We start from the raw sequence: 54,963 nt of genomic DNA on the forward strand, positions 1-54,963 counted from the left end.
CTTCGGCAGCGGCTGTACCTCCCGCCGATACCCCATGTCCGCTTCCGGCGCCCGGATCGCCTTGCGCACCACCTTGCGCGACAGGTGCAGGTCCCGCGCTATCGCCTTGATGGCCTTCCCCGACGCGGGCTCGCGCCGGATCCTCAACACCCTCTCCAATACCAGCATCCCGATCTCGCCGCCTGACACACCGCCAAGCGAACAGCCTAGACCAACGGGATGAGGGCTCCCTTTTCGACGCCGATCACCCCGCTACCGAGGTCCCTTTTCCACGCCGATCCACACCGGAGTGGCGTCGTTTCTGCTTGAACAAGGTCCCGGTGCGGAGATTGCCCAGCTATTCGAAACCCACGGATATGGTGCGTCACGGATGCGCCTGACCTTCCATAGGGCCGGACTCGACCGCATCCTTACTCTCGTCAGGGCAGAGTGCGGCGCTGTCCTGATGCTCGAAGGAGCGAGCGACACGCGCTGCGATGGTGTCGTTCATCGTGAAGTCCATGACGATGGCGTTCCCCTCCGCGTCGAATTCAAGGCCTGTTGGTCCGCCACGAACAAAAATCCGAGCCTCAAGATATTCCTCGACATCCTACGGGAAAGACATCCCGATTATCGTTAAAAGGATATCTACCTCGCATATGAAAGGAAAACGTGCAGGCCGAACTACTTAGATGAGCTTGTGCATCGCCTTTTCCGCCCCTGTAACCGGCCCCTACCGTGAAACGGTATTCACGACCTTCGAATGAACTCGAAATCGTGTCACCTAGCCCTGCGGCTAAGGAAAACGAACGACCTTGGGCCGACATCAGGTTTCTGAGCTTTCACGGCCCGGCGCCTCGGATGGTGAGGGGCGGCAGGGAAGGCGGACGGTCATGCGAGTTCCCCGACCCGCCGCGCTGCCAACGTGGATGCTGCCCCCCATCAATTCGCAAAGGCCCTTGCTGATCGCCAGGCCAAGGCCGGAGCCGCCATGGCCGTGTCGCGACCCGTCGACCTGAAGAAAGCGTTGGAAGACACGTTCCCGGTCGCTTTCGGGAATGCCGATGCCGTCGTCTTCGACGGTCAGGGCGAGGGCGTCCGGTCCTGCGGGCGCGACGTGCAGCCTGACCGTTCTGCCTTGGGAATGCAGGACCGCATTGTCGAGCAGGTTGGCCAGAATCTGAGTGATCTTGCCCGCATCGCCCATCATTGTGGTGGGAACCTTGTCGTCGATATCGGCATGGACCTCGATCCCGGCACCGGCGGCCCGGTCGCGTACGCCATCGACGATGTCCAGGCACAAGCGGCACGGATCGAAGGGCGCATCGTGCAGCGGCACGTGCCGGGTTTCGATCCGGGAGAACAGCAGCAGATCGTCCAGCAGGTCGATCAGGCGCTGGCCGACCCGGTCCATCCGCCGCGCCACGGCGCGGCTGCGATCCGTCATGTCGGGGCTGTCCGCGATCATCTGCGCATTCAGGATCAGGCTGCCCAGCGGCGCCCTGATCTCATGGCTCATATTGGACAGGAAGTCGGCCTTGGCCTGCGCCATCTCGCGCGCCGCCGCTGCATGCGCGGCCAGGGTGCGGCTGTGCCGTCGCCCGAAACAGATGACGAGCCCGAGCAACACCGAAATGAGCATCGCCGCGACCCCGATGGACCATAGCCACAGGCGTCGACGTTCCAATTCGCTGTTCGTCAAAGCGAGGCGTTGTTCGAGCGTGACCTTTTCACGTTCGCGCAGATCGGTCTGGAAACGCGCGCGCATGGCGGCAATGGCCTGGAGGCGATTGCCCTCCAGTGCCTTTTCCCGACGGTCCATGTAGCGGCGCATGTCGCGCAGCGCCTCCCCGTTCCGGCCCAGCGCCTCGAAGGCGGCGGCGCGGGCGAGATGCGATTGGGTGACGATGAATTCGTCGCTCGACGGATTCTTCCCGCCGATCAGGCTATTCAGCCGGGCGATTGCCCCGGCGGGATGGCCGTCCGCGATCATAAGCCGTGCCTCGAGCCAGGTCAGTCGCCCATAGGGAAGCCGGTGGACGAGCGCGAACAGGCGTCTGGTCGTGGTGCAGGCGCGGCGGGCTTGGTCGAACTGCCCCCGTTCCAGCCGTGCTTCGCACAGTTGGAGATCGGCATAGGCCACTCCCTGTTCATCCCCGGTTCGGGTTGCCAGATCGCGCGCCGCCTCGAACGCGACGACGGCGTGCTCGAAGTCGCTTTGTCGCATCGCGATGTTGCCGCGGAAATAGGCGAGATTCTCGCGTTCCATCGTGAATCCGCGGTCCGCCGCATAGCGATCTGCCTGGTCGATCACGTCCAGGGCGGTGGAGAAATCCAGGCTCACGATCAGCGCGAAGGCGACGTCGGTGGCTATACCGAAACGCTGGGCATCCCGCCGATGGAGTGTGGCGCTCTGGAAGGCGTTGGTGATGATCGCACCGCCCTCTCCAATTCTGCCGCTTCGGATGTTCACGGAACCCAGCGAGGCGCGTAGGCATATCCAGGCTGGCGAACCCGTGGCGTGGCGCCGCGCCGTGCGCTCCAGCAACGCTTTCGCGTGTTGGAGTTCGTCCGGGAGGCCTGCCATCTGGCTGGTCTGGATGACGAGATGCGCCTCCAAATCGGAGTCCGGCGGTATCGGATAGCGGCGGGCCGCCGCGACCTCGCGCTGCTGATCCTCGGCGCGTTCCAGGCGTCCATAGGCCGATGCGGCGATGGCATGAAGCCATGCACGGTCCGTGAAAGGTGAATTGGGGGTAAAGCGCGCTTCTATTTGGGCAAGGGCGCTTTTCGGGTTTCGATAGACTTCATCCTGCAAGGATCGCAGCGATGGCGTCGGTGCAGAGATGCAAAGGGCCATCGCGCCGCGTGGAACCAGCATCATCGCAATAACGAATATGAACTGCGCGACTATCCAAAATCTCATCATATCCGTCAGGGTGAAGTGGTTGGCCCAGAAAATGGCATAATTATAAGTCTATGCAATCGCATTTCAGTGATGATTGTGTCGCCCGTTTAGTAGGTGAGGCTGTGTAGCAAAATAGCATGGATGGAGTATGTGAATATTTTCCGTAAAATCCAAGGTTTTGACTTTTATGAAAAGGTTTGCGGCGCTGGTGGCGGTTGGAATCATTAAGGTGTCGGGTCGGCTGTCTTTCGTCTCCTCGAAAGACTGGTCATCAGGCGCGTCATGCTGGGTTGAGCGCATGCCCTGATCGCGCAAATCTGTATAAACGGTAAATTTTTCCGAATGTTATTAACTATGTGTACAAGTCATGTAATAATATGGTTAAGAAGCATAGTCACCGGGGTGCGCTCCGGTTGTGATGGGGGGGCGTCACCTGTGATTTTCATCCCCCATTTTCCGTTTGAGGCAGAGTGTGTCGGGCAAACCTTCCCTGACGGCCTATGTGGTCGAAGACGATGATGACATGCGCGAGGCGGTGGGGGATCTGCTGGCCTTGAGTGGGCACGACGTGGCCCTCTATGCCGATGCGGCCCATTTTCTGGAGGAGGTGCCAGAGCCGCGTGGCGTCCTGGTCGTCGACCTGCGGTTAAAGGGGATGAGCGGCCTGCGCCTTCAGCAGAAGGTGATGGGCAACGCGATGCTGGCCATCATCTTCATCAGCGGCGTGGCCGATATCCAGGACTCGGTCGAGGCCATGAAGGCGGGCGCGCTGGATTTCCTGGTCAAACCGGTGCGGGCCCAGATCCTGATTGATGCCGTGGCGGCGGGTATGGAGCGGGTGTCGCAGGTGCATCGGGCGGACGCACGGCATTCGGCGTTCCGGGCCGGTTATGAAATGCTCACCGAGGCGGAGCGCGAAATCGCCGGGTTCGTCGCCATGGGGTGGCGCAACAAGCAGATCGCTAACAAAACCGGCAAGACGGAAAATACGGTCAAGGTCCATCGCGCGCGCATGCTCAAAAAGATGGAAGCCGGATCGCCTTTCGAGTTGATGACCCAGCTCAAGGCCATCGGTGTGCTGGCTGATCCGTGACCGCGGCCGATGTCGCCGCGATGGCCCGGACGGGTCGTGCCAAGGTCTTCGCAATGAACGCGGATCATGTGGAGTATTTTACTGTGTAACCATAACAAATCGTTTTTTATTAAGTATTTGCGGCTATCGGTTATGTTACCGAATAGCTAGAATTGTATCGGTCGACAACAATTATATGAAAAAGATTCGGCCTTCGCAAAGACGTCGTGGTTAACGGCCGGTGGTCGCGTGGGGCCACCGGCTTTCTCTTGATCCCGTCTTCGATCAGCGCGCGACCGGCAACTGGGCCGGCGAAGGCGCTTTTCTCCACATGCGCAGGGCGATGGAGCGCTCCTCAGGGCCTACGGCATTGGCATAGAGAGCCGTGGTGCGCATGTCGGCATGCCCCAGCCAGCGCTGTACGAGGTTGAGTGGAACTTGGCTGTGAATGGCGGTGACGCCAAAGCCATGGCGCAGCCCCTTGGGCATGGCATGCGCGCCGTTCAGTCCGGCCGCGTCCATGGCCTTGCGAATACGACGATAGGCGGTCATTCGCGAAAAGGGCCATAATGGAGATGCTTCTGTTTTGCGCCCCTTGCGCGGCTGAAGATCATGCACCTCACACAATAGCGCGATCAGGTCGGACGACACCGGGATGGTCCGAAAGACGCCCTTGCGCCGCTTCTTCAGGCATTCGATCACGATCACTTTGGCCTGCGTGTCGATATTCACCGAGGTCAATGATAGCGCTTCCGATATTCGGCATCCTGTTGCGGATATAACAGAACAAAGTGTGAAGGTGTCCGGCTCCAGCAAGGATGCCTCGCGAAGGAAGGCCGATCGCTCAGCATTCGTCAGATACTTTCTTTCACCGCTTCGTCCGATAACCATCATCGACATATCGAAAACTCCTCCGATGCCCGATATGGTCCGGTGTGACATTGCGTCATCATAATCCGCAATTCCCTGAAAGCGTTACAATTCTAGCTATTCGGTAACACGAATCGAACCGGTGTCTTGGTTCGGGGGCTCAGGGGTTAAACGATGGGGGGACGCGGAATGATGGAAGGCGGCGGCGCTGCTCTCATTATCGACTCCTCCGGGGATTCGAACGAATCGGATGTGATTCTCGAATTCCATAATCTCGACCGAATGGGAGATATTCTGGGGCAGGAGGTGCGCGATCCGTTGCGGGTCGGCATCTGCCGCCGGATCGCGGCCGAGGTGCTGGCGGTCGACCGTATCGGCTGGTGTGGCCCGTCCTCTCTGATGGTCGGCTTTCGGGCGCTGGCCGGGAATGCGCGCACGCGGCAATCGCTGGTGTTGCGCCTGCTGGAGGTGGTGGCGCGGCCGTTCGATGGCGCCGAGCTCGGTCTTGAGTCGCTGCCCGATCATCTTCCCATCGCGCTGAGCGCCGACATCGGTCGTTCGGGGGATGGATCGCGGGCGACCGATGCCATCGGAGGCGACGACTGTCGTGCCGATATGGAGGCGGCCGGACGCATCCTGAACGCGCTGCGCGCCGGGCGTTTGCATCTCGTCTGGCAACCGGTCGTCCCGGCGTCCGGGTCCGGCGTGCGGTATCAGGAAGGGCTGCTGCGGCGCGTGTCGCCCGATGGCGGGTTGGAGCCGGTCGGCGGCGACATCGCCGCCTTGGAGCGGCTGGGTCTGGTCCGTTCGCTGGATGCCTGGGTCGTGCGCCAGACCCTGGCGCGACTGAGCGATGATCGCGGTGTCGTGCTGGGCTGCAATATCTCCGCGTCGAGTGCGCGGATCGATCCCTGGTGGAATGACATCTTCTTCCTGCTGGAGCGGATGCCGGACCTGGCCGCGCGCCTGGTCATCGAGATCACGGAGACCGCCGCGCTGCCCGATGCGAAGGAGGTGGCGGCCTTCGTCGCCCGGCTTCGCGCCTTTGGCTGCCGTATCGCGCTGGACGATTTCGGCGTGGGGCGGGCGTCATTCCAGGACATTTTGGCGCTCGATCCGTCGATCGTGAAGATCGACGCGCTGTATCTGCGCCGGGCGGCCGCGGGCGAGGGTGGCGTGGCGGCGGACATGCTGGCGCGCCTGATCGCCGTGGCTCAGTGCGGCGGCCGCGACGTGGTGGTCGAAGGGGTGGAGACGCGTGACATGCGCGATCTGGCCATCGGGCTGGGCGCGCCGTTCCTCCAGGGCTGGGCCATGGGCCGCGCCCTGCCCGATCCGGTGAAGCAGGGGCCGGCGGCGGAGATGCTGCCCGCCTGCCTGTTGCCGGTCGTGGACGAGCAATGGGCGCCGCGCCGCTCGTGGCGCACCTCGGCCTCTTTGTGGAGCCTGGCGGTGGTCGGCATCGGCCTGATCGCCCTGGGCGGTGTGCGATGACCGATCGCAGGATTTTCTTCGGCCTGGCCGCCGGGCGCCCCGTCTCGGGCGCATGCGCGGGTCGTGGAGCGGTGGCTGGCGCGGGGGACGCACCAGCCGCCGAGGAACATGCAGGGGCGCGTGCGACCCGGCTTGTGGGTGGAGCGTCGCCGGGGGCAGCCGGACGCTTTCTGGGGGGAGGCGCTGGCCGACACCACACTCGAACTGCCGAGTCTGAAGGGGGGAATTCCCCCGCCTTTTCAAGGGAACATGTTCTATGATGAAGAAGACCATCACCGCCGCCCTGGCCGGTGTCTCGATGCTCGCCGCCGCTCCGGCGTTCGCCGCGTCGTCCAATCCGGGCACGCTGAACGTCAAGCTGAACGTGACCACCGGTTGCGACATCAACGGTAATGGCGGCATCGGTGCAGGGTCGGGCGCGGCTGCAGAACTCAACTTCGGCAGCTACGCCGCCGGCGTGGCTGGTAGCGGCGGCGGCGCCGGTACGCCGACCACGGTCACCGGCGTCGACACGGGCAACGGCCTGGTCGTCACCTGCTCGGGCACGCAGACCCCCAGCCTGTCATTCGATGGCGGTCTGAATGCGGTTGGTACGCAGCGTAACCTGAAGCAGGTCAACGGCACCGGCACGCTCGCCTACACGCTGGGCAGCGCCGCTGGCGGCACGCAGTATGGCGTCAACACGCCGGTCGCTCTGTCCGCCTTCACCGCGGGCCAGGCTCGCGTCGTTAAGGTCTTCGGTAGCGTTCCGGGTGGCGTGCCGGCGGGCGCCGAGGGTGCCTACGCCGATACCGTTCAGATTTCGATGACCTGGTAATTTCACCAGACCGTGACGGCGCGGCGGCCGGGCAGATGTCCAACCGCCGCGCCCGAAGGGGCGAGGCCCCGTTCTCTCAAGGAACTTCATCATGATGAAGAAGATCATCGCCACCGCCCTGATGGGCGGTTCGATGCTTGCCACCAGTCCGGCGTTCGCGGCCTCGTCCAACCCCGGTACGTTGAACGTGAGCCTGATGGTAACGTCCGGTTGCGATATCAACGGCAATGGCGGGATCGGGGCGGGATCGGGTACGGCCGCGTCGATCGACTTCGGCAGCTATGCGCCCGGCACGGGCTCGGGCAATACCCCTGTCTCCGGTTCGGACACAGGCACCAGCCTGGTCGTTACCTGCTCGGGCACCCAGACGCCCAACCTGGTGCTCAACGGCGGTGCGAATGCGACCGGCTCGCAACGCAATCTGAAGCAGATCAACGGCACCGGCACGATCGCCTATATCCTCGGCAGCAGCGTCGGCGGGGCCGAATATGCGGTGAATACGGCGGTTTCGCTGGGTTCGTTCACGGCGAACCAGGGCAAGCAGATCAAAATCTACGGCAGCGTGCCCGGCGGCGTGCCGGTGGGGGCCGAGGGTGCCTATACCGATACCGTCCAGATTGCGATGAGCTGGTAAGGTGGGCCGATCCATGAAAACGTGGCGGCGCAAAGCGCTGATTGCCCTGGCGATGCTGGGGACCACTCCTCTCGACGCGGCCTCCCTGCGGATGACGCCGATCGGTCTCGACCTTTCGGAGCCCGACAAGGCGGGCGCGATCAGCCTGACGAACACGGGTACGGAATCCGTCGATCTTCAGGTGCGCATTTTCAGATGGTCGCAGGTGAACGGCAAGGACGAGTTGACGGAGACGCGCGACGTCCTGGTCAGCCCGCCGGTCGCGACCATCAAGGCGGGCGACACCTATACGGTCCGTGTGGTGCGCATCGCCAACCGCCCGGTGTCGGGCGAGGAAACCTATCGCCTGGTCATCGACGAGCTGCCCAAGCCGATTGATCCGCGCGCGACCGGACAGGGCGTGCGCATGGTGCTGCGCTCCTCGATGCCGATCTTCTTCACCCAGAAGGGCATTCGCGCCGACCTGCAATATTCCTGCTGGACGCAAGGGGGCAAGACCTTCCTGCGGATCACCAACACCGGCAAGCGTCACGCCAAGCTGGCGGGGATGAAGCTGGTCGCGCCGCAGGGTGAGCTGTCCTTCGGCGGCGGCCTGAACGGCTATGTCCTGGCCGGTCAGACGATGACGATCGAGGCCCCGACGACCAAGCTGAAGCCCGCGCCCGTTCTGGGCAAGGACGGCAAGCCCGATCCCAAGGCTTCGACCGGCCCCGAAACGCCCCTGTCCGCAGGCACCTACCAGCTCGTCTCGGGCGTCGGCAGTTCGCTCGACGTCAAGCAGACGGTGACCGTTGAGGCCCGATGACATCGTCCTCCCGATCCCTGTCCACGGCCGTACTCGCGCGGCCGGTGAAGGCGGCGTCGACCCTGGCGGGGACGCTTGCGTCCCCGATGGGCGCGCGGCTTTCGGTGGCCGCGGTCATCGGGGGGCTGCTGCTCACGACGAGCCAGCCTGCCATGGCGGCGGCCGCGGCCGCGGCGGCCGCTGCGGCGGACCCCGGCCCAATCGGCCGTCCCAAGCGCGCCAAGCTGGACGCCGACGCCTTTCGCGCGGGCCTGGAGGTCTATCTCAACGGTGAGGACATGGGCTTCATCACCGTCGCCGGGCTCGACAAAAAGAAGGGCATCATGACGATGCCCGCCGAGGATCTGCGGACGCTGCGTATCATCATCGACCCGGCCTTGCCGGACGATGCCGATATCGACCTGGCGTCCGTTCCCGGCCTGAAATATGTCTATGACGAACCTGGCCAGCTGCTGAAGCTGACGATCGACCCGGCCAAGCGTTCGACCTACGACATCGCGGTCGCCGCCTTGCCCCAGCTCGATCCGACCCAGGTCAGGCAGGTCACCGGCTTTCTGCTGAACTATGACCTGTACGCTGCTTCGGGATCGGGGGATGCCAGCGCCTATGTCAACGGGATGCTGGAGGGGCGCGTCTTCTCGCCCTATGGTACGCTCAGCACCACGGGCAGCTTCAACAGCCTGAAATATTACGGTCAGTCTTCCAATGTGATGCGACTGGACACCACCTGGCGCATGATCGACGCGGGGGCGGTCCGCTCCTATGCGGCGGGCGACATCATCACGGGGTCGGTCGGCTGGTCGGGAGCGTACCGGCTGGGCGGCATCCAGATCCAGAGCGCCTTCGCCCAGCGCCCCGACATCGTCACCACCGCACTGCCGCAGTTCGGCGGAACCTCAGCCGTGCCGTCGACGGTCGAACTCTATGTGAACAACAGCCAGGTCTATAGCGGCAAGGTCCCCTCGGGCCCGTTCATCCTCAACCAGTTGCCACAGCTGTCGGGCGGCGACGTGCGCATGGTCACGCGCGACGCCAACGGCAACGAGCAGGTGGTCAAGGGCGCCTATTACTACTCGCCCGACCTGATCCGTAAGGGCCTCTTCGACTATTCGGCCGAGATGGGCCTGCTCCGCTATGGCTATGGCCAGCGCAGCTTCGACTATGGCGAGTTCGCCGCCACCGCCTCGGCCCGCTACGGCATCAGCGGCAACCTGACGGCCGAGGGGCATGGCGAGCTGGGCCCCAGCTTCGTCAATATCGGGGCGGGCCTGAACCAGCGGCTGGGCGGGATCGGCGTGCTGGAGCTGGCGGGCGCGATCTCCAGCTATGAAGGCCGCACCGGCCAGAAATTTGTGGCGCAGATCAACACGCTGATCCACGGCTTCAGCGCCTATGCCGGGACCGAGCGGCGGTTCGGCCAGTATTTCGACCTGGGCCGGGTCAGCGCGGTGCGCAATCCCGAGATCAACCTGTCGGGCACCGGCGTCTATGAGCAGATCCTGGCCTCGACCCTGGGCGCGCGCTCGATCGACCGGTTCGGCTTCGGCGGCCAGCTGCCCTTCGACCACAAGACCAACATCTCGGTCGGCTATACCCGGCTGAACTCCGACATCACCAATTACGAGATGCTGAACATCTCGGCGTCGCGCTCGCTGGGCGGCGGGTTCGGCCTGTTGCTCAATGGTTTCAAGACCCTGTCGGGCAATGGCTCGACGATGATGCTGGGCGTGACCAAGAGCTTCGGCAGCATCACCATCATGGCGAGCGCGCAGCGCTCCGACGGGCAGACCAGCTTCGACATGCAGGCCTCGGGATCGTCGGGGCGGCGACAGGGGGCGATCAACTGGTCGGTCCTCAACCGGGAGAGCGACAACGGCCCCGCCTTCCGCAGCGCGATGGTCGGCTATCGCTCGGGCGAGGCGTGGCTCCAGGCCGGGTTGCAGCAGCAGGGCGGCCAGACCCGCGCGGTCGGCCAGGTCTCCGGCTCGGTCATCGCGGTCGGCGGAGAGGTCCTACCGGTCAACCGGGTTGGCGACAGCTTCGTGCTGGTGCGCAACGCCGGACCGGAGGCGGTCGTCATGGAAAACAACGTCCAGATCGGCAAGGCGGGCAAGTCCGGCACGATCTTCCTGCCCGACGGCCTGCCGCTGCGCGAAACCACCATCTCGCTTGATCCGACCAACGTGCCGGTCGGCTGGCAGGTCGACGAGACGCAGAAGAGCGTCGTCACCGGCTGGCGCAACGGCGCGGTCGTCGATTTCAAGGCGCACAAGGTCCATTCGGCGGTCGTCAAGATCGTCGACGACGCGGGCAAGCCGATCGAGCCGGGTTACGTCCTGAAGCTCGATGGCGGCAAGGACATCCTCGTCGGCTATGGCGGCGAAGCCTATCTGGAGGACGCCAAGCCGCAAAATGCGGGTCTGATCGATCTGGGCGTGAAGGGCGTCTGCCGCGTCGCCTTCGCCTATAGGGAAGGGGACACCACCCAGCCCGTGATCGGTCCGGTTCCCTGCAAGATGGGGGGGCAGTGATGCGACAGGTGAAGCGAAGCGCGCTGGCCGCGATCATGGGAGCGGCGATGGTCGCGGTGGCGGTGGTCCCCGGTCCGGCGAGGGCGGTGCAGTTCGGGGTGCCCCCGGTGTCGCCGCCGCTGCAACTGGGCGTGCCCTTTCCCATCCTGCCCGAACAGCGTCCGCCGCATGTGACCTTCGGCCTGTTGCGCGTGACGCTGCAGGTGCAGCCGCAATGCGTCGTCGACCTGCCCGAGGCCGAGCCGATCGACGATCTGCGCATCGCCTATTCGCCGCGCATTCCGTGGCTCGCCAACCTGACGTCGCAGGACGACCTGACGAACGATTTCGTGACGCTGGACTTCGTGCGGGTCGGCCAAGCCTGGGCCCCGCGCGCGACCGCCGCGCCCAACCGCCCCTCGGCGCGCTTGAATGTGGATTATTGATATGAAGCGTAACCTGTTCCCCGCCCGGACCCTGCGCCGCCTGATCGCCACCACCGCTTCGGGCGGGATGCTGGGGCAGAGCGTGCTGGGCGCCGCCCTGTCGCTGCCGGTGCTGATGATCGCCACGCCCGCACAGGCGGCGACGGCGTGTTCGGCCAGCATACCGAATACCGTAGCGATATATCAGTCCGGCACGACCGTGTCGGCACCGACGATGCGCCCCTATTTCTCATGTACAGGTGCGGGTTCCCAATATGCCAGGCGTGAATTCGCCATGTGCTTCGTAAACGGAACGACGTCGAGTGCCGGGCAGACGGGAAGTCCCCAGCAATCCGGCAATATGTTTTTGGCGCGATCATCTACGGGAAGCACGATAAAATTCGACCTGTATTTCCAGTACACCGATTATAGTTCCGGCTCGTTCTCCGTGGCTTCTGAAGGCGCGTCGTCCAACGCGAGTCTGGGTAATACCAACGCAGATTCGAATGGGAATGCCAGCACGGGCGTGCCGCTGCGCAGCAATTCCAGTTGGCAGCTTCTGTTGAATATCCCCAATCAATCGTCGGTTGCCGCCGGTACGTACAGCACGATCATCAGCATGCCGTTGCAATACTGGATTCGGAATAGCGGTGACTATTGGTGGGGCTATAATTTCTGTACCGGTACGTCGATCGCTACGGGAACCTTGGCGTTGCCCATTACGATCAATGTGACCAACTCATGCGATGTCGCCGCCGGCATGTCGATCGATTTTGGTCAGCTTACCCAGACCAATGCGGTCCTGGATACGAAGTCGACATATTTCCAGGTTGCAGCCGTCTGTCCGAAGTCCGTCAACTACACCTTGACGCTGTCGGATGGCGTAAATGCCAGTGGGTCGGGAAGCTATCGCCGAAGAATGGCGAATGGTAATTCCTATGTCGCTTATGGGATATTCACGGATCGCAACGCGAGTACGCCGTTCCCAACCGGCGGCGTTTCGCTGACCGGCACGGGTGTCTCTAGTGACTACGGAAATGCGTATTATTATGCGAATATAGCGCCATCGCAATCCACTGCGTCGCTTGCGTCCGGTCAATATAACGACACGATCATCGCGATGGTGAACTGGTGATGCGCGCGCGCTGTTCCTTCGCAGCCGTCATCGCCGTGGCGGTCGGCATGGCGGCGTCTCCCGCGCAGGCTGGACAGGCTGCCCGTTCCATTCGGGTCACGGGTTATTACGGCACTACCTGCGGCGCGACCATGGGGTCCGCGTTGAACTTCGGTACGCTCAATCCCGCTCAGAACCCGACCAATCAATCCTATACCGTAGGAACCACTCTATCGGTGACCTGTTCCAGCAGTACCAATTTTGGCGTCTGGAGCGCATTGACGACCAATGCCTCGGGAACACAGCGGCGGATGTGGAACCCGCTGACCAACAGCTTCCTCAATTATACACTCTATCTGAATGGTTCCAGCAATACGGTCATGCCGACGTCCTCCTCGACGTCCGGCTATACCGCCGCGCCGTCCGTTCCACAGTATATCAGCGGTATCGCTGCCACCCTGGCATCGGGGCAGACATTGCAGGCCGGGCATTACGAAGACAATATCGTCATCACGGTGAGTTACTGACATGCGGGGCATGCGGAAACTCCGGCGCGGGGCTTGTGTGTCGGTGGCGGTGATCGCCACGGCGACGCTGTGCGGCGGGTCTTCGGCCGTGGCGGCGACCAACATCGCCTTGCCGACCAAGGTCATGCTGGACGTGGCGCCCTATTGCACCATATCGATCGGGCAGAATCTGAACTTCGGCACGCCTGCGATCACCGTGGCGGCCCCGGGCGCGTCGGGCAATTCGGTATCGTTGTCCATGCCCGCGTCGTCAGCCCAAGGCATCGTCTATACGCAGTGCAGCGTCAATCAGAGCTATTGGATTTATGCGCCGGCCAGCGGCAATGAATCGCCCTCCACGCAGCGGCGTCTGCGCAACGGCAGCGCTTACCTTCCCTATCAGGTAACGGCTGGTTCGGGGTCGAGTTCGTCCGGGATGCCGTTCGCCCCGACCGCGATTCCGTTCAGCCAGTCCGCTGCCGCCAGCGCGGGGCCCCCCTATGCCATGACGGGGGCAGGCAATCAGCAGGCCACCCTCATCTATGCCACGGTGAGGGCCGCGAACCTGGATACGTCCTATCCGGTAGGGGCCTATACCGACACCCTCAATTTCACGGTGTATTACTGATGGCGCGACTTGCTTTCTGCCGTGCGAGCCTGGGCTTTGCGGTGTTGCTCGCGAGCGGTGGCGTGGCGAATGCCGCGACATTGTCGGCCCCGATGACGGCCACGCTGAACATGCCGACGATGTGCGTCGTCAGCAGCATCGCCAACCTCGATTTCGGTACGGGCACCGCCGATCAGACGGGGGCGATCCCGTTGACACGCGCGACGTCGTCCGCGAACATGGTCTGCCTCAACGGCACGACCTATGATGTCTGGCTGTCTTCGCCAAATACTAGCGGCGGTCAGCGGCGCATGAAAAACAGTGCGGGCAACTACATCAATTACATGATCGGTGCTAGCGGCCCCGGTACGGATGAGTATGGAAGGAGCCAGCCTACCAGCACCTATTACAGCAATTACGGGTCGGTTGCTATATGGAACTTCTACGGGACCATTCCTGCGCAGACCGGGGTGCCGGTCGGCAATTATACCGACACGCTGACGTTCGGGATCTATTACTGATGGCTCCCGCCTCTCGCCTTTGCGGACGATGCGCCTTTACAATCGGGCTGGCGGTCCTGTCGCTGGTCCCCGCCGGTGCGCGCGCGGCCACCGTGACGCAGTCCTTTCAGGCCAAATACACGGTCAACGGGACCTGCACGACGACGACGCCATCGACGCTCGACTTCGGCACCATCACCGCCAGCGCTTCGGGGGCGACGGCGCAGACGACTGCCAGCACCAGCGCGACCATCATGTGTACGAGTGGCTTGCCGTTCGATGAAATGCTGACGTCGGGCAATGGCAGTAACGGCACCTATACCATGAAAAGCGGGTCGAACGCGCTGAATTATCAGGTGTTCTTCCAGAATGCGATCGTGTCCGGCTGCACCACGGTCAATTACACCTGTCCATACAGATATAACAACCAGGGGTTCGGCATGACGGGGAGCGCGTCGAACCTGACGCAGTATTTCAACGGCCGCATTCTGGCGCAATCGTCGGTTCCCGCGGGAACGTACACCGACACCATGACCTTCACGGTGATCTGGTGATGCCGATGATCCGTCCCTTTTCTGCTAACGTCCTTGTCCGGGGCGTCATGCTGACGGCGCTGTCGGTGTGTACGGTGATGTCCCAGGACGCCTCGGCCGCCACGTCGACGACATTTTCGACACGGGCGGTCGTCGTCCCCACCTGCTCCATCGGCACACCGGGTAACCTGGCGTTCGGCGCGCCGACGCAGCAGATCGGTGGGGGCAACATCAAGATCACGGCGAATGTCGATGTCACCGCGTCGGTGGCGATCACCTGTACGCCGCAGTCGCCCTATTCGGTCTATTCCGTGCCCAGCGGCAACGCGACCGGGTCGGGGGATAGTGCCGTGCGGCGGATGAAGCTGTCCAGCGGCGCCTTCTACATCCCCTATTCGATCTCGACGGCCTCGGCGGGTGGGACGGCGATCGGTACGACGAGCTCGTCGAGCAATCGCTACACCGCAACTGGAACGGGCTCGGCGCAGACCATGACCTATTATGGTCGCGTGCCCGCGAACAGCTATGTCCAGGATGTGGGCGGCGCGACGGCCAACACGCCCAATGGCGGCAGCTATTCCGACACCTTCACGTTCACGGTGAGCTACTGATGCGTAGGCGCATTCCCCTTGTCGCCCTGGCGCTGACCCTCGGCATGGCGGGTTCGGCGCGGGCGGCGACGACCACCGGGTCGGGCACGGCGTCGATGACCCTGTCGACCATCTGCGTCATCTGGGCGGATACCAAGACGCTGGACTTCGGGTCGCAGGCGCCGACGACGACGCAGATCACGCAGACGGATGCGCAGATCACGAACTCCGGCATCCAGTGCACCAATGGCGGTACGGCCAATGTCTATGCGACCTCGGCCAATGCCAGTGGCTCGCAATTTCGTATGAAGACGAGCGGCAACAGCTATCTGAACTATAATATCTATCAGGATTCGGGACGCGCGACGCTCTGGCCGCAATCGAGTACGGCGTCGGGATCGGCCGTCACGGGATCCGGGGGGACGCAGACCTATTATGTCTATGGGCGGATTCCGGCGCAGGTCTATGGCGCGCCGGGCGCGTATAGCGACACCATCACACTGACCGTCAGCTATTGAGGGGGCCGGGGATGATCCGCATCAGCCTTTACGCCGCCACGGGCGTCATTCTGTCGGTCCTTGCCGCGTCCCGTGCGCAGGCCGCCACCGCCAACCAGGCCGTGACCGCGCAGTTCACGATCAACAACAGCTGCACGCTGAGCACGCCGCAAAATATGGATTTCGGGACGCTGCCCGCGACGCTGAACGTCCAGGCGACGACCGCGACGGGCAAGATCACGGTCACCTGTACGACCGGCGCAACCTGGCAGCTGAGCGGCGACACAGGCGGGAATGCAGTGACGAACAGCGGCACGACCACGCCCCGGATGTTGGGATTCTCTCCGTCCGGGATTGGTTCCCGGTTCTATTACCTGTCCTACGACACCGCCTGGGATTCGGGGATGACCCGTCTGACGCACAGCGTGGCCTCGACCGGCACCGGCACCGGCGCGAGCCAGACGGTGACGGTCTATGGCAGGATCGGCGCGCAAACGGCGACGGGTCCTGGCAACTATGGCGACGCCATGACCTTCACGATCAGTTATTGAGGGATCGGGCCATGTTTACCCCTTATCTGTGCCGGACGCTGACCGGAGCGGGCCTGGTGGCGCTGGCGACGATGGCCTCCGGCACCGCATTCGCCGCCACGACCACGGGCATGCAGGTCAACGCGACGATCCCCAACAGCTGCACGGTCGCGGCGACGACGATGGATTTCGGCACGCTGGCCAGCGGCGGCTCGTTGAGCCTGCCGCAGACCGACGCGACCGGCACGCTGACCGTCAACTGCCTGAACAATGGCTCATATGAAATACAGCCATCGTCCGCGACGCAGTCGGGCGACAATTTCTATATGGCCAAGGGCGCGACCGGCGCGACGATCACCTATCATATTTACAACGATAGCGCCCGGACCAGCCCGTATCCGAACGCGCAGACGTCGAGTTCGCAAGGGGGCACCGGCACCGGATCGAACCAGACGATCACCATCTATGGTCGGATTCCGGCGCAAACCGTGACCCAGGCGGGCGCGTACAGCGACACGCTGAACTTCACCATCACCTATTGACGATTCCAAAGAGGGGATATTCGATGACGTTTTTCCGGGCCTTTCCAGGGGTGATAGGCGGCACCGCGCTGATCGCGGCGCTGGTTCCGGCCATGCCGGCGATGGCGAGCACCACCAGCACCAACATGACCGTCCAGACGGTCGTGCCCAACAGCTGCACCCTGAGCAATGTGGTCAACATCGCCTTTTCCAATCCATCCGGCACGACGATTACGCAGACCGACAATGCCGGATCGGTGGACGTGACCTGCACCAATGGCGGCACCTATACCGTGTCGGCCAATAACGGGTCCAATGCGGTCAGCGGCCAGCGGCGCATGCAGAGCAACCGCAGTGGCAGCACCGCGACCCTGAATTACGGGCTCTACACCGACACCGGGCGCACGAACGCCTTTACCACCTCGTCCCAGCTGATCGGCAACGGCGCGGCGCAGACGTTTTCCATCTATGGCCGGATGCCCGCGCAGACCGCCACGGAAGCGGGGACCTATGTCGACACGGTCCAGCTGACCGTCAGCTATTGATCGGCGCTTGGGGATGCTCGGCATGACAGACAGAGCGACGGGGCGGCCTGGGGGCATGGTCCGTGCGTCGGTGCGTATCGCATGGGTACTGGGCGTCGCGGTCGGCGCGCTGCCGGTTCGTGCCGCGACGACCTCTCCGGGCACATCGCTGAGCGTCCAGACGACCGTGCCCGCCACCTGCACGGTCGGCGTGAGCGACGTGACTTTCGCCGCGCCGACCGGCCTGAACATCAGTCAGACCGATGCGGACGGTGCCGCCACGGTGACGTGCACCAACGGCGCCACCTATGATGTGTTCGATCGTGGCGGGAGCAACGACCCCCAAAATGGAAATGGCGTGCATTATCTTGCGCTTCAGGGGCAGGTCGGTGGCCGCCCCGGCCACGCTCCGGTCCTCACATATCAAGCCTTTAGCGATTCCGCTCGCACGGTTCCGCTGAGCAATCCGAACGGGAGCAATGTCTTCTCGTCCGGGGTAGGCACGGGGAGCGCGGTGTCCGTTCCGGTCTATTTCCGCTTGCCGCAGCAAACGGCGACGTTCTCCGGCAGCTACACCGATACCTATAATATCTGGGTGGCGTTCTGATATGTCCATTCGCACAAATATGCGCGGTCCATCGCGCCCCTCCGCTGCAACCGGTGGTCGGGTCATCGGCACGATCCTGCTGGGCGCGATGGTTCTGGGCGTCGCAGCGTCGCCAGCCCATGCCGCAAGCCAGACCGCGTCAGGGACCGGGACCATCAAGGTCGTCGTGCCGAACCAGTGTACCTTGGCGGTCAGCGGCAAGTGGACACTGCCCGCCACGCTTCAGTCGGGCGGACAAATTCCCGATACCTATTCCGCGTCCGACGCCACGCTCGACGTGCAATGTACCGGCGACGCCTCGATGCAGTTGAACATCCCGTATAACGGGAATGTCAGTGGTGGGTCCCGTCGCATGACGGACGGGGCCAGCCATTACATCCCTTATACCCTGATCGACCGCAACGCCAACACCCCGCTCGATAATGGCGGGCAGACGACCGCTCTGTACTATGACTCGGCGAATAGCGTGTTCTATTACAATGGCGGCCCGAATGACGGGTCCAGCGTCATGATCGGCGTGCATGTGGCCGCCCAGGCCGCCCCGCCGCCCGGCAGCTATTCCGACACCCTGACTCTCTCGGTGACCTACTGATGCGCAGCCTCCTTACCCCGCGCGCCGTGTTGCTTTCGGCAGCCGGCCTGTTGCTGTCGTCAACGGCCCAGGCCGCGACGACCTCCGCCCAGAGCGCGACCGTCGACATGGTCATCCTCAACCAGTGCGAAATCTCGGGATCGCCCGGCGGCGGCGCTGCGGCGCTGCTCGACTGGGGAACCTATGACGCGCTCAGCACCGGCACCAAGGGAGCGGCCACGCCGTCCTCCGGTTCGGGGGCGATCACGGTGACCTGCAACGCTGCGACCTCCGCGGCGACCGTGGCGTTCAGCCTGGGGCAGAATGCCAACGGCGCGACGCGACAGCTGGCCTCTGGCTCCAATCGCATCGCGTATCAGCTCTATCAGGATGCGGGCTTTTCACAGCCGATCGGCACGTCCGCCATCTCGCTCGGTGCGTTCAGCAGCGGGCAGTCCGCCACGATGCGGGTCTATGGCCGCCTCCCGGCCTTTTCCGCAGGCAATATTCCGGCGGGCGGGCAGTATACGGACCAACTGACCATGACGCTGTCCTTCTGATCGGATTGCGGGTTCGTGCGCCTTCTTCACCTCCTGGGATTTCTGTATCCGATCGCGATCGCGATGCCGGGCGCTGCCCAGGCCGCCACGCGCTTCGTGACGCTGTCGGCCGACGGCACGCAGGTGGCGTCGTTCGAACCGGTGCAGGCGGATGCGGGCAAGGGTTCGGGTACGAAGGCGGCGCGCGGATACCGGTTGGTGGTGCGGGATGCGGGCACGGGAGCGGTCCGGCTGAGCTGGCCCCTCTGTGCCGGGTGCCAGGGCTCCGGGCTGGCGATCGCGCCGGGCGGGGGCGTGGCGGTGCTGGCGCTGGAACCGCGCAGCCGGACGACGAGCGTTACGCTGGTCGATGCGCAGGGCGAGCGGCCGTTGAGCCTGATCGCGGGGACGGCAGCGTCGCCGCGCTGGTCGCCGGACGGCCGGGTGCTGGGTTTCCTGGCCACGATCTGGCCGCGCAAGGAGCCTGGTGCTGTGCAGCCCGGATCGCCGCTGACCGGAGAGATCGGTGCGCGGGTCGATGTCCAGCGTTTCGCGACCGTGCCAGTGGAGGGCGGCGCGACCCGGCTGAACTCGCCCGCCAATCTGTATCTCTACGACTATGACTGGTTGCCCGATGGATCGGGCGTCGTCGCGACGGCGGCGGACGGGGTGGGGGACGCCAGCTGGTGGAGCGCCCGGCTGGTCGCGCTGGATCTGCGCAGCGGCGGGGTGCGCGACATCGCCCGCCCGGCGACGCAGATCGCGGCCCCCACCATGCTGGCCGATGGCCGGACCGTCGCCTTTATCGGCGGGTTGATGAGCGACCGGGTCAGCATCAGCGGCGATGTCTGGACCGTCCCCCTGGCGGGGGGCGAGCCGGTCGACCGGACGCCGGGCTTTGCGGGCGGTGTGACTGGCCTGTCGCGCCGGGGGAGCGGGCTGGTCGGCACTGCCGTTCTGGGCGTGAAGGGCGCGATCGTGGCGATCGACCCGGTGCGCGGGGCCGCCGATGCCCCGCTCTGGTCGACCCCTCAGGGCATCGAGGCGAATTCGGCCAGTTTCGACGCGCGCGGCGAGCAGATGGCGCTGGTCGCGCAGGACTTCACCACGCCGCCGCACCTGCTGGCCGGGCCGGTGGGCGCGCCGCGCGACATCGCCTCGCTGGCGGAGGAGGGCGCGATCCCGGTCGCCGCCGATGTCCGCTCGCTGGAGTGGGAGCGGGGCGGCCAGCGGTTGCAGGGCTGGCTGCTGACGCCCAAGGCCAAGGCCAAGGGGCTGGTGGTCGAGGCGCATGGCGGGCCGGTCGCGGTATCGCTGCCCGACTATGCCGGGGACGATCTGCGCGGCGAGCTGCTGGCGGCGGGGTATGCGCTGTTCCTGCCCAATCCGCGCGGCAGCGCCGGGCGGGGCGAGGCGTTCAAGGCGCTGGTCCGGCGCGACTTCGGGGGCGGCGACCTGGCCGACATCCTGACCGGCACGACCGAGGCGGCGCGGGCGGCCGGTATCGCCAGCGATCGGCTGGCGATGCTGGGGACCAGCTATGGCGGGTTCCTGGCGATGCTGGCCAATGGCAGGACGAGGCTGTTCCGCGCGCTGATCGCCGGGGGCGGGATAGCCGACTGGCAGAGCTATTACGGCCAGAACGAGATCGGTGGCTGGATGATGCCTTTCTTCGGCGCGTCGGCCTATGACGACCCGGCCATCTATGCCGCCGCGTCGCCGATGGCCCTGATCCGGCAGGCCAAGACACCGACCCTGTTGTTCGTCGGGGAGCGCGACATCGAGACGCCGCCCGCCCAGTCGCTGCAATATTGGCGGGGGCTGCGCGCCATGGGCGTGCCGACCACGCTGGTCATCTATCCCGGCGAAGGCCATGCGATCACCGACCCCAAGGCGGTCGGCGACCTGGAACGCCGTATCCTCGACTGGCTCGATCAATGGGTGGCGTCATGACGCGGGCGCTGTGGCTGTCGCTGGTCGGCATCCTGATCGGGCTGGGCAGCCTGATGCTCTGTCCCGCGAAGGCGCAGGCGGCAGCGACCTGCACCGCCAGCGCGGCCAATCGCTATGTCGCCTATCAGGGGGATGCGACATGGGCGGGCTTGAGCAGCTTCGCGGGGTGCGCGATGCCGTCCGCCATGGGCAGCTACGCCGTCTGCACCGCCGCGACCCAGCAGCCCGGCAGCGGCGGGACCACGCTGACCCCGTGGCGGCAGGCGCGCGACGTCAGCGGGCGACAACTCAACTGGCAGCTGTACGACGATGCCCGCGCCAAGCCGCTGACCGAGGGCGGGGTGGAGATCGGGCGGATCACCTTCACCAACCCCTATTTCGCGACCACCAACCTGGCCTACGCCCTTCATGTTCCGGTCAATGCGATGCTGGTCAACGGCAGCTACGGTTCGGTCGTCCCGGTCCTCTTGGAATTGCGGCGCGGCGACTGCAACGGCGCGCTGGAAGCCAGCTTCACCCTGAGCGTCACGGTGACCTTCGGCGTCTCCAGCTTCTGCCAGATCCTGTCGACCCAGCCCGTCTCCTTCGGCCTGGGGCGGAGTTCGACGGCGCAGACGGTCGATGCGCAGGGCGGGATCACCGTGCGCTGCTATTGGGGTGACTTTCAGGTGAAGCTGGACGACGGCGCACATGCCCTGGGCGGGCGGCGTCATGTCGGCAATGCGGCCATGCCGAATGCCCTGGCCTATGACATCTATACCGATCCGGGCCGGACCCAGCTGTGGAATCAGGGGCGCGCCGTCGGTGCGACCAGCAACGGCCAGCCCATAACCGTCCCGCTCTACGGCCGCATGCCCGGCCAGCCCACGCCGCCGCCCGGCCGCTATGGCGATACCGTGATCGCGACGGTGATCTGGTGAGCGGGCGCAGGATCGTCATCGCGCTGGCGGCACTCGTTCCGGCGATCATGGCGACCGCGCCTGTCGCGGCGCAGGACGCTTCCGCCGCGATCGGCGTGGAAACCGAGATCATCGGCGCCTGCACGATCGGCAATGTGACGCCGATGGCCTTCCGCACGCTGGCCGATCCCCAGGCGGCGGCCAGCGCGACCGGGGAGATCACCCTGACCTGTTCGCAGGGCATGGGGTGGCAGGTGCGGATCGACCGGGGCCAGCATTATGGAAACGGCCTGAACATGCAGCGTGTCGGGGGGCGCGATCTGCTCGCCTATGCGATGTGCGGTGATGCCGGGTGCCGCACGCCGCTGACCGATAGCGTCGGACTGACGGGCACGGGGACCGGCCAGCCCGCGACCGTGTCGCTGGTTGCCCGGATCGCGGCGGGGCAGAGCGTCACGCCCGGAGACTATAGTGATCGCCTGACGATCCGGGTCGATTACTGATGGTCGCGTCGCGCGCCATGATCGAGATGCCCCGCACCTTGCGCGGCGCGGCCCTGGGCTGGCGGCTGGCCGAGGGCGCGGCGCTGGTCATGGCCTATGGCGGCGGGCTGGGCGTCACCCTTTTGCTGCTGGGGCGGCAGGGGGTGTGGCGCGACGGACTTCACCTGACGCCCGGCGCGGCGACCGTCCTGGCGGGGCTGGGCGTGATCCTGCTGATCGCGGGGGCGCACCAACTGGCGGGCTGGCTGGTCATCCCCGCGCTGCGAGCCCGGACGATGCGCAGCGCGCTGGTCCAGGTCGAACGCCTGGTCGCGCGGCAGGCGTTGCGGCACGAGCTGTTCCATAGCTGGATCGACGCCCGGCCGGGCGCGGTGGCGGTCGGCAAGGACGAACTGATGCTGTGCGATGCCAGCACCGGCTATGTCGTCCTGCCGCTGGCGAGCGTCGCGCTGATCCGCGTGCAATATCTGGCGGGCCGGGACCGCTTGCGGGTGCGGCTGCTCTATCGGCGTCCGCGCGACGGCCGCTCGGTCGCGACCACCATCGCCTTTCGCCACATGGCCTCGGCCGAACGCTTTCTCGGTGCGATCCGGCGGCTGGTCGATCCGGCGCGCGGGGGCGGGGGGCGATGAGCCTGTCGGTATCGCTGGTTCTGGCGGGCGCGGCCATCGTTCAGCCTTCGGGGCGCGAAGCGGCGGCGGGCACGCGCGACTGGATGGTGGGACGGTTCCCGGCGGCGGTGGCGCACTGGCGCGCCGCGCTGGCCGTAGCGGGGCCAGACAGCGTCGAGGCGGCCTATGGCCTGGGCCTGGCCTATCATCTGGGCAAGGGCGTTGCGGCCGATCGCGGGCGGGCGCTGACGATGCTGCGCCGTGCGGCGGAGGCGCGGCATCCGGCGGCGACCGAACAGCTCGCGCTGATGCTGGCGGAGCGGCCCGAGACACGCGGCGAGGCCCTGCGCCTGCTCGACCGGGCGGCGCGCATGGGACGATCGCTGCCGCAATATCTGATGGGGGTCGCCTATGCGAATGGCGAGGGGGTGGCGGTCGACCGGCCGCTGGCCATGGCCTTCCTCACCCGCGCGGCGGCGGGCGGCCTGACACACGCGCAGGCGATGCGCGACACCTTGCGGGCCGCCGCCAGCCCGGCGGAGCGCGACCAAGCCGATCGGCTGGCAGCCACGCTGACCGGGAAGGGGGCGCGTCGGGCGCCGCCATTGCCGCGCACCGAGACACCAACACGCGCCGCAAAGGCGATACCGACCATATCGGGGAGATGGGGTATGCAGTTAGGAGCCTTCGGCAAGCCGGGGGGAGCAGAGGCGGCCTGGGCTGCGATGGTTCGGGACTTTGCGGGCTTGCGCCGTCACGCGCCGATCTATGCGCGCGGCGCCGATTTGACGCGTCTGAGGGTGAGCGGCTGGTCGCAGCGGAGTGAGGCGGAGGCCTTGTGTCGCGACATTCGCGCGTCCGGGCGGCCCTGCCTGCTGCTGGCCGGGCAGGAGGGCGGCCGATGAGCGAACGCCGTGGCATGGTGGAGGGCGGGAGTCCCTCTTTGGCCACACGCGGCATGGTCCCGCGCCGCCGGACCAAGATCGACCCCGTCGCCGACACGACCGGCGATTTCCTGTCCTATGGCGCGGACTCGCTGCGCATGGCGGTCCGCGCGTTCAAGGCGGGCGGTGCGCCGACGCTGGCGCGTCGCACGGCGGCCCTGCTGGCGACGGTCAATGGTCAGGCATCCGGTCAGGGCGCGTCGGCCTTGCCCGAGACGGGCGAACGCCATGGCACGGACGGTGAACGCTCGGCCCTGGCGCGGCGCATCCGCGAGCGCCTGTCCGACATGCGCGATGGGCCGTCCATCCTGCTGGCCAGGCTGATGGAGGAACCGGACCAGTTCGTCACGGTCGACGCGCTGATGGCAGCGATCGAGACGTGCAGCGCCTCGCCGGTGATCGTCAAAGTCTATGTCTGCCAGGCCCGCAGCGCGCTGCGTCGCGAGGGGATGGAGGATGCGATCACCAACGCCCGGCGGCAGGGTTACGGCCTGAAGGGGGACGCGGCCAAACGGCTGTTCGACCTGCTGCAAGCATGAGCGCGTCCCTTCCGCATCGGCCCGTGCCTCCACTTTCAACAGGATTTCTGCGTCCATGACCGACATGATCTGTGCATCGCGCGCCCATCCACGCCTCGTCATGCCCTATGTGCTGGCTTGCTGGAGCGGGGCCTATGTCATGCTGATCGAGATGTTGGGCGCGCGGTTGCTCGCGCCGTGGTTCGGCAATTCGATCCATGTCTGGGGCGCGGTGATCTTCACCTTCATGCTGGCGCTGTCGCTCGGCTATCTGCTGGGCGGGGCGCTCGCCCGCGGGCGGGTGACGGTCACGCGGCTGGCGTTGCTGCTGGTGGCCGGGGCGCTGGCGACGCTGCCGCTGATCCTGCTGGGCGACCGGGTCCTGGGCTATCTGTTCGATATGGCGGTCGATCCGCGTTATGGCTCGCTGGCGGCGGCACTGCTGCTCTTCCTGCCGCCGACCCTGTTGTTCGGCGCGGTATCGCCCTACGCCGTCGCGCTTCTGGCGAGCAGCCGGGGACGGGTGGGGTCGATCGTCGGTTATCTGACCTTCTGGTCCACCCTGGGATCGAGCCTCGGCACGCTGCTGACCGCCTTTTACCTCGTTCTGTGGTTCGAGGTGCATGTGATCTTCTACGGCGCGCTGGGACTGACCCTCGTCATCGCCGCGATGACGATCCTCTATCACCGCTATCGCCGTTGATCCGCGCTTCACGGAGTATCCGCATGACCATTTCCCCCTTCCTGAAGCGCGTGGCCGCGGCATGGTGCCTGACCGGTTCGATCGCGGCGAGCGCGGTATCGCCGCCCGCAAAGGTCACGCTGCTCTATTCGCAGAAGTCGCTCTACCAGAACATCAACGTCTTTCAGGGGGACGGCCAGATCTGCATGTCCTTCCGGGTCAAGCCGGGCGGGCATAACCAACTGCTGCAATCCTGTCAGCTGCTGGCCGACCCGGCGCATCACGCGCTGGACTATACGCAGCTGATGTTGGGCGCGCTTTACCTTCAGCCCAATCCGCGTCGCATCCTCATCATCGGTCTGGGCGGGGGGATCGTGCCGACGACGCTCCAGACCCTCTATCCCAATGCCGGTATCGACGTGGTCGAGGTCGACCCCGCCGTCGAAAAGGTCGCGCGCAGCTTCTTCAACTGGCGGCCGGGCGGCCGCACGCGCGTCACCATCGAGGATGGCCGGGTGTTCGTGAAGCGGGCGGCGCGGGGCAACGATCGGTACGACATCGTGATGATCGACGCCTTCAATTCCGATTACATCCCCGAGCATCTGCTGACCCGCGAGTTCCTGGCCGAGATTCGGCAGGTCCTGGCCCCCGGTGGCGTCGTGGTCGCCAACACCTTCAGCCAGGGTGGGCTGTATGCGCCGGAGTCGGTGACCTATCGCGCGGCCTTCGGTCCGTTCTTCAACGTGCGCAAGACCAACCGGGTCATCATCGCCCGGCCCGACGGACTGCCGACGCCGCAACAGCTGGCGGTCAGTGCGCGCCGCATCGCCGCCGCGCTGAGGCCCTATGTCGACGATCCCTGGGACATTTATCGCCGTCTCGATCGCCGGGTCGACTGGAACCCGCAGGCGCGCGTCCTCAGCGACGATTATTCTCCCGCCAATCTCCTCAATGCGCGGAAATGAGGGCGGGTGGTCTTTTATCATTCAATGGTTCGGGGTAGGTTATGATGAAGGTTCGTGCGCTTCTGCTCTGTCTGGCCTGCGCGGGGGCATGGCCGCAATCGGCCTGGGCGCAAGGTGACGACAATGTCGGGCCCTCGCTGGCACCTGCCTTGGCGCTCAAGCTGTTCGACGACGCATGCTGGCATCGCTACCCGCAAGACGGCTGGGCGGGGGCGGTCAAGGTCGGGCGTTCGACACCCTATAACCTGAAGCCCCGGATCGAGGACGAGGACTCGGCGAATTTCAGCAGCGGGACGACGACGCTCTACACTGGCGAGAAGCTGCCCGACGAATATGCCCGGTGCGAGGTGGTGTTGAACGCGGGCGCCATGACGGATGCGGACGTCATCGCCGCGGTCGAGACGATCGTCGGGATGAAGGCGCACCGCGTGCCGGCGCCGAAGGATGCGACGATCCTCGATCCGATCGCGACATTCGCCACTCAGGCGGGCGGCCATCCCGTCAAGGTCGCGATCCTCAAGATCGAGGATCATCCCACCGATGCCGAACCCAATTTCCAGATCGAACTGGAGGCGCGATAATGCGGACCCATAAGTTATGCCGTCGCCGCCTTCCTCTGGGTCTGGTCCTGGGTCTGGCGGCGCTTGGCGCGTCGCCGTCCATGGCCGCCGCCGCTGCCCCCGATTATTTCGCGGCGGCCCTGTGCCAGCCGCCCTACAGTCTCGATAGCGCGGACCGGCTGTCCCATGCGGCGGAGGCGCTGGGCAAGCCCGACATGACGATGCTGGGTATTGCGCGCTTCCATCTTCCGAAGCCGATCGAGCGGGACGGCTTCGTCGCGCAGGACGTGATCTTCGCCAGTTCGGCCTACGGCCTGCTGCTCGATGGCGAAGTGGCGAAAGAGGCGGCGCGCCGATATAATCTGACGCGCGAGACGTTCGATCTGATGGGCGCGTCGAGCGAAGGCTATGCGTGGGCCCTGCCCGACAGCCAGCAGGACAAGGAGCGGGGCGTGGTCTCGATCGTCGCGCGGCAGAGCGAGGTGATCCCCGGCAAGACGCTGTTGATGTGCGAGCTGGTCAGCCCGGCCGACCGCGCGGCGTTGGAGATGATGGCGCGCGAGCAGCCATGATCGTCGCGCTCCTGTTGGCGGCCGCGGCCGAACGCTCGCTGTCGACCGGGACGTTCGGCGAGCCCGGTGGCTCACTGATGATCGCGGTGAACGGCGAGGCCGGGCGTTTCAGCGGCTATTATGACGGCGGGCGATGTCGCTTCGCGCTACGGGGAAGCCTGGTCCCCATATCGGTCGAGCGGTTCGCGGTCTATCCCGAGGGCTATGAGGCGGAGGGCTGGGTGCCCGACCATCCCGAGCGGGTCTTTCCGGTCACGCTCTATTCGCAGGTCCCGAACGGCTATCGACAGCAGATTACGCTGGAGCCCGGTGGATCGGGGACGCGGCCGCCGGGATGCCCGTCGCGCTTCACCCTCGATCGGGCCGGCTCGAACGCCGATCTATTGACCGACGTGCGGGTGGTGAAGCCGGGACCTATCCGGGTTTACGACTTTCGTATTCGGGGCAAGCGGGGCATTGTCGTCCGTGCCCTCCGCCGTCCGCCCCGGCCCTGGTCTGGCGTGTGGATCTCCCGGACCTTCTCGCCCGCTTACCGTCCGGCCGGGTATCTCTATGCCAACTGGTATGTCGATGGGGCACCCAAGGCGGCCTATGTCCGACCGCGTTCGTTGTTTCCGGTTCCGCCGGAGGATCAGGAATAGCGGCATCGGGCATCAGACCTATTCAGCATTCAATCGGAGTCCGCCATCTGATTGAAATGAGACGGCATATCGTAATTCGGAATAGCCAGATCGGAGTTCGTATGCCGCCACGGCTGGTTCCTAGCGATTGTCTGACTGCCAGGGACCTATCCTGTTTTCTGGGGGGCGGAAAAACGACGCTTCTCAACCATATCTAGCAGGCTGCTAAAAAGGCTTGGCGTGGGCGGTCTGAGGTGATTCATCGCGGTTGAGGCGATGAGGGCGAGTGGATGCGGGGCGGTGACGTTCGATGGGGAGAATTGTTCTCGTACGTCGATCTGGAGGAGCGGATTCCGGCGGGCCATCCGTTGCGTGCGATCCGCACGGTGGTGAATGCGGCGCTGGCGGGGATCGGTCCCGACCTGGAGGCGCTCTATTCACGGATTGGGCGACCGTCGATTGCCCCGGAGAAACTGTTGCGCGCGCTGCTGTTGCAGGTGTTCCACGGCATCCGCTCGGAGCGGCAGATGATGGAGCGGCTGGATTTCGATCTGTCGTTCCGCTGGTTCGTGGGGTTGGGCGTGGACGATCGGGTGTGGGATGCCTCCACCTTCTCGAAGAACCGCGAGCGGCTGCTGGAGGGCGAGATCGCGGCCCGTTTCCTGTCGTCGATCCTGGTCCTGCCGCGGGTCCGGCGGCTGTTGTCGAGCGACCATTTCTCGGTGGAAGGCACGCTGATCGAGGCGTGGTGTAGTATGAAGAGCTTTCGCCCGAAGGAGGATGCCGACGATGATGGCCCACCCGGCGATGGTCCAGGCGGGCGCAACGCCGACGTCGATTTTCGGGGTACGGAGCGGAGCAACGATACGCACGCCTCGCTCACCGATCCCGATGCACGGCTCTACCGTAAGAGTGCCGGCACAGGTGCCAGGCTATGCTACATGGGCCATGTGTTGATGGAGAACCGCCACGGGCTGGTGGTCGACACCGAAACCACGCATGCGGCCGGGTTTGCCGAGCGGCTGACCGCGGTGGCGATGGTCGATGACTTCGCCCGGCCCGAGGCGCGGCGCATCACGCTGGGTGCGGACCGGGCCTATGACACGCGCGACTTCGTGTCGGACCTGCGCAACCGTTGTGTGACCCCGCATGTGGCACAGAACACCAGCGGTCGCCGCTCGGCGATCGATGGCCGGCCCCCCCGGCAGGCCGACTACGCCGCCAGCCAGCGCGTCCGTAAACGGATCGAGGAGGTGTTCGGCTGGGTGAAATCGGCCGCCGGACAGGGCAAGACGCGCTTTCGCGGGCTGGCGCGCGTCCGCTTCGCCTTCACGCTGACGGTCGCGGCCTATAACCTCATTCGGCTGCCCCGGCTGCTGGAGACGAGGTAATGTCCGTACCGACCGGGCCGATCGGCCGGTGGCGGATCGTAGAGGTCGCGGCATGGCCGTGCGAGCATCTCGACCTGTGCGGCCCGGCCTTCCTCCGCATCGACGCCGATGGCAACGGTGAGATGGCCTTTGGCGCACTCACCGCCGTGTTGGACGTCGGCTTCAACCCCAGCGGCATTGAATTCGACTGGAACGGCAGCGATGAGGGCGACCAGGTCCACGGAACTGGGTGGGCCGGCCTGCTCGACGACGGGCGGCTTCATGGTGAGATCACATTCGACAATGGCGACGAGACTACCTTCGTCGTCGAGCTATCGCCTTTTTCAGCAGCCTGCCAAAGCGGCCACTCTTCGCGAGCTTCATTGCGGTGGCGAACGCCTTACCTGCCTTGCTGCCCTTCGCCATGCCGACAATCTTGCCATCAGGGCGCCAAGGCGATCAACCCTTTATGAGTTCACGGCCCTATCGGACGAACCACGAACCACGAACCGCAGATTTCGTGGCTTTCGGCGCCGTAAGATATTCGAACGGAATCCCTTCACTCGATCTACAAAATCTATGTGCACCCTCATCCGTGAAGGGGGTGGGAATTCCCACTCACGTCGAATTACGGGCCGTGCCAATTGACCCAAATGACCGCGCCACTGTACACATGGTTGTCCACCGGCGGCATGGAGCCGGTTTCGCTAACGTATTTTCAATGGCTTAGGGCGGATCAATTTTGGTCGGGTATCCTCTCTCCCCGACCATTTTCATCAAATCCTCGTGAAAACGTCCTAACATCCCCCAGGGGAGCATCTGTACTTCAGGGTGATCCTCTCGCTGTACACGGACGTGCATGCGATGGATCATCACGATCTTGCCCGACGCGGGCACCTATTCCGGTATCGTCGAAAAATCGCCCTTTATGGCACGACGAATCCGATCGCCCCGCCATGGAGCACGGTACGTCTTTTCCATGCGTGCAATATCTCTGGGCGCCTCGGCGCCGCTTTGGAGGCGTTGCGATGGGAGCACCGAGCCTGTGGCAGCCTCTATGCGACGCTCTGGCAGCACCGCGCGAACCATAGTCCAGATATCTGCTGGGTGCAGGGCGATCAGCGGCATTTGGCCCGTGGCGGATCGTCAGGAAAAAAACGTCGGGACGTGCCCCCGTTTGTTCATCCATCCGGAAATGGAAGCCGCGCTGTAGAAGGGGCAGACGGAATGAAGCCGAAGCAGGTTCCGGAAGAGCAGATCATCGGCATTCCGAAGGAGGCCGGGGTACGGCAGGCGATCTATGGAAAAACGAAACTGCACGTTCGACGGTGTCGATATATTCGCGGTTATTGCGAATGCCATATTGGCTTGGTGATACCTGTATCCGTGTTGACGCCAGTCCATCATTTTTGAAACCGGCCTATGCGGATACCGCCTTGACCACCCGGCTCGCGACGGCGGTCAGTGCGCATCACGGCTGACCGCCACGGCCATCGGAGATCGCCTGATGGATCGATCGCCTTTGAGTGAGCGAGGCCGAGATGAGGAACAGGAGCCGGGTCATCGCGGCCTTGCTGACGCTGGCGCCGGTGGCCAGTTCCTCGGCATCCTGCGCGATCGTCAAAACATGGTGTATGGCGGCCTCCTCAAAGACGGCCCTGCACCGTCGGCCGTGTTTTGCATGTGCCGCTTCCAGTGGAACGAGGTCTATCGCGCCGTCCCGCGCCTGGTGACGGAGTCGTCGCATATGCGCGCCGTCCGTCGCCGGAACGATACTGCGATAGGCAAGAGTCACCCGGGGTCACGGTCTTGCTCAAGATATCATGGCCCATGGACCAAAATTGTAATTAATATTATGCAATAATATACGTTACCGCCGTAGCAAAAATCAACAATTGACGGGAGTGGAAACTAAAGCGTAAATTAATTTCAGGCGATTGGCGAAAAAATCGTAGAATTATAAAGTTTCAATAGTTCGAGCGCCTGAAAAGCGATTGGAGGCGGCCTGTGCATCGCTTTCTTTTAAGAGAAAACATAGCGTTATTTCGTGCGCGTCTTGCCGAAAGCCGCGACCCGTCGGGACGGGCCAATCTGATGCGCCGCATCATCGAAGCCGAGGCGGATCTTGCAGAAATCGAGGCGCAGTCGGCGGCGGCATCCTATCGCGATCAGTCTACTTTGATCATCGCCGCGCACAATGGCCTGCACGATGCATTGGTGCGGCATGGTGCGCAATTCGGGACGATCCGTCTGTTCGATCTTCAAAGAGACAGTCTCGATCTGCTGGCACAGGTCAATCTGCCACTGCTTTACCTCGTTCACTTCGCAATCATCACGAAAAACAACGGGTCCGCCGATGGGCGTTGTATCCAACGGCAAGCCCCCGTGACGATTGATGACGTCGAACAGGATGGAAATTATGGCGCCCACCTGCTGGTTGCGCGCTTCACGGGATATCGATCGGTCGAGTCCGTGCCGATCAACGGGGGGGATGGCCATCTCCTGGGCACCATGTCGCTTCTGTACCGTTCCCTGCGCGGCTTCGCCCAGGTCGATGCGCCGCCACTCGCCGAACAGGCCCAGTCACTCGGCCCCATGATCGAGACCCTGCTGCCGGATCGGGTCCGGTGACGGAGACCGTGTCAGGGCGGACATGATCCTACCGTCCTTCACGCCGATCTCCACGTCGGACGTCGCCGCGATCCCCGGATCGTGGGTGAAGCACATAATGGCGCGGCCCTGTTGACCGGTGAGCATGGTGAACGTCTCCACGACCCTCGCGGTATTGCGCTGTCCGGATTGCCCGTCGGTTCGTAGCCCGCCAGCCCCCGCCTCCGCGAGCAGGGCTTCTGCCCGGTCGCGGCTCTGGACGCGATCGACCACGCCGGGTTGTCGCCACGACTCGCGCCGTCACCACGCGGCCGGGCCATGCTTTGGAGGGCAGCCATGCGCGCTGGCCCACATGGACAGGTGGGGAATGTCGAGTTCGTCCACCTTGGCGGGGATCCCGTTCCGGTCAGTATGTCCGATCTGCGCCAGGACATGGGTGGAGACCGCCCTCACGCCAGGCTGGATGGCGTGCCTGATGACGATGCCGTCGATGCGTCGCTAGGCCAGGGTGGCGATCGCGATCAGCCAGATGATCCTGCCTGTCGTCCCATCGCATGGACCAGCCTGCGTGCCCCAGCCGCGATATGCCAGCCAGCCGCGATGCGAACATCGGCCCTGCGGGATGCGGTGGAGCATCCGGGACAATACGGACGGCGGATTGATGTCGGGCTCGCTATCACGCTGCTTGTCGGATGAACGGAGAGGTGGTCATGGCGAACACCGTAACGCGAACGGGCACAGCGCAGGCCGCGATCAACTTTGAGGCCAGGAACTGGTATATCGGGGTTGGCGGGGTCGCGATGGTCAGCGGCGTCGTCGCCCTGATCGACTTGTTCATCACGACGATCCAGGCCCGCTACATCGTCGGCGCCGTCGTCGCGGCCGGTGGCACGCTGATGCTGTTCTACGCCATAGGAATCCGTTCCCGGCTCTGGACGGCAACCTTCTTCCTGGGTGCTGTCGCCTATCTCGTCGTGTCGTTCGGCCTGTTGCACGACCTTCTGTTCAACAAGAGGGTCCTGATGATGTGGTCGATGGGGCTTTTGCTGATGTCCGGGGGCCTGCGCTGCGCCTTCGCGGCCTATCACGCCATGTCGGGGCGTCAGGCCATTCTGCTGTCAGGCGTCATCAGCCTGGCGGCGGCGGGCTGCATCGCCCTGACCTGGCCCAGCATCGGTTTCTGGACGCTGGGTCTGATCCTGGCGACCAATCTCGGTTTCGAAGGCATGGCCCTGATGCTGCTGGGCTTCACGCTGGATGCCCGGTCCGCGCGATAAGGCGGCCGTTCGCGGGCCGCGCCGGGGCCTTTCCGCCATCGCAGTCCAAGGAGAGAATGTCATGTTCGACGAGACGATCACGCGTCTCCGCGCCGATGGGATGCGGACGACGCGGTACGAAAACTTCATCGGCGGGCGCTGGGTCGAGCCGGTGGACGGCGGATATTTCACCGACCACAGCCCCATCAACGGGCGTCCGATCGTGCAATTCGCCGAGTCGACCGCGCGCGATGTCGAACTGGCGGTGGACGCGGCGTGGCGCGCCCGTGCGGCATGGGGCGATCGTTCCCCCGCCGAGCGGGCTACGTTGCTGTTGCGCATAGCCGATCGGATCGAGGCCCATCTCGAAAGCCTGGCGCTGGCGGAGACGATCGACAACGGCAAGCCGATCCGTGAGACGCGCAGCGCCGACCTGCCGCTCGCGATCGACCATTTCCGCTATTTCGCCGGGTGCATCCGCGCCGAGGAAGGTGCGGTTTCGGTCATCGATTCCGATACCGTCGCCTATCACTTCAACGAGCCGCTGGGCGTGGTCGGTCAGATCATACCCTGGAACTTTCCGCTGTTGATGGCGGCGTGGAAGATCGCGCCCGCTTTGGCTGCCGGGAATTGCGTGGTCATCAAACCGGCCGAGCAGACGTCCCTGACGCTGATGATGGTGGCCGACCTGATCGCCGACATCCTGCCGCCGGGCGTCCTGAACATCGTCACGGGGGCGGGCCATGTCGTCGGCCGCGCGATCGCCGAGAATCCGCGCGTCGCCAAGATCGCCTTCACCGGATCGACCGATACCGGCCGCACCATCATGCACTATGCCGCCGAGCATGTGATACCCCAGACGATGGAGCTTGGCGGAAAGTCGCCGAACATCTTCATAGCCGACGTCATGGACCGCGACGACGACTTCCTTGCCCGCGCGATCGAGGGTTTTGCGATGTTCGCCTTCAACAAGGGCGAGGTATGCACCTGTCCCAGCCGGGTCCTGATCCAGGACAGTATCTTCGAGCCGTTTCTGCAAAAGGCGCTTTCCCAGGTCGATTGCCTGCGGGTGGGCGATCCGCTCTTGCCCACCACGCAAATGGGGCCGCAGGCCTCGTCCGGTCAGCTCGCCAAGGTGCTCGACTATATCGATATCGGCCGGCGCGAAGGGGCGGAGTGCCGGATTGGCGGCGAGCGTCTGCGCCCGGGGGGCGAACTGGACGATGGCTATTTCGTCCAGCCCACGGTCTTTGTCGGCGACAATGCCATGCGCGTGTTCCAGGAGGAGATATTCGGCCCGGTCCTGTCCGTCACCCGCTTCAAGGATCGCGACGATGCCATCCGCATCGCCAACGACACGCGCTATGGACTGGGGGCCGGGGTGTGGACGCGCCATGGCAACGACGCCTATCGGCTGGGTCGCGGCATACAGGCCGGAAGGGTCTGGACCAACTGTTACCATGTCTATCCGGCCCATGCGGCGTTCGGCGGTTACAAGGACTCCGGCTTTGGTCGTGAGAACCATCGGATGATGCTATCTCATTATCAACAGGTGAAAAATCTTCTCGTCAGCTATGACGAGCGACCGCTTGGCCTGTTCTGAGGGCCGTGTGCTGATGATCTTGCCTGTCATGGGGTGACGGACGGGTTCTGGCCGCCTGCGCACATGGGCTTGTGTAAGATACGTATTTGCATCGGATAGTGCGAGACTGTAAAATAGCAATCCGCAAATTATGAATGTCATGATTCTATATTATGAGTTCTGTTGGAAATATTGACAGTATTTAGATAGCGGACGTTTTCATGCTGGATTGAAAGTTTCTTGCCGCGATTGGTCTTGCGTTGGTCGGTGTCGCCGGTTCGGCCTATGCCACCATGCCGGTCGGCGTACCCGACGCGACCGTGGCGGCTGGCTTCTCGGTCACGCTGTTGTCGAAGTGCTCCATCTCTTCCTGGCGGGACCGGCTTGATCCTCCCCCCCCTGGGCGCGGTCCCGCCCTTTTTTGGGGTTCGCTATCAAGGGATGACCCGGGCTCGTGTCCGTGATGGTCGGACCAAATAGCTTGCGTCTTCACCGTTACGGCGACGCTGGCGGATCGGTCGTCGCCAGAGGCTATCGGCGTCATGGCTTTGCCGGGAGCGGTCCGGCGCTTGGCGCGCTGGTGCCGGAAAGCGTGCCGCGTGCGCAGGTCAGTCTGGCACGCGTGACCTATTCGGACAGGGTGACGATCGATATCTCACCCCGATCGCAACGGAGAAGGCGACACAGGGGACAGGGCGGGGCGCTTGCACCCCTCCGCCATCGCCAGATAGGCGAGCACCAGCCCGCTCACGCAGGCCCAGACCGGCAGCGGCAAAGGCCCGAACCCCAGCCCGGCGGCCAGCGGCGACAGCGGCAGCGCGACGGCGAGCGCCAGGCCGCCCAACAGCAATCCCGCCATGACCGGATCGGGGCGGCTGCGCCAGAAGGGGCCGCGCGTGCGGATGACGAAGACGACCAGGATCTGCGTCGCCATGGATTCAATGAACCATCCGGTGCGAAAGGCGGCCGGATCGAGGTGGAACAGGTGGCGCATCGCTGCAAAGGTCAGGAGATCGAAAACCGACGATAACGGCGCCATGATCGCGGTGAAGCGGATCAGCGCGTGCATGTCCCAGCCTTGCGGTTGGCCGACATCGGCGGCATCGGTGCGGTCGAACGGCAACCCGGCCTGCGACAGGTCGTAGATCAGGTTGTTGAGCAGCACCTGAACCGGGGTCAGCGGCAGGAAGGGCAGCCACAGCGACGCCAGCGCCATCGTCACCATGTTGCCGACATTGGAGCTGGTCCCCATGCGGATATATTTCATGATATTGGCATAGGTCCGCCGTCCCTCCGCCACGCCCGCCGCGACCACCTCCAGATCGGGGGCCAGCAGGATCATGTCCGCGGCCTCGCGCGCAATGTCGGTCGCGCCGTCCACCGACAGGCCGACATCGGCGGCGCGGATCGCGGGGGCGTCGTTGATGCCGTCGCCCAGAAAGCCGACCGTATGGCCCCGCGCGATCAAAGCGCGGACGATCCGCGTCTTCTGGTCGGGCGAGACCCGCGCATACAGGTCGACCGTCCCGACCCGCGCCGCCAGCGCGGCATCGCTCAGCCCGGCGATCTCGTCCCCGCTCAGCAGCTCGGTGGCTTGAAGCCCCAGGGCCGCGACGACATGGCGCACGACCGCGGGGCTGTCGCCGGAGACGACCTTCACCCGCACCCCGGCCATGCCCAGATCGGCGATCGCGCGGCTCGCGCTGATCTTGGGCGGATCGGCGAAGGCGCAATAGCCGACCAGCGTGAACCCCGCCTCGTCGACGATCTCGTCCTGTCCGTCCGCGGCCTTGACGGCGATGGCCAGCAGCCTCAGCCCCGCTGCGTATCGCTCGGCCTCCAGCCGGGCCAGCCGCCCGCGCGCCGCATCGTCCAGCGGAAGGACCGCGCCGCCCTCCTCGAACGCGATGCATTGGGCCAGGACGCTTTCCGGCGCGCCCTTTACGATTTCCCAGCGCCGGCCATCCCGCTCGGCCAGCACCGACACCCGGCGCCGCTCGAAATCGAAGGGGCGCTCGTCAATGCGGGTCCAGCCGGTGATCGGCCCGCCGCCGTCCAGCAGTGCGGCGTCGAGCGGGCTCTTCAAGCCCGTCTCGAGCGCCGCGTTGACCACCGCCAGTTCGCGCACGCGCCCAGAGTCGATGCCGTCGATCGCCGGATGGGCGACCAGCGCGATCTTGGCCTCGGTCAGCGTGCCCGTCTTGTCGGTGCACAGCACGTCCATCGTGCCCAGGTCATGGATCGCCGACAGCCGCTTCACGATGACCCGGCTGGCCGCCATCCGTTCGGCACCCCGGGCCAGCGAGATGGTCATGATCATCGGCAGCAGCTCGGGCGTGAGCCCCACCGCCAGCGCCAGCGCGAAGAGGAAGGATTCCAGCGGCGGTCGGCCAAGCGCCAGATGCGTCGCCAGCACGAAGAGGACGAGGAACATCGTGACCCGCACGATCACCAGGCCGAACCGCCGCACCCTGCGCTCGAAGGCGGTCGCGGGCGTCACATCCTGCAAGGCGGTGGCGATGCCGCCGAACCGCGTCGCCCCGCCCGTCGCGACGACCAGCATGTCGCCGGTCCCCGACAGGACGGAACTGCCCTGGAACAGGGCATTGGTCGCATCCGCCATCGCGGCGGAGTCGACGCGACCGGCGGACTTCTCCACCGGGAAGGACTCGCCGGTGATGGCGGCCTGGTTGACCTGAAGTGCCTTGGCGGACAGCAGCAGTCCGTCGGCCGGGACCAGGTCGCCCGCCGCCAGCTGGACCACGTCGCCTCGCACCAGCCTGGCGACCGGTATTTCGCGCCACACGCCGTCTCGCCGCACGCGGGTGGTCAGCGCGATCGAGCGGCGCAATGCCTCGACCGAGGCGCGCGCCCGGTGCTCCTGTACCATGTCGAGCGCGATCGAGGCGGCCACGACCAGCGTGATGATGGCGAGGCTGGCCACGTCGCCGGTCAGGCCCGCCATCCCGGCCGCGACCAGCAGCACGAGGATCAGCGGGTTCGTCAGCCGGTGCGCCACATCGGCCAGGTCGCGACTGGGCCGATCGCCGATCGCATTGGCCCCTTCGGCCCGCAACCGCGCGGCGGCCTGCGCGTCGGTCAGCCCCGTCGGGCTTGCCCTCAGGCTCGTCAGCAACTCCTCGGGGCTGCTCGTCCAGAAACGCGCTGGCGCGCGCGGCGTCAGCACGGGGTCATCGCGCCCAGCAGTGCGGCGATCCCGACACGGGCGAAGGTCGCGAAGGAGTCGGCGACGCCGTACGGGATGTAGAGCATGTCGCGATGGACCAGGCCGCCGCAGCTATAGACGCTGTTGGGCACGAAGCCCGCCCAGTGATCGCTGTCCGCCGCGATCAGGGGGAAGGACAGACGGCCGAGCAGCCGCGTCGGATTGGCGCGATCGAGCAGGCAGGCGCCGATCGCATAGGATCGCATCGGGCCGACGCCATGGGTCAAGACCAGCCACCCCTCGGGCAGTTCGATCGGCGAACCGCAATTGCCCAGCTGGATCGCCTCCCACGGATAGGCCGGGGCAACGACGCGGATTCCCCCGTCCCATCGGCGAAGATCGTCCGAGGTCATCAGCCAGAGCGTCTCATGGTCCGGCCGCCCCAAGGCCGCGTAGAATTTTAAGATGCGACGCGGGAAGAGCGCCATGCCCTTGGTCGCCGCATAGGGGCCTTCGATCGGGTACAGGTCGAAGGTCCGGAAATCCCGGGTCGTCAGGATCTCCTGGCGTATCCCCTCGGTCCCGACGCCGGTCAGCGTGCCCAGATAGCGGCGATCCATGCCATCCTGGAAGGCGGTCATCCGCAGGTCCTCGATGCCGTGGCGATGCGCGCGGCTGGCGGGAAACAGCACGACGCCGGACAGGTCCTCGCCCGCCGCGCAGTCCAGGCGCAGGCCTTCGCCGTCGCGCGTGGTCACCGCCGCGTCGATCGGACTGGAGCCGGGGGGATCGACGAGGATATCGCCGCCTGGGCCGATGGATCCGGTGCGGAAGATGACCGAGGAGACATGGCCTTCGCCCACCGCGCGCAGCGACAGGATGAAGCGCAGCGTGTCCGCCGCCATGCCCGTTTGATCGGGATGGGCGATCATGCAGGGGTTGAACAGCGCCGCCGCCTCGAAGGCATATTCCTCCGTGAAGCATGCGCCGATCAGCCGTCGCCGATCGACACCCAGGCCGGTCAGCCCGGGATGGTCGGCGGCGATCTGGTCGAACCGGCGATCCAGCACCGCCTCGGCATCGTTGTGCCGGGCGATGACGGGGCGCAGAAGATCGGCACAGGTCGCGACGACCATCGCCTCGGGCATGGCCTGAACGCGGTCGATCACCGCGTCGCGATGCTCGCGGGCGGCATGGCCGGCGAGCGGGGTGTCGGCGGGCATGAACGGGCGGAGGACCGTGCGGCCCGGATCGGGGCGCAGCATGACCCGGAGATTCTCGACGGTCAGGGACACCAGCGCCACTCCGTGACCTCGGGCATGTCCTCGCCATGGTCCAGGATGTACCGGGCATGGCGGTCGAGCGCCTGGGTCATATGGTGCCGCGCCGCTTCGGTCCGTCCGGCGTGCCCCGGCAGCAGGTCGATCATGGCAATGGCCAGGCTATAGCGGTCCAGGCGATTGCGCACGACCATGTCGAACGGCGTCGTGGTCGTCCCTTCCTCCGTATAGCCCCGCACATGGATGTTGGCATGGCCGGTGCGCGGATAGACCAGCCGGTGGATCAGGTGCGGATAGCCGTGAAAGGCGAACAGGATCGGCCTGTCGGTCGTGAACAGCGCGTCGAAGGCGGCGTCGGACAGGCCGTGCGGATGGGCGCGGGGCGATTGCAACACCATGAGGTCGACGATGTTGACGACGCGCATCACGACATCCGGGCAGTGGCTTCGCAGCAGGGCGGTCGCGGCCAGCGCCTCCAGCGTCGGCACGTCGCCACAACAGGCGAGCACGATGTCCGGCGTCCTGCCGTCATTCTCGTTGCCCGCCCAGGGCCAGATCGCGGCCCCGGCCCGGCAATGCGCCTCCGCCGCGTCGGCATCCAGCCATTGCGGCATCGGGGCCTTGCCCGCGACGACGACGTTGATCCGGTCCCAGGTCTCGAAACAATGGCTCATCACCCGCAACAGGCAGTTGGCATCCGGGGGCAGGTAGACGCGCACCACATCGGCCTTCTTGTTGGCGACATGGTCGATGAAACCGGGGTCCTGATGGCTGAAGCCGTTATGATCCTGTTGCCAGACATGGCTCGACAGCAGGATGTTCAGCGACGCGATCGGATGCCGCCACGGCAGGCCGCGCGCGACCTTCAGCCATTTGGCATGCTGGTTGATCATCGAATCGACGATCGGGGCAAAGCCTTCGTAACAGGCGAACAAGCCATGGCGCCCGGTCAGGACATAGCCCTCCAGCCACCCTTCGCAGCAATGTTCGGACAGCATCTCCACCACCCGGCCGCCGGGCGCGAGATGCTCGTCATAGGGCATCGTCGCTTCCATCCAGGCGCGGGGCGTCACGTCCAGCACCGCCTCCAGTCGGTTGGAGACAGTTTCGTCGGGGCCGAACAGGCGGAAATTGCGCGTTGCCTCGGTGCGTCGCATGATCTCGGCCAGCCAATGGCCCAGCGCCCGCGTCGCCTCGCCGCGTACCGCGCCGGGGGCGGGCACCGCCAGCGCATGGTCGCGCCAGTCGGGCAGGGGCAGCGGCGTGCCGGACCGACCATCGGCATGAGGGCTGACCGACAGCGGCTCGGGCGGGGCGAGCGCGGTCAGGAGCGGGATCGGGCGCCCCTCGGCGTCGAAAAGTTCGTCGGGGCGATAGCTGCGCAGCCACGCCTCCAGCTGGGCGCGGTGCGCATCGTCCTGGCGAGCATTGGCGATCGGCACCTGATGGGCGCGCCAGAAATCCTCGACGCGCAGCCCGTCGACCTGACGCGGGCCGGTCCAGCCCTTCGGCGTGCGCAACAGGATGATCGGCCAGTCGGGCGGATGGGCGAAGCGGATTCCTTCCGCCCGCGCCTGATGCTGGATATGGTCGATATGGGCAAAGGCGGTGTTCAGCGCCGCCATCATCAGCCAGTGCATCGCGCGCGGCTGATCGCCCGACACCATGATCGGCCGATATCCCAGTCCCCGGAAAAAGGACTCGACCTGCGCATCGGACATGCGCCCCAATATGGTCGGGTTGGCGATCTTGTAGCCGTTCAGGTGGAGGATGGGCAGGACCGCGCCGTCGCGCTCGGGATCGAGAAAGGCGATCGAGTGCCATGCGGCGGCCAGCGGCCCGGTTTCCGCCTCGCCGTCGCCCACGACGCAGGCGACGGTCAATTCGGGATTGTCGAACGCCGCGCCGAAGGCGTGGGCCAGCGAATAGCCGAGCTCGCCGCCTTCATGGATTGATCCGGGCGTTTCCGGCCCGATATGGCTGGGCACGCCGCCGGGGAAGGAAAATTGCCGGAACAGGCGCTGCATCCCGATCGCGTCGCGCGACACTTCGGGGTAGGTGCGTTGGTAACCGCCGTCGAGCCACGCGCAGGCGAGCATGGCGGGACCGCCATGGCCGGGGCCACAGACGAACAGCATCGGCCGCGCATTATGCCGGAGAATGCGGTTGAGATGGGCGTGGATGAAGGTCAGCCCCGGCGTCGTGCCCCAATGGCCCAGCAGGCGCGGCTTGATGTCCTGCGGCAGCAGCGGTCGACGGAGCAACGGATTGTCGAGGAGATAGATTTGCCCGACCGCCAGGTAATTGGCCGCGCGCCACCAGGCGTCGATCGCGTCCAGTTCGCTGTCGATCCGGTCCGGTTCGGGCAGGCGGTACATGGTCACGCCGCCCCGGCGACCGATGCCCGGCGGCGACGCAGGATCATCGGGAGGATCAGCAGCGCGACGGCCACGGCACCGGCGAACAGCAGGACGACGGCCAGAGCCATGACGATCGCCCTGAGCAGGATCAAGGCGAATTGGGCGAGGGTGACGAACAGATGTATCATGACGGAAAGGCGTCCTGTGATGTCCGTGCATCCTATTGGCCGGTGCCGGGGCGCGGGATGCGGAATGCTACGTAGGGGAGGGCATCACGCGGCGATCCGGCCCGTCACGACGAGCAGGGCGGAGCGTCGGCACTCGACCTGTACCGGGCAGTGCCTGCACAGGGATCTGCGCAAGGCGGGCTGGCTGGCGCAGTGGCGCACGAGGATGGCCATCAGCGCCTTGTGCGCCGCCCGTGCCTCGAATGTCGTTGCACGCTGGGCAAAGCTGCGTTCCTGACGGGCACGCGCGCGGAACCATTCGATCATCACGGGTCTCCTTCCTCATGGCCCCGTGTGTCTACCCTGGCGCGGAGGAAGGGTATCGGTGGTTTTCCCGATGGGGAAATCTCAAGGCCGCAACAGGGCGGCTCCGTCGATGCGGCCGTCGCGAACGGCCTGGATGGCGCGATTGGCATCGCCCAGCGGGAAATGCGTGACGCGGGACGTCAGGCCCGAAGCGACGGCCATGGGCAGGAACGACAGGCCGTCCTCGCGGGTCAGGTTGGCGATCGAGCATATCTCGCGCTCGCCCCACAGATCGGCATAGGGAAAGTTCGGAATGTCGCTCATATGGATGCCCGCGCAGATTACCCGGCCTCCCTTGCGGACCGCCTGCAACGCCTTGGGGACCAGCGCCCCATCGGAGGCGAAGATCAGTGCGGCGTCCAGCGCCACGGGCGATGCCGTTTCGGAACTGCCCGCCCAGGCGCAGCCCAGTTCCCGCGCCAGCGCCTGTCGGGCCGTATCGCCGGGCCGCGTGAAGGCGAGAACCCGTCGACCCTGCCCGATGGCGAGCGGCGCGACGAGGTGCCCGGCCGCGCCGAAGCCGTATATGCCGATCGGGTCGGCCTGCCCGGCCCGTCGCAAGGCCCGCCAGCCGATCAGCCCGGCGCAGAGCAGGGGCGCGGCCTCGGCCATGGCGAGGGCGGGCGGCAGCGGCAGGCAATAGGCCGCTTCGGCGATGACATGGGCGGCGAAACCACCGTCGCGCGTCGCGCCCGTGGAACCCGGCTGGTCGCAGACATTTTCGCGTCCGCTCCGGCAATAGGGACAGGTGCCGCAGCTATGCCCCAGCCAGGCTATGCCGACCCAGTCGCCGCACGCCAGCGTGCCGGACGGACCGGGGCCGAGAGCGATCACCCGGCCGACGATCTCGTGGCCCGGCACGATGGGAAAACGGGCGGGGACCTCGCCATCGATGATGTGCAGGTCGGTCCGGCAGATGCCGCACGCGACGACCTGGACCAGGACCTCACCGGCCTTTGGCTGCGGGATGGGACGCTCGACACGCCGGAGCGGTTGCCCCGGCGCATCGAGGACCATCGCGATCATCGTCGCCATGGCCATGGGGTCAGCCCGCGTGGATTTCGATCCGTCGGCCGCGGGCGGATTCTCCTTCACCCTTGGGCACGGTGACCGTCAGCACGCCCTTGTCGAAACGCGCCTCGATCCCATCGTCCCTGGCGTCGAGGGGCAGGGGGACGTGCCGCTCGAAACTGCCATAGCGCCGTTCGCGCAGCAGGAAGCCGTCGTCGCGCCGCTCATCGTCCGACTTCTTCTCGCCCGAGATGACCAGGGCATGGTCGGTCACGGTGACGTTGACGTCCTTTTCGGTCAGGCCGGGCAGTTCCGCCGTCAGGTGATAGGCACCATCCTTTTCCAGCATGTCGATACGCGGCGAATGGAACGCCGACAGGCTGCCCAGGAAGAAGTCGCGCGAAGGGCGGCCGAGATCCTCGGCCATCCGATCGATCTCGCTGCGCAGCCAGGCGATCGGGCCGGACCGTGCGGGGGAGAGGGCGGCGGAAGGTGCGGTGGGGGTGTCGGGCATCGTCGTCTCCTGTGGAAAGCCGATGGTCGCGATACACCTCCGCCGATAGCGCGATGATTGGGAAATCTACGGATAGGCGCGTTGCCCGGTCTGGAGGATCGGAAGGGACCGCTCGTGGCGCAGCCTGTGCCACCGATCTCGCAGGATCACATCATGGCCGCCAGCACGCTTCGCCCGTTTCTCCGTCCCTCCGGCATCGCCGTGATCGGCGGATCGCAGCGTATCGGATCGGTGGGGCGCGCGCTGCTCGACAATATCCTGGCAGCAGGGTTTCCGGGGCAGGTCGTCGCGGTCAATCCGCATCCCGTCGGAATTTCGGGCGTGACCTGGGTCCAGGGCATTGCCGCCCTGACGTCGCCGCCCGATCTGGCGATCATCGCCTGTCCCGCACATGGTGTCGTCGAGGCGGTCGGCGCGCTCGGTCGGCTGGGCACCCGTGCGGCGGTGATCGTCTCCGGTGGCCTGACCGACGCCACGATGCGTGTCGAACTGCTGGCGGCGGCGCGGGCGCACGGCATGCGGCTGATCGGGCCGAACAGCATCGGCCTGCTCAGCCCCCCGGCACGCCTCGACGCCTCTTTCGCCTATGGCACCGCCAAGGCGGGAAGGCTGGCCTTTCTGTCGCAGAGCGGCGCACTGGTCGCGGCGATGCTAGACGCCGCCTCCGCGCGGGGGTTCGGCTTTTCCGGGGTCGTATCGATGGGCGACATGGTGGATGTCGATCTGGCCGACCTCATTGATCTCTATGTCGCCGATCCGACGACGGACGCGATCCTGATCCATGTCGAGGGCATCACCTCGGCCGCCCGCTTCCTGTCCGCTGCGCGCGCCGCCACGCTCATCAAGCCGGTCATCGTGCTGAAGGCCGGTCGCGCGCCCGGGGCCAGCCAGGCGGCCTTCTCGCACACTGGCGCGATCACCGGATCGGCGGAAGTGCATAGCAGCGCCTTTCGGCGCAGCGGGATCGTCGAGGTCGGGACGATGGCCGACCTGCTCGACGCCGCCCAGGTGCTGGGCCGTTATCATGCCATGGGGGGCGACCGGATCGCGGTCGTCACCAATGGCGGCGGTGCGGGCGTACTGGCCGCCGATGCGCTGGCCGCGACGGGGCTTTCGCTGGCCACGCTGTCTTCGGAAACCGTCGCCCGGCTCGGCTCCGGGTTGATGCCGGGGGCGCATTTCAATCCGGTCGATATCGGCGGTGATGCCCGGTCTCGGCGTATCGCCTTCGCGGTCGCCGCCGTGCTGGCCGATCCCGGCGTCGATGCCCTGATCGTGGCGCATTGCCCCACGGCGGTCGAACGGGCCGAGGTGATGGCGCAGGCTGTGGTCCGCGCGGCGAAAGGGGCGACACGGCCCGTCATCGCCTGCTGGCTGGGGCCTGCCGATGCCGCCGCGGCGAGGCCGGTCTTCGGCGAGGCGGGCATTCCGCTGTTCGAGACGGTCGAGGATGCGGTACGGGCGTGCGGCCATCTCCACCGGGCGGCGGCGGGGCGGGCGGCGGCCCTGCGCGCGTCGCCACGTCTCTCCATTCCCGATCATGACCGCGCCGCAGCGCAGAAGATCATCGCGGCTGCGCGGGCCGAGCAGCGGACCCGCCTGCACGGTTACGAAGCGCGCGCGATCCTGACGGCCTATGGCATACCGGTGGTGGCGGCCCATCGTGCCCTCACGCCCGACGCGGTGGAGCAGGCGTGCGATGGGCTGATCCCGCCCTATGTCGTCAAGATCGACTCGCCCGATCTGCCGCACAAGTCCGATGTTGGCGGCGTCGCGCGTCATTTGCCGAGCGCCGCCGCCGCCCGCGACGCCGCCCTCGCCATGGCGGCGCGTATCGCCCGCGAGCGGCCGGAGGCGCATCTGATCGGCTTCGACGTGGAGCCGATGGAGACGGAGCCGAACGGGATCGAACTGTTGGTCGGCGTGGCCGACGATCCTGTCTTCGGGCCGGTGCTCGCGGTAGGGGCGGGCGGCGCAGCGGTTCAGGTGCTGGACGATCATGCGGTGGAGCTGCCGCCGCTCGACGATCAGCTGGCGCGCGACATGATCGCGCGGACCCGGGTATCCGCGCTGCTCGCCGGATATCGCGACGTTCCGCCCGCCTGCATCGACGGCGTGGTCGCGGTGCTGGAGGCGGTGTCGACGATGGTCGCCGATCTGCCCGACCTGGCCGAGCTGGACATCAATCCCTTGCTGGTCGGGGCAAAGTGCGTGATCGCGCTCGACGTTCGGATGCGGATCACCGCCATGCCCGCGCGCGGCCGCATGGCGATCCGGCCGATGCCGGTCGAATGGGCGGCCGACCTGATAACGCGCGACGGAACCGCGCTGCATGTCCGCCCGGTTCGCGCCGACGACGAGGCGCTGCTGGCCGACCTGTTCCATCACGTATCGCCCGAGGATCTGCGCTTTCGCTTCCTGACCGGGCTGCGCGAGGTCGGGCGGGACCGGCTCGTCGCGATGACCCAGCTGGACTATGCGCGGGCGATGCACTTCCTGGCCTTTGTGGACAGCAGGCTGGTGGCCAGCGCGATGATCGTCGGTGACGCCGATCGCGCCCATGCCGAGGTCGCCCTGTCGGTCGATGCAGGCTTCAAGGGGCGGGGGATCAGCTGGACCCTGATGCAGCACGTCCTCGCCTATGCCCGTGCCGAGGGATACCAGACGATCGAGTCGATCGAAAGCCAGGGCAACCGCGCCGCCCTGTCGCTGGAAAAGGAAATGGGCTTCGCCACCGTTTCGAGTTCGGGGGGCGAGGAAGTGGTGCGTCGCTCGCTCGACGCCTGACCCGGTCAGCACAGCACGCGCCCGCCGCCGCCAGCCCCGGCACCAGCCTGCGCCGGGGGCGCGGGGGTGCCGGACCGGACCAGAACCATGTGCCACCCCTCCATGACGGCCAGATTGGAGAGAATCCGGGGGAGGCGCGCCGCAGTCCGTCCCTCCGGCTCTTCCGGGCGACCGGCCTATTGGTGGCCGGCGGGGCTTCCGATGCGGGATATTGCGTATGCCGCCGTCGTTGCCGGATCGGCATCTTGCGGTCTCGATCCATGAAGGGGGTGACGCGGAGATGCAGGGCGAGATCGGTCAACGGATTAGCCAGTTTCCGATGCTCCATCTGGTGGCGCAGGTCTATCGGCGGTTGAGCATCGCGATGGTGGTCGCCGCATCGGGCGCCGCGCTGGTCGGATATAACGAACGGGTCTGGAATGTCCTCGTCCGCCATACGGATGTCCAGCCATTCGGCTGGTTCGTCATGGTGCTGCCGCTGGCGATGCTTTTCGTCTTCGCCCCATCGGCCGAGCGCACGTCATTTGCTGCGGCCCGTCTGATGCTGCTGCTATGGTCGTTCGGCTGGTCGGTCGCGCTGACCGCGGTCGTCCGCCATCTGACCGGTATCGACATTCTGCCGGTCTTTATGGGGGCCGGAGCGGGCTTCGCGCTTGCTGGGCTGGGCGGTAATGCCGGGCAGGGGGCGCCGGACCGGCTGGGGATTTTCGCGACGAGCGGCGTGATCGCGGGGCTCGTCGCGCTGCTCTGGACGGTGATCGAGGGCGTGCCACCGCTGGATATGGTCGTCGGGGTCGGCGGGGCGCTGGCCCTGGCGGCACTGGTGGCGTTCGACATTCCGCGCATCGAGCGTCTGTATGAAGGCGGCATTCCCAACGAAGCCGCAAAGGAACGGATGGCGATGGTCGGCGCCCTGATCGTGGCGCTCGACGTGCTGGCCCTGCCATTGTCGGTCTTCCGGTTGCTTGGCCGCCGCCGCTAGGGCTGCTGGCCACCCGTCTCCAGCAGTCGCACCTTGCGGCCGGTTCCCGCTTCCGCCAGCGATTCCCGTACGACGAGCAACGTCGCGCCGGGTTTCAACAGGTCGCGCAGCGCCGCGCGGAATGCGTCGGGAAGATGCGCCTTTGCGCGGTCATCGTCGGACAGCTCGCGTTCCGCCCCGTCCGGTTCGCCGGGCAGTGGCACTCGCAACCAGTGCGCACCCGTCCGGTCGATGCTGTTCAGCAGATAGGCCGCATTGTCGCGGACGGGGGCGGTGAGGGTGATGGTCGCCCGTCCGATCTCTATCCCGTTGCGCAGGACCACGATGCGCCGATCCCGTTCGCTCACCACCAGCGAGACCGGACCGGAGGGTGATCGCGCCGGTTGCCAGGTATAATGCTGGGGCAAGGCGGCGGCGGGGGCCGGGCCTTCCTCCAGCGGTGTGGCGGACGGCAGGATGGTCGGGGCGTCGAGACGGTCGGAGACCATCACGCTGGCGCCGATCCGCGTCACGGAATAGAGCCACCGTGCGAACGCCTTGGGCAGTCTGATGCAGCCATGGCTGGCCGGATAGCCGGGCAGATCGCCGCCGTGCAGCGCAACCCCGTCCCAGGTCAGCCGCTGCATGAAGGGCATGGGCGCGGATGCATATTTGCTCGACCGGTGATCGGCATGCTTCTGAAGGATGGTGAACACGCCCGTCGGGGTGCGATGGCCGGGGCGCCCGCTGGAGATGGTGGTGACCGCGATCGGCACGCCGTTGCGATAGACCCATGCGCGCTGTGACGGCAGGCTGATGAAGATCGTGACCGGGCCGTCGGGGATCATCGACGGGGCGATCACGGCGTCACCCGGATTCAGGGGCACGGGTGACCCCGGCGTGATCTGGACCGCACCGATCAGCAGCAGCGCGAGCACCAGGCCCGTTCCACCCAGGGCCGTAGCCCGCCACCCGCCCCGGACCATGGCGCTGTTCAATGGGCGAGGAACACGGGCACCGGGCTCTTGTTCAGCATCGTCCGGGTCACGCCGCCGAACAGCGCCTCGATAAAGCGGGCATGGCCGAAGCCACCCATGACGAGATAGCCGAAGCCGCCCCGGCCCAGTGCCTCGATCAGGCGTTCCCCGGCCTCGCCGTGACGGCAGGTGCTGCGTTCGACAAGCGTCGGAATGCCGTGTCGGGAAAGATAGCTGGCGGCCTCTTCGGCCGGGGCGGCGATCGACCCGTCCTGCAGTTCGACCAGGACCACATGCCTGGTTTTCTGGAGCAGCGGTACGGCCGCGCGCATCGCGGCGGCGGCGCAGACCGATCCGTCCCAGGCGATCATCGCCGCATCCAGCGACAGCCGCTGGCACGAGGCGGGAACCGCCAGAACCGGCTTGCCCGACTGGACGACCAACTCGCTCGCGGTGCGGCGCATGTCGATCGTGGCGGGATCCTCCAGCCGTCGATTGACGATGATCAGGTCCGCCAGCGTGGCGGCCTGGCGCAACGTCTGCGCAGCGTCGCCGGTGACGTCGACCCAGTTCCAGCTGACATCCTCATGCTCCAGCCTGCTCTTCATCCGCGCGCGATTGGCCTCCTCGCGCGTCGATTCCTGCGTCAGGAGATCGACCATGACATAGGCGCTTTCATAGATGCCGGACGTCATGGGCGGGATATAGGTCAGGTCCAGGCACGTCAGATGCCCCTCCAGCGCCCGTGTCACGTCCAGAGCCACCTGATAGCGCGCCTCCTGGCCGCTATCATCATGCATGAGCGCAAGAATATTCTTCATGGCTGTGTCTCCGGAAGAATGGAATGTACGGGCTGGGGTAACCGGCCCGAGGACGGTGCGGCATTGCTATGTTTACGGACTTGACGTCACAGGGCGGCCAGCAGCGTCTGCTGCCGCAGGGGCTTTTCCAAGACGCTGTCGAACCCTTGCGCGCGCGCATCGGCCTCGATCGCGGCGGTATGGAAGCCGGTGATCAGGATCGACCGGCCCCGCCAACCGCGATTGCGCAGGCTGCGAAGGACGTCCAGTCCCGTCCCGTCGGGCAGGTTGAAGTCGGCGATCAGCAGATCGGCGGACTCGACATCCCCGCTCGTCAGCGCCGATGCGGCCCCGGCATAAGACCGCACGTCATAGCCGCGCCAGTGTAGCAGCAGCTGCAGAGAGCGCCGAACGCCCTCATCATCTTCGACCAGTAAAGCGCGGCGTACTGCCGACTCATTCTTGTTGATTGCCATCGTGACGCCACCTCCTCGTTCAAGGCTCTTGTGATGGCAGCCGGACGGCGCAGCGTCTTTACGTGAGATTACTGACATGCGCTGCAAGAGGTTGTTCTCGATCCATGCCCAGCCCTGCCGCGAAGGCGATGCGCAGGGCATCCGACAGGCTGTTGACGGCCAGCTTCGTCATCAGGTTCGCGCGGTGAACCTCGACCGTGCGGGGACTGATACCCAGGTCGAAGGCGATGGTCTTGTTGGGCAGGCCGCGCGCCAAACCGTCCAGCACATGCTGTTCGCGTGGCGTCAGGCTCGCCACCCTGATGCGCGCGTCGCGGGCATTGTCGGACAGCTCGGCCTTGTGGTCCAGGCGGCGAAATCCTGCGTCCAGTGCGGCCAGCAAGACGCTTTTCTGAAACGGTTTCTCGAGGAAGTCGACGGCGCCCGAGCGCATCGCATTCACCGCCGTCGTAATGTCGCCATGCCCGGTCAGGATGATCACGGGCATGGCGATGCCCCGTGCCGCCAGTTCGGATTGCACGGTCAGGCCGTCCATGTGCGGCATCCTGACGTCCAGCAGCACGCATCCGGGTGCCGCGGATCGGACCTGGGACAGAAAGGCGAGGCCGTTTTCCCAGCTTTCCACCGCGTAACCGGCTGTCTTCAACATGAAGGCTATCGACCGACGCATCGCGATTTCATCGTCGACGATATGAACAAGCCGTCTGTCAGCCATGGCTTTCCTCCGGTTCCCCGCTCCAGATCGTAAAGGTGAACACGGTGCCGCCGCCGACATTGGGCTGGGTCCAGATGCGCCCGCCATGCGCCTCGACGATGGTCCGCGAGATGGACAGGCCCAGGCCCAGACCGTCCGACTTGCTGGAATTGAACGCGTCGAACAGGCGCCCCATGATGGCGGGCGGGATGCCCGAGCCGGTGTCGGCGACCGCGATCGCGATCATATTTCCCTGCTGTCGTGTCGATGCCGTAATGTCGCGTATGTCGCTTTCCGCAATGGCCTCCACGGCATTGCGGAGCAGATTGACCAGAACCTGTTGGATCTGGACGCGATCGGCCAGCACGGTCCGCGCCTTGGCATCGAGGTGCGTGAAGAACCGGACGCCGCGCTCGGCCGTCCCGGACAAAGCCAGTCGGGCCGCCTCGTCGATCATGGCATGCACGTCGTGCAGGGCCTTGTCCGTCTCGCCCCGCGCCACGAAATCGCGGAGACGGCGGACGATCTGTCCGGCCCGGAACGTCTCCTGGGCGGCTTCCTCGACCGCGTCCCGCAGCAGCGGCGCGGCGGCTGCGCCGTCCTGATCCAGCAGGTCGCGTCCGGTTTCCAGATAGTTGGCGATCGCCGCCAGCGGCTGGTTTAGTTCGTGCGCCAGGGTGGACGCCATGGTGCCCATCGCGCTGAGCCGCGCCACATGGATCAATTCAGCCTGCAATTCCTTCATGCGCATCTCGGCGAGCTGCTGGACCGTCAGGTCGCGGATGAAGCCGGTGAAGATGTGGTGGATGCCCTCTCCGGCCTCGCCCACCGACAATTCCATCGGGAACTGGGTTCCGTCGCGACGCAGACCGGTGACGATGCGGCCGATCCCGATGATCCGGCGCTCGCCGGTCGCGTGATAGCGGGCGATATAGTCGTCATGCTGGTGGCGATAGGGCGCGGGCATCAGCACCTTGACGTTGCGCCCGATCATTTCCGCCTCGGTATAGCCGAAGAGCCGTTCGGCGGCGGAACTGAAGGACAGGATCATGCCATAGCGATCGATCACGACCATGGCATTGGGCACGGTCGTCAGGATCGAGCGGACATGCAACTCGCTCTGCTGCAACGCCTGGTCGCGTGCATGGCGGTTGGTCACGTCCGCGATGGTCAGGCCGAACCCGATCAAGGCGCCATGATCGTCCCGCAGGGCCACGATCGTGTTGGCGGCCAGAAACTCGGACCCGTCACGCCGGACGCGCCACGCCTCTTGATGCCAGGGCGAGGACCGCGAAGCCTGGTCCAGATCGCGGCGCAATTCCTTGTCGATGTCGCCATTCGGCTCGTAGAGCAGGGCGGCGGATCGGCCGATCAAGGTTTCCACCGGCCACCCCAATGTCGCCGCGACGCTTTGCGAACCGTTCAGGATGATCCCGTTCGTATCCAGCATCAGGATCACGATATCGCGCGACCCCTCGACGAACCGGGCCAGCAGGTCGGCGAGCGTCGGCTCCGTCCATCGATTCATCATGTTTCGCGTCCGACCCGGTTTTCGATCGAATTGATCCGGCCCACCATGGCGACGAAGAAGGCGGTCGACCATCCCAGAAGGATGATACCGCCCGCACCCTCTATGGCGCCGATCACCCGCCATGGGCGGGCGAGCACCACATCGCCATATCCGATCGTCGTGTAGGTCGCCGTCGAGAAATACAGGGCCGTCTCGAAATCGCCCAGCGCCCCGCAGGCGACATAGAACAGGGCATAGCCCCAGATTTCGGCCCCGTGCAGGATGAACAACCCGATCGCCGCCATCAGGACTGCCCACGCATCGTGCCGCCAGCCCTCGAGCCGCCGTCGCTGCCGGATGATCAGGAGCAGCGCCGACAGCCCCAGCAGATGCAGCAGCATCGACGCCAGCGTCATGGCGGTCGCGACAGCCAGTTGCATGGGGAGGGTCATGGCGTCGGGTTAGGCGGGGCGGGGACATCCGCCTATTAGGGCAATCCCGTAGATCAGGAGCGTTCATACCGTGGATCTTCGACCGCAGCGGGCAGGGCCAGCTTGGCATGAACCTGACGCCGATGCGCCTCGCTCAACAGGGTCGCGCTGATCCGCCGCGCGCATTCGCCGGTGTGGTAAAGACACTCGGCCGCATAGCTGGGCAGCAGCGGGGTGACGATCGAGTCGAAATGCTCATGCTCGCAACCCGCCAGGGAAAAGATCGACTCGATATAGGTGTCGAACGCGGCCTTCAGCCCGTACCACTGCCCCTTCGCGGACAGCCATGGCAGGGTCGCGCCGGAGGTGGTGAAGAGCAGGAGATGCTTGCCCGCCAGCATCTGGTACGGTTCGTCATGGCGAAGGGCGCGCGACCCCAGCCTGGCCCCCAGCACACGATCCACATAGCCGACGATCGCGGCCGGGGGCATGCCGAACCATATGGGAAAGACGAGGACGATGACGCTCGCCTTCTCGACCAGCGCGACTTCGCGCCGGACGTCGTCGGACAGGGCGAAGTCCGGGGCGTCGGGGCGTTCATGGGCGCGCAGCAGCGGGTCGAAGCCGGTGGCGTAGAGGTCATGCTCGGTCACGCTCTGGCCATTGGCGCGCACCGCCTCGGCATAGGCATGGGCGATGGCGTGGCTGAATCCGGTGGGGGAGGGGTGACCGATCACCACCAGATGATCGATCGCGGTGGGGCGGGCGTCGAGGGCGGCCATGGGCGCGGCGTCGGACATGATGGATTATCTCCTTCACCCCGAGTCTGATCGCAGCGTGGCGTGTACGCGATACGGTATTTCCCGGATGGGCTAGGTATGATTGCGGATGGCGACGTCCGGGATGGATTGCGACGACCATGGCCGTCACAGTCGTCGCAAAGGCCCGGCCATGCCCGATCTTCCATCCGTGCCACGTCATCTGGTCATCTGTTCCCATCCGTCGCCCCATGGCTTTGGCCACAAGGTGCTGGACACCTATGTCCGCACGGTCGAGGCGCAGGGGCAGGACGTCACGGTGCGCGATCTCTATGCGATGGGGTTCGATCCGGTCCTGCGTCCCGAGGAGCATCCCAGGGCGGGACCATGGCTTCCGTCGCCGGACGTGGCGGCGGAATGCGACCTGATCCGGCCGGCGAGCATCGTCGTGCTCATCTATCCCATCTGGTACGGCCTGCCGCCCGCGATGCTCAAAGGCTATGTCGAGCGGGTGCTGGGGGCGGGGCTTTCCTATGGGCAGCTGCACGACCGGATCGGGCAACCGTTCCTGATCGGCAAGTCGCTCTTGTCCTTCAGCACGTCCGCCCTGCCGCTCGCCTGGCTCGACCAGCAGGGACAGCTCTTTGCGCTGCGGGAGATTTTCGACGTCTATCTGTGGCGCGGCTTCGGCATGGCGCGCAGCGAGCATATCATGCTCGACGGCATCATCCCCGGCATGAGCAGCCACGAGGCGGAGGGGCATCTGCGCCAGGTGCGCGAGACGGCGGAGCAGACCTGCGCCAGGCTCGCGGGCTTTCCACCAGCGTCCGTTCCGTTCGAGGCATGATCCGACCGCGCTGCGCCGTGCTGCTGGTCGCGGCGGCGGGATGGGCGCAGGGCGGGTGCGTGCCGACCCTCGCCTATGCGCCGGAGGGTGCGGGCGGATCGGCGGGATATTACGAACAGTATCTGACAGCGAAGCAATATCGGATCGGCTATTCGGCGCCAGCCGACGCACCGATCAAGGAGGTGGAGCGCCTCCTTCTGCGCCGCATAGCCGAATCGACGCTTCTCCACGGCTATTCCCGGTTTTCGCTGGCGGACCGGCGGATCGACCGGAATGTCTATATTCTGTACGGGGCGGACGGCGTGCGCGCGGAGTATCGCGGCGATTTCACACGGTGGCATCGCTATTGGCGTTGGTATTGCCTGGCCCGCCGATGGAAGGGCTGCCATGACGATCCGCTCTGGCTGTCGCCGAAGCCGCCGGTCCGGCGGATGGCCCTGTCATACGTGGTCACCTTCCATCATCAGGATGAGGCGCGCTGGGATGCGCTCGATGCCGAGTTCGTGCTGGGGCAGCTTGGTCTTCCCGTGCCGCAGGTCGCGCCCTGACCCCATCCGGATCATTACGGATATTCGGTGCCGATGCCGCGGCTTATAAGGAGGGCGCTGGAACGGAGCGACGTATTGTTTTGGGTCGAACGCGCAAGCCTAGACCCTGGTCCGATACGACGCGATGATAGGCTGGCAAAGGCTCGCGGCGTCTCCGAAAACATCACCCGCACCGGTGATCGACCACGGAGGCGCCGCAGTTTGTCCGGTGGTGTCTTGTCGCCCGGAACGCGGTAAGGCCCGGCGCAAGAAGCGGTCGTGGCACGGGTTTCCTAAAACCCGCCCTATTCCGCGACTTCCTTCAATGTTTCCTGTCGATCGATCGCGGGAAGATCACCGAAATGCGCCTCGTATAGACCTTGTAGGGCTTCGGGACGGGCCAGCTGCGTGCCCGGCTCGATCAGGGCGGCCGCGCCCGCCGTGACACCGAAGCGCAGGGCGGTGACCAATGTCCAGCCGCGCGTGAGCGCGACGACGACAGCCGCCACCATGGTGTCGCCTGCGCCGACCTT

The 54,963-nt window shown here is 65.6% G+C and carries 62 protein-coding genes and 1 pseudogene (1 of these 63 only partly in view); 42 read left to right on the forward strand and 21 right to left on the reverse strand.

Annotated elements, in window-relative coordinates:
- Positions 1 to 168: pseudogene (locus tag BSZ14_RS20000) on the reverse strand (IS21 family transposase); the annotation flags it as partial.
- A gap of 121 nt (positions 169 to 289) precedes the next feature.
- On the opposite strand from BSZ14_RS20000, the gene BSZ14_RS19585 reads away from it, so the two are divergent.
- A complete protein-coding gene (locus BSZ14_RS19585; RefSeq protein WP_158069174.1) occupies positions 290 to 619 on the forward strand; it encodes a hypothetical protein in 330 nt (109 codons plus the stop codon).
- Positions 620 to 805: 186 nt separating this feature from the next.
- Here BSZ14_RS19585 and BSZ14_RS05045 read toward each other — a convergent pair whose 3' ends face one another.
- The gene (locus BSZ14_RS05045) at positions 806 to 2,797 is read right to left on the reverse strand and encodes a sensor histidine kinase (RefSeq protein WP_076710072.1); all 1,992 of its coding nucleotides are present in this window, start codon (positions 2,795 to 2,797) and stop codon (positions 806 to 808) included.
- A 562-nt stretch (positions 2,798 to 3,359) separates the two neighbouring features.
- On the opposite strand from BSZ14_RS05045, the gene BSZ14_RS05050 reads away from it, so the two are divergent.
- Positions 3,360 to 3,980, forward strand: a complete 621-nt coding sequence (locus BSZ14_RS05050; protein ID WP_083748109.1) for a response regulator transcription factor — start codon at positions 3,360 to 3,362, stop codon at positions 3,978 to 3,980.
- A 264-nt stretch (positions 3,981 to 4,244) separates the two neighbouring features.
- On the opposite strand, the gene BSZ14_RS05055 is transcribed toward BSZ14_RS05050, so the two are convergent.
- Entirely contained in the window at positions 4,245 to 4,859 is a 615-nt protein-coding gene (locus BSZ14_RS05055) for a tyrosine-type recombinase/integrase (protein ID WP_241823644.1), read from the reverse strand.
- A gap of 252 nt (positions 4,860 to 5,111) precedes the next feature.
- Between BSZ14_RS05055 and BSZ14_RS05060 the strand changes: the two genes are divergently transcribed.
- The 33 genes from BSZ14_RS05060 (at position 5,112) to BSZ14_RS19240 (ending at position 30,763) form a co-directional block, all read left to right on the forward strand.
- Complete coding sequence (locus tag BSZ14_RS05060; protein ID WP_158069175.1) at positions 5,112 to 6,323, forward strand: EAL domain-containing protein; 1,212 nt, start codon at positions 5,112 to 5,114, stop codon at positions 6,321 to 6,323.
- Between the two features lie 256 nt (positions 6,324 to 6,579).
- The gene (locus tag BSZ14_RS05065) at positions 6,580 to 7,140 is read left to right on the forward strand and encodes a spore coat protein U domain-containing protein (RefSeq protein WP_076710076.1); all 561 of its coding nucleotides are present in this window, start codon (positions 6,580 to 6,582) and stop codon (positions 7,138 to 7,140) included.
- 91 nt (positions 7,141 to 7,231) lie between these two features.
- Positions 7,232 to 7,774 (forward strand): spore coat protein U domain-containing protein, encoded by a 543-nt coding sequence (locus BSZ14_RS05070; protein ID WP_076710077.1) that lies wholly within the window; start codon positions 7,232 to 7,234, stop codon positions 7,772 to 7,774.
- Between the two features lie 13 nt (positions 7,775 to 7,787).
- The gene (locus tag BSZ14_RS05075; RefSeq protein WP_076710078.1) at positions 7,788 to 8,579 is read left to right on the forward strand and encodes a fimbrial biogenesis chaperone; all 792 of its coding nucleotides are present in this window, start codon (positions 7,788 to 7,790) and stop codon (positions 8,577 to 8,579) included.
- Positions 8,576 to 11,110: a fimbria/pilus outer membrane usher protein gene (locus BSZ14_RS05080; protein WP_083748111.1), complete on the forward strand. Its 2,535-nt coding sequence runs from the start codon at positions 8,576 to 8,578 to the stop codon at positions 11,108 to 11,110. Before BSZ14_RS05075 ends, BSZ14_RS05080 begins: the two co-directional genes overlap by 4 nt.
- The gene (locus tag BSZ14_RS05085; RefSeq protein ID WP_076710080.1) at positions 11,110 to 11,535 is read left to right on the forward strand and encodes a hypothetical protein; all 426 of its coding nucleotides are present in this window, start codon (positions 11,110 to 11,112) and stop codon (positions 11,533 to 11,535) included. The genes BSZ14_RS05080 and BSZ14_RS05085 overlap by 1 nt, the downstream gene beginning before the upstream one ends.
- 1 nt (position 11,536) lies before the next feature.
- A complete protein-coding gene (locus BSZ14_RS05090; RefSeq protein ID WP_076710081.1) occupies positions 11,537 to 12,649 on the forward strand; it encodes a Csu type fimbrial protein in 1,113 nt (370 codons plus the stop codon).
- Positions 12,649 to 13,155 (forward strand): spore coat protein U domain-containing protein, encoded by a 507-nt coding sequence (locus BSZ14_RS05095; protein ID WP_076710082.1) that lies wholly within the window; start codon positions 12,649 to 12,651, stop codon positions 13,153 to 13,155. The genes BSZ14_RS05090 and BSZ14_RS05095 overlap by 1 nt, the downstream gene beginning before the upstream one ends.
- A gap of 10 nt (positions 13,156 to 13,165) precedes the next feature.
- Positions 13,166 to 13,762 carry a spore coat protein U domain-containing protein gene (locus BSZ14_RS05100; RefSeq protein ID WP_158069176.1) on the forward strand — a complete coding sequence of 199 codons (597 nt, stop codon included), beginning with the start codon at positions 13,166 to 13,168 and terminating at the stop codon, positions 13,760 to 13,762.
- Complete coding sequence (locus tag BSZ14_RS05105; RefSeq protein WP_076710084.1) at positions 13,762 to 14,262, forward strand: Csu type fimbrial protein; 501 nt, start codon at positions 13,762 to 13,764, stop codon at positions 14,260 to 14,262. The genes BSZ14_RS05100 and BSZ14_RS05105 overlap by 1 nt, the downstream gene beginning before the upstream one ends.
- On the forward strand, positions 14,262 to 14,795 hold the full coding sequence (locus BSZ14_RS05110; protein WP_076710085.1) for a spore coat protein U domain-containing protein: 534 nt from the start codon (positions 14,262 to 14,264) through the stop codon (positions 14,793 to 14,795). The genes BSZ14_RS05105 and BSZ14_RS05110 overlap by 1 nt, the downstream gene beginning before the upstream one ends.
- Positions 14,796 to 14,842: 47 nt before the next feature.
- Positions 14,843 to 15,385 carry a Csu type fimbrial protein gene (locus tag BSZ14_RS05115; protein ID WP_076710086.1) on the forward strand — a complete coding sequence of 181 codons (543 nt, stop codon included), beginning with the start codon at positions 14,843 to 14,845 and terminating at the stop codon, positions 15,383 to 15,385.
- Positions 15,385 to 15,882 carry a Csu type fimbrial protein gene (locus BSZ14_RS05120; RefSeq protein WP_083748114.1) on the forward strand — a complete coding sequence of 166 codons (498 nt, stop codon included), beginning with the start codon at positions 15,385 to 15,387 and terminating at the stop codon, positions 15,880 to 15,882. The genes BSZ14_RS05115 and BSZ14_RS05120 overlap by 1 nt, the downstream gene beginning before the upstream one ends.
- Before the next feature lie 11 nt (positions 15,883 to 15,893).
- Positions 15,894 to 16,412, forward strand: a complete 519-nt coding sequence (locus BSZ14_RS05125; RefSeq protein ID WP_076710088.1) for a spore coat protein U domain-containing protein — start codon at positions 15,894 to 15,896, stop codon at positions 16,410 to 16,412.
- Between the two features lie 11 nt (positions 16,413 to 16,423).
- A complete protein-coding gene (locus BSZ14_RS05130) occupies positions 16,424 to 16,933 on the forward strand; it encodes a Csu type fimbrial protein (protein WP_076710089.1) in 510 nt (169 codons plus the stop codon).
- Positions 16,934 to 16,956: 23 nt separating this feature from the next.
- Positions 16,957 to 17,457 (forward strand): Csu type fimbrial protein, encoded by a 501-nt coding sequence (locus BSZ14_RS05135; RefSeq protein ID WP_076710090.1) that lies wholly within the window; start codon positions 16,957 to 16,959, stop codon positions 17,455 to 17,457.
- 22 nt (positions 17,458 to 17,479) lie between these two features.
- Positions 17,480 to 18,043, forward strand: coding sequence for a spore coat protein U domain-containing protein (locus tag BSZ14_RS05140; protein WP_206744328.1), 564 nt, complete (start codon positions 17,480 to 17,482; stop codon positions 18,041 to 18,043).
- Positions 18,044 to 18,062: 19 nt separating this feature from the next.
- Positions 18,063 to 18,635 (forward strand): spore coat protein U domain-containing protein, encoded by a 573-nt coding sequence (locus BSZ14_RS05145; protein ID WP_076710092.1) that lies wholly within the window; start codon positions 18,063 to 18,065, stop codon positions 18,633 to 18,635.
- Positions 18,635 to 19,174, forward strand: a complete 540-nt coding sequence (locus BSZ14_RS05150; RefSeq protein ID WP_076710093.1) for a Csu type fimbrial protein — start codon at positions 18,635 to 18,637, stop codon at positions 19,172 to 19,174. Before BSZ14_RS05145 ends, BSZ14_RS05150 begins: the two co-directional genes overlap by 1 nt.
- 63 nt (positions 19,175 to 19,237) lie before the next feature.
- The gene (locus BSZ14_RS05155) at positions 19,238 to 21,106 is read left to right on the forward strand and encodes a S9 family peptidase (RefSeq protein ID WP_076710156.1); all 1,869 of its coding nucleotides are present in this window, start codon (positions 19,238 to 19,240) and stop codon (positions 21,104 to 21,106) included.
- Positions 21,103 to 22,026 (forward strand): Csu type fimbrial protein, encoded by a 924-nt coding sequence (locus tag BSZ14_RS05160; protein ID WP_158069177.1) that lies wholly within the window; start codon positions 21,103 to 21,105, stop codon positions 22,024 to 22,026. The genes BSZ14_RS05155 and BSZ14_RS05160 overlap by 4 nt, the downstream gene beginning before the upstream one ends.
- Positions 22,023 to 22,508, forward strand: coding sequence for a Csu type fimbrial protein (locus BSZ14_RS05165; protein WP_076710095.1), 486 nt, complete (start codon positions 22,023 to 22,025; stop codon positions 22,506 to 22,508). Before BSZ14_RS05160 ends, BSZ14_RS05165 begins: the two co-directional genes overlap by 4 nt.
- Positions 22,508 to 23,140, forward strand: a complete 633-nt coding sequence (locus tag BSZ14_RS05170; protein ID WP_076710096.1) for a hypothetical protein — start codon at positions 22,508 to 22,510, stop codon at positions 23,138 to 23,140. The genes BSZ14_RS05165 and BSZ14_RS05170 overlap by 1 nt, the downstream gene beginning before the upstream one ends.
- Positions 23,137 to 24,024: an SPOR domain-containing protein gene (locus BSZ14_RS05175; protein WP_076710097.1), complete on the forward strand. Its 888-nt coding sequence runs from the start codon at positions 23,137 to 23,139 to the stop codon at positions 24,022 to 24,024. Before BSZ14_RS05170 ends, BSZ14_RS05175 begins: the two co-directional genes overlap by 4 nt.
- A complete protein-coding gene (locus BSZ14_RS05180; protein ID WP_083748118.1) occupies positions 24,021 to 24,602 on the forward strand; it encodes a helix-turn-helix domain-containing protein in 582 nt (193 codons plus the stop codon). Before BSZ14_RS05175 ends, BSZ14_RS05180 begins: the two co-directional genes overlap by 4 nt.
- Positions 24,603 to 24,657: 55 nt before the next feature.
- Positions 24,658 to 25,284 (forward strand): fused MFS/spermidine synthase, encoded by a 627-nt coding sequence (locus BSZ14_RS05185; protein WP_083748119.1) that lies wholly within the window; start codon positions 24,658 to 24,660, stop codon positions 25,282 to 25,284.
- A gap of 23 nt (positions 25,285 to 25,307) precedes the next feature.
- Positions 25,308 to 26,228: a spermidine synthase gene (locus BSZ14_RS05190; protein WP_076710099.1), complete on the forward strand. Its 921-nt coding sequence runs from the start codon at positions 25,308 to 25,310 to the stop codon at positions 26,226 to 26,228.
- Between the two features lie 41 nt (positions 26,229 to 26,269).
- Positions 26,270 to 26,809, forward strand: a complete 540-nt coding sequence (locus BSZ14_RS05195) for a hypothetical protein (protein WP_076710100.1) — start codon at positions 26,270 to 26,272, stop codon at positions 26,807 to 26,809.
- Positions 26,809 to 27,360 carry a hypothetical protein gene (locus BSZ14_RS05200; protein WP_076710101.1) on the forward strand — a complete coding sequence of 184 codons (552 nt, stop codon included), beginning with the start codon at positions 26,809 to 26,811 and terminating at the stop codon, positions 27,358 to 27,360. Before BSZ14_RS05195 ends, BSZ14_RS05200 begins: the two co-directional genes overlap by 1 nt.
- On the forward strand, positions 27,357 to 28,001 hold the full coding sequence (locus BSZ14_RS05205) for a hypothetical protein (protein WP_076710102.1): 645 nt from the start codon (positions 27,357 to 27,359) through the stop codon (positions 27,999 to 28,001). Before BSZ14_RS05200 ends, BSZ14_RS05205 begins: the two co-directional genes overlap by 4 nt.
- Before the next feature lie 269 nt (positions 28,002 to 28,270).
- The gene (locus BSZ14_RS05210; protein WP_076710103.1) at positions 28,271 to 29,371 is read left to right on the forward strand and encodes an IS5 family transposase; all 1,101 of its coding nucleotides are present in this window, start codon (positions 28,271 to 28,273) and stop codon (positions 29,369 to 29,371) included.
- A complete protein-coding gene (locus BSZ14_RS19855; protein WP_076710104.1) occupies positions 29,371 to 29,823 on the forward strand; it encodes a hypothetical protein in 453 nt (150 codons plus the stop codon). The genes BSZ14_RS05210 and BSZ14_RS19855 overlap by 1 nt, the downstream gene beginning before the upstream one ends.
- 358 nt (positions 29,824 to 30,181) lie before the next feature.
- Positions 30,182 to 30,763 carry a hypothetical protein gene (locus BSZ14_RS19240; protein ID WP_139330327.1) on the forward strand — a complete coding sequence of 194 codons (582 nt, stop codon included), beginning with the start codon at positions 30,182 to 30,184 and terminating at the stop codon, positions 30,761 to 30,763.
- 58 nt (positions 30,764 to 30,821) lie between these two features.
- Here BSZ14_RS19240 and BSZ14_RS19590 read toward each other — a convergent pair whose 3' ends face one another.
- Complete coding sequence (locus BSZ14_RS19590; RefSeq protein WP_158069178.1) at positions 30,822 to 30,974, reverse strand: hypothetical protein; 153 nt, start codon at positions 30,972 to 30,974, stop codon at positions 30,822 to 30,824.
- A 383-nt stretch (positions 30,975 to 31,357) separates the two neighbouring features.
- Here BSZ14_RS19590 and BSZ14_RS05220 point away from each other — a divergent pair, with 383 nt between their 5' ends.
- On the forward strand, positions 31,358 to 31,981 hold the full coding sequence (locus BSZ14_RS05220) for a GAF domain-containing protein (protein WP_139330329.1): 624 nt from the start codon (positions 31,358 to 31,360) through the stop codon (positions 31,979 to 31,981).
- On the opposite strand, the gene BSZ14_RS19245 is transcribed toward BSZ14_RS05220, so the two are convergent.
- Both BSZ14_RS19245 and BSZ14_RS19595 read right to left on the reverse strand, forming a co-directional pair.
- Positions 31,934 to 32,233 (reverse strand): hypothetical protein, encoded by a 300-nt coding sequence (locus BSZ14_RS19245; protein ID WP_139330331.1) that lies wholly within the window; start codon positions 32,231 to 32,233, stop codon positions 31,934 to 31,936. The genes BSZ14_RS05220 and BSZ14_RS19245 overlap by 48 nt on opposite strands.
- Before the next feature lie 27 nt (positions 32,234 to 32,260).
- Positions 32,261 to 32,413: a hypothetical protein gene (locus BSZ14_RS19595; RefSeq protein WP_158069179.1), complete on the reverse strand. Its 153-nt coding sequence runs from the start codon at positions 32,411 to 32,413 to the stop codon at positions 32,261 to 32,263.
- A gap of 257 nt (positions 32,414 to 32,670) precedes the next feature.
- Between BSZ14_RS19595 and BSZ14_RS05225 the strand changes: the two genes are divergently transcribed.
- The gene (locus BSZ14_RS05225) at positions 32,671 to 33,237 is read left to right on the forward strand and encodes an HdeD family acid-resistance protein (RefSeq protein ID WP_139330333.1); all 567 of its coding nucleotides are present in this window, start codon (positions 32,671 to 32,673) and stop codon (positions 33,235 to 33,237) included.
- A 61-nt stretch (positions 33,238 to 33,298) separates the two neighbouring features.
- Positions 33,299 to 34,819 (forward strand): aldehyde dehydrogenase family protein, encoded by a 1,521-nt coding sequence (locus BSZ14_RS05230; protein WP_076710158.1) that lies wholly within the window; start codon positions 33,299 to 33,301, stop codon positions 34,817 to 34,819.
- 634 nt (positions 34,820 to 35,453) lie between these two features.
- Here the strand turns inward: BSZ14_RS05230 and mgtA are convergent.
- The 7 genes from mgtA to BSZ14_RS05260 all read right to left on the reverse strand — a co-directional run bounded on the left by mgtA (position 35,454) and on the right by BSZ14_RS05260 (position 43,662).
- A complete protein-coding gene (gene mgtA, locus BSZ14_RS05235) occupies positions 35,454 to 37,985 on the reverse strand; it encodes a magnesium-translocating P-type ATPase (protein ID WP_076710107.1) in 2,532 nt (843 codons plus the stop codon).
- Positions 37,979 to 39,259, reverse strand: a complete 1,281-nt coding sequence (locus tag BSZ14_RS05240) for a glycoside hydrolase family 130 protein (protein WP_241823645.1) — start codon at positions 39,257 to 39,259, stop codon at positions 37,979 to 37,981. The genes mgtA and BSZ14_RS05240 overlap by 7 nt, the downstream gene beginning before the upstream one ends.
- Positions 39,250 to 41,622, reverse strand: a complete 2,373-nt coding sequence (locus BSZ14_RS05245; protein ID WP_076710108.1) for a phosphoketolase family protein — start codon at positions 41,620 to 41,622, stop codon at positions 39,250 to 39,252. Before BSZ14_RS05245 ends, BSZ14_RS05240 begins: the two co-directional genes overlap by 10 nt.
- A gap of 2 nt (positions 41,623 to 41,624) precedes the next feature.
- A complete protein-coding gene (locus tag BSZ14_RS19600; protein ID WP_158069180.1) occupies positions 41,625 to 41,792 on the reverse strand; it encodes a hypothetical protein in 168 nt (55 codons plus the stop codon).
- 84 nt (positions 41,793 to 41,876) lie between these two features.
- Positions 41,877 to 42,098, reverse strand: coding sequence for a hypothetical protein (locus BSZ14_RS05250; protein ID WP_076710109.1), 222 nt, complete (start codon positions 42,096 to 42,098; stop codon positions 41,877 to 41,879).
- Between the two features lie 81 nt (positions 42,099 to 42,179).
- A complete protein-coding gene (locus BSZ14_RS05255; RefSeq protein WP_076710160.1) occupies positions 42,180 to 43,172 on the reverse strand; it encodes a zinc-dependent alcohol dehydrogenase family protein in 993 nt (330 codons plus the stop codon).
- 10 nt (positions 43,173 to 43,182) lie between these two features.
- The gene (locus tag BSZ14_RS05260) at positions 43,183 to 43,662 is read right to left on the reverse strand and encodes an Hsp20/alpha crystallin family protein (RefSeq protein WP_042487920.1); all 480 of its coding nucleotides are present in this window, start codon (positions 43,660 to 43,662) and stop codon (positions 43,183 to 43,185) included.
- Positions 43,663 to 43,815: 153 nt separating this feature from the next.
- On the opposite strand from BSZ14_RS05260, the gene BSZ14_RS05265 reads away from it, so the two are divergent.
- Both BSZ14_RS05265 and BSZ14_RS05270 read left to right on the forward strand, forming a co-directional pair.
- Entirely contained in the window at positions 43,816 to 46,449 is a 2,634-nt protein-coding gene (locus tag BSZ14_RS05265; protein ID WP_076710161.1) for a bifunctional acetate--CoA ligase family protein/GNAT family N-acetyltransferase, read from the forward strand.
- A gap of 217 nt (positions 46,450 to 46,666) precedes the next feature.
- Positions 46,667 to 47,431, forward strand: coding sequence for a Bax inhibitor-1 family protein (locus tag BSZ14_RS05270; RefSeq protein ID WP_076710110.1), 765 nt, complete (start codon positions 46,667 to 46,669; stop codon positions 47,429 to 47,431).
- Here BSZ14_RS05270 and BSZ14_RS05275 read toward each other — a convergent pair.
- The 7 genes from BSZ14_RS05275 to BSZ14_RS05305 form a co-directional block, all read right to left on the reverse strand.
- The gene (locus tag BSZ14_RS05275) at positions 47,428 to 48,348 is read right to left on the reverse strand and encodes a L,D-transpeptidase family protein (RefSeq protein ID WP_241823646.1); all 921 of its coding nucleotides are present in this window, start codon (positions 48,346 to 48,348) and stop codon (positions 47,428 to 47,430) included. The genes BSZ14_RS05270 and BSZ14_RS05275 overlap by 4 nt on opposite strands.
- Positions 48,349 to 48,404: 56 nt before the next feature.
- A complete protein-coding gene (locus BSZ14_RS05280) occupies positions 48,405 to 49,208 on the reverse strand; it encodes a universal stress protein (RefSeq protein ID WP_076710111.1) in 804 nt (267 codons plus the stop codon).
- An 86-nt stretch (positions 49,209 to 49,294) separates the two neighbouring features.
- Positions 49,295 to 49,663: a response regulator gene (locus BSZ14_RS05285; RefSeq protein WP_076710112.1), complete on the reverse strand. Its 369-nt coding sequence runs from the start codon at positions 49,661 to 49,663 to the stop codon at positions 49,295 to 49,297.
- Between the two features lie 58 nt (positions 49,664 to 49,721).
- Entirely contained in the window at positions 49,722 to 50,378 is a 657-nt protein-coding gene (locus tag BSZ14_RS05290) for a response regulator transcription factor (protein ID WP_076710113.1), read from the reverse strand.
- Positions 50,371 to 51,885 carry a PAS domain-containing sensor histidine kinase gene (locus tag BSZ14_RS05295; protein WP_076710163.1) on the reverse strand — a complete coding sequence of 505 codons (1,515 nt, stop codon included), beginning with the start codon at positions 51,883 to 51,885 and terminating at the stop codon, positions 50,371 to 50,373. The genes BSZ14_RS05290 and BSZ14_RS05295 overlap by 8 nt, the downstream gene beginning before the upstream one ends.
- The gene (locus BSZ14_RS05300) at positions 51,885 to 52,319 is read right to left on the reverse strand and encodes a potassium channel family protein (RefSeq protein ID WP_042487937.1); all 435 of its coding nucleotides are present in this window, start codon (positions 52,317 to 52,319) and stop codon (positions 51,885 to 51,887) included. The genes BSZ14_RS05295 and BSZ14_RS05300 overlap by 1 nt, the downstream gene beginning before the upstream one ends.
- Positions 52,320 to 52,372: 53 nt before the next feature.
- A complete protein-coding gene (locus tag BSZ14_RS05305) occupies positions 52,373 to 53,098 on the reverse strand; it encodes an NAD(P)H-dependent oxidoreductase (protein WP_083748121.1) in 726 nt (241 codons plus the stop codon).
- 169 nt (positions 53,099 to 53,267) lie between these two features.
- Between BSZ14_RS05305 and BSZ14_RS05310 the strand changes: the two genes are divergently transcribed.
- Both BSZ14_RS05310 and BSZ14_RS05315 read left to right on the forward strand, forming a co-directional pair.
- Entirely contained in the window at positions 53,268 to 53,903 is a 636-nt protein-coding gene (locus tag BSZ14_RS05310; RefSeq protein WP_206744329.1) for an NAD(P)H-dependent oxidoreductase, read from the forward strand.
- On the forward strand, positions 53,900 to 54,451 hold the full coding sequence (locus tag BSZ14_RS05315) for a CC0125/CC1285 family lipoprotein (protein ID WP_076710114.1): 552 nt from the start codon (positions 53,900 to 53,902) through the stop codon (positions 54,449 to 54,451). The genes BSZ14_RS05310 and BSZ14_RS05315 overlap by 4 nt, the downstream gene beginning before the upstream one ends.
- Before the next feature lie 284 nt (positions 54,452 to 54,735).
- Here the strand turns inward: BSZ14_RS05315 and BSZ14_RS05320 are convergent, their stop codons facing one another.
- Positions 54,736 to 54,963, reverse strand: the end of a protein-coding gene (locus BSZ14_RS05320) for a 1-phosphofructokinase family hexose kinase (protein WP_076710115.1). The gene runs 750 nt beyond the window's last position; the window shows 228 of its 978 coding nt (coding positions 751-978); its start codon lies off the right edge, out of view; the stop codon is at positions 54,736 to 54,738.

The sequence above is a fragment of the Sphingomonas sp. Sph1(2015) genome (genome assembly GCF_001970915.1).
GTDB classification, from domain to species: Bacteria; Pseudomonadota; Alphaproteobacteria; order Sphingomonadales; family Sphingomonadaceae; genus Sphingomonas; species Sphingomonas parapaucimobilis.

Bases quoted from the DNA above. Each gene is read 5' to 3' on its own strand.
- BSZ14_RS05065 (WP_076710076.1), top strand. From the start codon at position 6,580: ATGATGAAGAAGACCATCACCGCCGCCCTGGCCGGTGTCTCGATGCTC.
- BSZ14_RS19855 (WP_076710104.1), top strand. From the start codon at position 29,371: ATGTCCGTACCGACCGGGCCGATCGGCCGGTGGCGGATCGTAGAGGTC.
- BSZ14_RS05155 (WP_076710156.1), top strand. From the start codon at position 19,238: ATGCCGGGCGCTGCCCAGGCCGCCACGCGCTTCGTGACGCTGTCGGCC.
- BSZ14_RS05305 (WP_083748121.1), bottom strand. From the start codon at position 53,098: ATGTCCGACGCCGCGCCCATGGCCGCCCTCGACGCCCGCCCCACCGCG.
- BSZ14_RS05135 (WP_076710090.1), top strand. From the start codon at position 16,957: ATGACGTTTTTCCGGGCCTTTCCAGGGGTGATAGGCGGCACCGCGCTG.
- BSZ14_RS05090 (WP_076710081.1), top strand. From the start codon at position 11,537: ATGAAGCGTAACCTGTTCCCCGCCCGGACCCTGCGCCGCCTGATCGCC.
- BSZ14_RS05245 (WP_076710108.1), bottom strand. From the start codon at position 41,622: ATGTACCGCCTGCCCGAACCGGACCGGATCGACAGCGAACTGGACGCG.
- BSZ14_RS05315 (WP_076710114.1), top strand. From the start codon at position 53,900: ATGATCCGACCGCGCTGCGCCGTGCTGCTGGTCGCGGCGGCGGGATGG.
- BSZ14_RS05100 (WP_158069176.1), top strand. From the start codon at position 13,166: ATGCGGAAACTCCGGCGCGGGGCTTGTGTGTCGGTGGCGGTGATCGCC.
- BSZ14_RS05250 (WP_076710109.1), bottom strand. From the start codon at position 42,098: ATGATCGAATGGTTCCGCGCGCGTGCCCGTCAGGAACGCAGCTTTGCC.
- BSZ14_RS05125 (WP_076710088.1), top strand. From the start codon at position 15,894: ATGATCCGCATCAGCCTTTACGCCGCCACGGGCGTCATTCTGTCGGTC.
- BSZ14_RS05270 (WP_076710110.1), top strand. From the start codon at position 46,667: ATGCCGCCGTCGTTGCCGGATCGGCATCTTGCGGTCTCGATCCATGAA.
- BSZ14_RS05185 (WP_083748119.1), top strand. From the start codon at position 24,658: ATGACCGACATGATCTGTGCATCGCGCGCCCATCCACGCCTCGTCATG.
- BSZ14_RS05180 (WP_083748118.1), top strand. From the start codon at position 24,021: ATGAGCGAACGCCGTGGCATGGTGGAGGGCGGGAGTCCCTCTTTGGCC.
- BSZ14_RS05140 (WP_206744328.1), top strand. From the start codon at position 17,480: ATGACAGACAGAGCGACGGGGCGGCCTGGGGGCATGGTCCGTGCGTCG.
- BSZ14_RS19600 (WP_158069180.1), bottom strand. From the start codon at position 41,792: ATGATACATCTGTTCGTCACCCTCGCCCAATTCGCCTTGATCCTGCTC.
- BSZ14_RS05195 (WP_076710100.1), top strand. From the start codon at position 26,270: ATGATGAAGGTTCGTGCGCTTCTGCTCTGTCTGGCCTGCGCGGGGGCA.
- BSZ14_RS05095 (WP_076710082.1), top strand. From the start codon at position 12,649: ATGCGCGCGCGCTGTTCCTTCGCAGCCGTCATCGCCGTGGCGGTCGGC.
- BSZ14_RS05070 (WP_076710077.1), top strand. From the start codon at position 7,232: ATGATGAAGAAGATCATCGCCACCGCCCTGATGGGCGGTTCGATGCTT.
- BSZ14_RS05170 (WP_076710096.1), top strand. From the start codon at position 22,508: ATGGTCGCGTCGCGCGCCATGATCGAGATGCCCCGCACCTTGCGCGGC.
- BSZ14_RS05150 (WP_076710093.1), top strand. From the start codon at position 18,635: ATGCGCAGCCTCCTTACCCCGCGCGCCGTGTTGCTTTCGGCAGCCGGC.
- BSZ14_RS05200 (WP_076710101.1), top strand. From the start codon at position 26,809: ATGCGGACCCATAAGTTATGCCGTCGCCGCCTTCCTCTGGGTCTGGTC.
- BSZ14_RS05145 (WP_076710092.1), top strand. From the start codon at position 18,063: ATGCGCGGTCCATCGCGCCCCTCCGCTGCAACCGGTGGTCGGGTCATC.
- BSZ14_RS05255 (WP_076710160.1), bottom strand. From the start codon at position 43,172: ATGGCGACGATGATCGCGATGGTCCTCGATGCGCCGGGGCAACCGCTC.
- BSZ14_RS05080 (WP_083748111.1), top strand. From the start codon at position 8,576: ATGACATCGTCCTCCCGATCCCTGTCCACGGCCGTACTCGCGCGGCCG.
- BSZ14_RS05120 (WP_083748114.1), top strand. From the start codon at position 15,385: ATGCGTAGGCGCATTCCCCTTGTCGCCCTGGCGCTGACCCTCGGCATG.
- BSZ14_RS05295 (WP_076710163.1), bottom strand. From the start codon at position 51,885: ATGAATCGATGGACGGAGCCGACGCTCGCCGACCTGCTGGCCCGGTTC.
- BSZ14_RS05300 (WP_042487937.1), bottom strand. From the start codon at position 52,319: ATGACCCTCCCCATGCAACTGGCTGTCGCGACCGCCATGACGCTGGCG.
- BSZ14_RS05075 (WP_076710078.1), top strand. From the start codon at position 7,788: ATGAAAACGTGGCGGCGCAAAGCGCTGATTGCCCTGGCGATGCTGGGG.
- BSZ14_RS05280 (WP_076710111.1), bottom strand. From the start codon at position 49,208: ATGAAGAATATTCTTGCGCTCATGCATGATGATAGCGGCCAGGAGGCG.
- BSZ14_RS05260 (WP_042487920.1), bottom strand. From the start codon at position 43,662: ATGCCCGACACCCCCACCGCACCTTCCGCCGCCCTCTCCCCCGCACGG.
- BSZ14_RS05225 (WP_139330333.1), top strand. From the start codon at position 32,671: ATGGCGAACACCGTAACGCGAACGGGCACAGCGCAGGCCGCGATCAAC.
- BSZ14_RS05085 (WP_076710080.1), top strand. From the start codon at position 11,110: ATGCGACAGGTGAAGCGAAGCGCGCTGGCCGCGATCATGGGAGCGGCG.
- BSZ14_RS05205 (WP_076710102.1), top strand. From the start codon at position 27,357: ATGATCGTCGCGCTCCTGTTGGCGGCCGCGGCCGAACGCTCGCTGTCG.
- BSZ14_RS05210 (WP_076710103.1), top strand. From the start codon at position 28,271: ATGCGGGGCGGTGACGTTCGATGGGGAGAATTGTTCTCGTACGTCGAT.
- BSZ14_RS05265 (WP_076710161.1), top strand. From the start codon at position 43,816: ATGGCCGCCAGCACGCTTCGCCCGTTTCTCCGTCCCTCCGGCATCGCC.
- BSZ14_RS05060 (WP_158069175.1), top strand. From the start codon at position 5,112: ATGGGAGATATTCTGGGGCAGGAGGTGCGCGATCCGTTGCGGGTCGGC.
- BSZ14_RS05290 (WP_076710113.1), bottom strand. From the start codon at position 50,378: ATGGCTGACAGACGGCTTGTTCATATCGTCGACGATGAAATCGCGATG.
- BSZ14_RS05190 (WP_076710099.1), top strand. From the start codon at position 25,308: ATGACCATTTCCCCCTTCCTGAAGCGCGTGGCCGCGGCATGGTGCCTG.
- BSZ14_RS05055 (WP_241823644.1), bottom strand. From the start codon at position 4,859: ATGTCGATGATGGTTATCGGACGAAGCGGTGAAAGAAAGTATCTGACG.
- BSZ14_RS05175 (WP_076710097.1), top strand. From the start codon at position 23,137: ATGAGCCTGTCGGTATCGCTGGTTCTGGCGGGCGCGGCCATCGTTCAG.
- BSZ14_RS05230 (WP_076710158.1), top strand. From the start codon at position 33,299: ATGTTCGACGAGACGATCACGCGTCTCCGCGCCGATGGGATGCGGACG.
- BSZ14_RS05285 (WP_076710112.1), bottom strand. From the start codon at position 49,663: ATGGCAATCAACAAGAATGAGTCGGCAGTACGCCGCGCTTTACTGGTC.
- BSZ14_RS05130 (WP_076710089.1), top strand. From the start codon at position 16,424: ATGTTTACCCCTTATCTGTGCCGGACGCTGACCGGAGCGGGCCTGGTG.
- BSZ14_RS05160 (WP_158069177.1), top strand. From the start codon at position 21,103: ATGACGCGGGCGCTGTGGCTGTCGCTGGTCGGCATCCTGATCGGGCTG.
- BSZ14_RS05110 (WP_076710085.1), top strand. From the start codon at position 14,262: ATGGCTCCCGCCTCTCGCCTTTGCGGACGATGCGCCTTTACAATCGGG.
- BSZ14_RS05115 (WP_076710086.1), top strand. From the start codon at position 14,843: ATGCTGACGGCGCTGTCGGTGTGTACGGTGATGTCCCAGGACGCCTCG.
- BSZ14_RS05105 (WP_076710084.1), top strand. From the start codon at position 13,762: ATGGCGCGACTTGCTTTCTGCCGTGCGAGCCTGGGCTTTGCGGTGTTG.